Source organism: Cupriavidus sp. 05T313 (genome assembly GCF_056396665.1).
In genome coordinates this window covers 1-44114 of record NZ_JBFTLX010000027.1, presented here as the reverse complement: position 1 = coordinate 44114, position 44114 = coordinate 1, and the positions used below count along the sequence as shown (strand labels likewise).

The window sequence follows — 44114 nt, the reverse complement described above, 5'->3', positions numbered from 1 at the left end:
TTCTGTTCCTGAGTCATGGCGGACTCCTTGTGGATTCCGCCGCACACTGGCACTCTGGGCTACGCCCTTCGCACCGATGTGCGGCGGCATGGATAACCAACCACTGTCAGATTTAGTCTAGGCTATTACAGGTGATGCGCCTGGCAGGCAAAATCGAGGGGCTTCTGAACGAGGTCGAGGCATGACCGACCTCGTATCCTCCAGTCCCGCCTACAGCGGCATCCACGGCGACATCGTCGTCTTGCTCGAGAGCGCCCGTCTCGTCGCCGCGCGCAGTATCAATGCACTGATGACGGCAACCTACTGGGAAATCGGTCGGCGTATCGTCGAGTTCGAGCAAGGCGGGCAAGATCGAGCAGCCTATGGACAAGCTCTGCTCAAGCGGCTGTCTGCCGACTTCTATCCGATTTGGGCGGGGATTTTCCGAGCGTAACTTGGAGCAGATGCGTTCGTTTTACCAAGAGTGGCCCCTTGAGCGGATTTCGCAGACAGCGTCTGCGAAATTGCCCCGCGCTCGAAAGTCGCAGACGCTGTCTGCGATTTCAGTGGGTACCGTGCTTTCGGAGTCACTGCGGTGCAATGCGGTTGACCTGCCTGCCCTTGCCAAAGCCTTTCCCTTGCCTTGGTCGGCCTATGTGCGTCTGTTGTCGGTTAAAAATGAGCAAGCGCGCCATTTCTATGAAACCGAAATCTTGCATGGAGGCTGGTCGGTACGGCAACTTGATCGGCAAATCAGCAGCCAGTTCTACGAACGTACCGCCCTGTCGCGCAACAAGGCTAGCATGCTGGAAAAAGGTGAGCTGGCCGAAGCTGGTGATGCGATCACGCCCGAGGAGGCCATCAAAGACCCATTCGTCCTGGAGTTTCTCGATCTAAAAGACGAATATTCCGAATCCGACCTCGAAGAGGCATTGATCCGACATCTGGCTGACTTCCTGCTTGAACTGGGCGATGACTTTGCCTTCATCGGACGCCAGCGTCGGCTGCGAATTGACGACAGTTGGTTTCACGTCGATCTCCTTTTCTTTCACCGTCAACTCAAGTGCCTATTGGTGATCGACCTCAAGGTAGGCAAGTTCAGCTACGCCGACGCAGGGCAGATGCACCTGTATCTTAATTATGCGCGCGAACACTGGATGAAGCCTGGAGAGAACCCACCGGTGGGATTGATCCTTTGCGCCGAAAAAGGTGCATCAGAGGCCCACTATGCATTGGAAGGTCTGCCCAATAAGGTGCTAGCTGCCGAGTACCAGACTGTGCTGCCCGATGAAAAACTGCTAGCTAAGGAACTAGCCAAAACGCGGCGAGAGCTGGAGTCGCGGCGCACCGGGAAGGATGGGGATACAGAGGGCGCGGAATGAAACGTGGCCGAAAAGTTCGCTATCGCTCTGACGAGCTCGCCGTCATCAAACTTCTGCTCTTTGCCGGCGGCCTAGGACCTGACCTGTCGTCCCGTAAGCGTTAGCATGACTGCCTCCGTTGAATAACGCGGCTGGACGCCGAGCGCCGGCCACGAGGCGCGTCAGGAGACGGGGAAGGGCCAGGCCGAGGCCCTAGAGTCACCAACCGGGATAAACGGTTCATGCGAATTCTGGCGGCAGTAGTGTGCAGAGCGGACAGCGCTGCGCCAATTTCTGGCTAGCTAATCGATGCCACAGCGAAATCTAATTGATAGCCATTGATCCTCACGGAAAATCCTCTGATGCTGGAGCGGGCTAATCATGGGTATTTTAATTTAACATAACCATCAGTCGCCGAAAAATGGACTCGACTGTTTGTAGGGTGCGAAACGTACCCCACGGCTTGGGGAACCGTCCAACCCTCAGTTGTCCGTCGGCGAGCGGGGGGTTGGAACCGGTGCAAAGTCGAAATGCGCGGCGGCATACACGGCATTGCACGCCCATACTTCTTCCCCTTCCTTATAGAAGGTGACCCATTTGCCGTCGCTGCCGCATTGGGCGCCGGGAAAAACCTCCTCATGGCCGTTGGGACCGTCCAGCGGGAAGGGCGCGTGGGGCGTGGCCCAGTAGTGGCCGCTCGGTAAAGCCAAGATCGATTTTCGGGACATTCTCTTCAGCAACGCCATGCGGTGTCACGCAACGCGCGATCCGCCCCGCCGCGGCGAACCGGATTGTGTCAATCCCGCAACGGCGTGGCACCGTCCCGAGACATCCTCGTGTAGCCTCACTGCCAATTACCTCCTGCTATACGGTGCAAGTTCGCCATGGCGCAATACCTCCAAATTGCAATCCGAGCCTTGGGCGTCGGCGCCATCCTTCCATCCGGCGCCTGGGCTAGGTGCGCCCCTCGGCCAGCGGATTACTATGCTATGCCGGCGGCAAAACGCGTTTCGTAATCTGCTGGCCGCGTAAGTGGGTATTCCTGGGAGGCGCCAAGACGCCCCGCTCCCCGAGTGCATATGCCTCATCAGGCATTTATCATTATTTATTTGCAAATGATAAATTATTCAGATAGGATAAATGCTGATAATCGCACCAGGAAGATGCATGTCCGAGCCGTCCGCCGCCTCCGAACGTTACACCTTTCGCCGCCCCGCGTTGGCGGCAAGCTTCTGCGCAGCCTTGGCCGGTGAGGGAATCCAGGATGCCCGCTCGGGCCTGTTCCTCGCGGCGCCGCGTCGGGTAGGGAAATCCACGTTCCTGCGCGAGGACCTTACGCCAGCCGCCGAGCAGCGCGGCTGGATCACCGTGTATGTCGACTTATGGTCGAACAAGGCGCACGACCCGGGCGAGCTGATCGCCGACGCCATCAAGCACAAAATTGCCGATCACGCCGGTGTCGTGGGCAAAGCCGCAAAGGCCGTCGGCCTCACCAAGGTCACCGTCATGGGCACCCTTGGGTTAGACCTCACCGCCACGGGATTGCCTGCGGGCGTCACGCTCACGCAGACCCTTGAGGCGCTGCGCAAGGCCGCCAAGCAACCGGTTCTCTTGATCGTTGATGAAGCGCAGCATGCTCTGACCACGGAGAAGGGCGTGGAGGCAATGTTCGGCCTGAAGGCGGCGCGCGACGCGATGAACGTTTCGGGCAAGGCCCCGGACCTCATGCTGGTCTTCACCGGCTCAAGCCGGGACAAACTCGCGCACCTGGTCATGAATTCACGCATGCCATTCTACGGCTCCCAGGTGACGCCGTTCCCGCTGCTCGATAGAAACTTTACCGACGAATTTACCAAGAGCGTGAACCGGGCGCTCGCCGCAGGCAACCAGTTTGAGCCGGAGGCCGTCTACGAAGCCTTCGTGATGGTCGGGCATCGCCCGGAGTTGCTGCGCCACCTGATTGGCTCGATCGCACTGGCGAACGAATCGCCAAACCTCAGTACCCGGCTCAAGGATGACGCGACGCTCGTCCAGGAGCGCTTGTGGCATGACGTCGAAAACGACTTCACATCATTGTCGCCACTTCAGCAGGCGGTAGTGCGTGTCATGGCTGGCAAGGATGGTCAATTCTCTCCCTTCGGAGAGAGCGCCATTTCCGCGTACAAGGCCCTTGTGCCGGATCATGTGAGCGTCAGCGCTGGGACGGTTCAAAATGCGATTGACGCCCTTCGTGAGCGCGAGATCGTATGGAAAGAGTCGCGAGGGTCGTACGAGATCGAAGATCAAGCGTGGCTGAATTGGCTCCGCGCCAGAGGCCTGACGTCCTGAAGAACGCGGCAATGCGATGCGCCAGGCGAGCGGTCACCGAAACGATGCCATCGAGCCAGGCGTTCAGTTCAGCCAGCGTGAAGCTACGCTGAGCCAGCGTCGCCGGCAGGGGGAACCGGCCGGTGCGGTCCCAATACAGGTCTTGACCTTCGATCCGAACCGGCCAAGCTCAGCGTAATTGAGCACATCCGCTTCAAGTACGCACCATGAAGAACGACGAGCCTACCACAGGTCACGCCAAGATTCGCAACTATGCTCTGCAGAGCATAATTGCGAATCTTGGCCGACCCTCGAGAGCGTCCGATTGATCTGCACCCAGTGTTGGCGAGCGAGACAAGAGCTCGATGTGACTGGGCGCGGGCCTGAGTGATGGCGCCCAAGCGGGTCCGAGTTCGAGGTCGCATAGCAAGCACCCGCGGCGCCACAGGGGGAGCTAAACACCGAGGGGGAGGCCCACGTTGTCACGTAGGTGCGTCAGGAACTGGGCAAGCGCCAGGTCAAGGTGGACGAGTTTTAGCTTTTCGAGGGATCGCGACGTTGTCGCTCACTGCGCGTAGATCGCCTCACTGTTACTGAAGCCCTTGATCTCGATAGGGTTGCCGAATGGATCTAGGAAGAACATGGTCCACTGCTCGCCCGGCTCGCCGGCGAAACGCGCTTGGGGAGGGAGCACAAACGCAGTCCCGGCGTGCGTGAGGCGATCGGCGAGAGCCTGCCAGTCCTGCAAGCCGAGGATGATGCCGAAATGCGGCATCGGGACCAGCTTGTCGCCGACGTGCCCGCTGAGTTCGGTCTTGAAGGGTGTACCCAGATGCAACGAGATCTGGTGCCCGAAGAAGTCGAAGTCGACCCAAGTCTCGGTGCTGCGGCCCTCGCGGCAGCCGAGGACGTCGCCATAGAAGGCGCGCGCCGTCGCGAGGTTGGTGACGTTGAATGCCAGGTGGAAGATGGATTGCATGATTGAAGTATCCAGCGAATAAGTAGAAGGGCGCCTCCCGATAGCGCCATGCCTGTTGCCGATGCACGGGCTAAGCACGGTAGGTATCCCTGCGGCGGATCACCGCCCCGGCACGGGCAGCTGTGCTCTCGCCGCCGCTCCACGCGACGATGCCGTTGACGATCACCGTTTCGATGCCTTTCGCGCGCGCGACTGGCAGCGCGAAAGTCGCCATGTCGGCCACGCCGGCGGCATCGAAGATGGTGATGTCCGCGAAGTTGCCGGGCGACAATATACCTCGCCCCGGTAGCCTGAAGTAGCGGGCCGTCAAGCCCGTCATCTTGTGCACGGCCTGCTCCAGCKGGAAAAGCCCGACGTCCCGGCAGTAGTGCCCCAGCACGCGCGCAAACGTGCCCCAGAGACGCGGATGCGGCGCGGCGTCGTGGGGCAACCCGTCGGAGCCGATCATGGTTTCGGGATAGGCGAGGATGCGCTGCACGTCCTGCTCGTCCATCAGGAAGTAGATCGCGCCTGCCGGCTGCAACGCGTCGACGGYGTCCTCGGGCGAGAGGCCCATCGTTGCCGCAATGACGTCGAGGTCCTGTCCGGCGAACTCGGGATGCGGGACCGAGCGCGTTACGATGACGCGGCTCGACACCGCGAGCCGGTCCTTTCGCAAAATTGTGGAACCAGCGTTGTATGGATAGCAGTCGAGTCCGATCGGCTGACGCTGCGCCGCACTAGCGATGTGCTCCAGCGTGTCGACCGAGCGTCCGTGGTTTTTTGGGCCGATCAGCTTGTGATGCGAGACCACGACTGGCGCGCCGCCCGCCGCGCCGACCTCGAACGCTTCGTCGAGCGCCTCGTGGATCCTATCGCCCTCATCGCGGATATGGCTGGCGTAGACACCGCCGTAGCCGCGCATGACCGCCGCCACGGCGGCCATTTCGCCAGTCGTGGCGGACATCGCGGCAGGATAGGCGGCCCCGGTCGAGAGCCCGATGGCGCCGCTCTCCATGGCGCCGCGCAGCAATGCCTGCATCGCCGCGATTTCCGCGTCCGTCGCCGCCCGGTCCAGCCGGTCCATCACCGCGGCCCGCAGCRTCGTATGGCCGACCAGGCAGGCCGCGTTGACGGCAGCKGGATGCTGCGCCAGCTCGGCGAGATAGTCGCCGAACGCGGGGTAACGAAAGAGGGCCGGGTCGTCGCCGAGCAGGTCAAGCGGCGGCGGAACGGTCTGTCCCGGGGGCGCACGCCAGGGTGCCAGGCTGATCCCGCAATTGCCGGTCACGACCGTGGTAACGCCCTGGCTGAGCTTGGCCGGCATCAGCGGATCGAGCGTCAGATAGCGGTCGTCGTGCGTATGCGAGTCGATGAAGCCGGGGGCGACGATGCGGTCCCGCGCATCGATCACCACCCCCGCGGAGTCGGACGCTAGCGCGCCCAGCGCCGTGATACGCGATCCGTCGACCCCGATGTCGGCGAGCCTGCGCGGTGCGCCGGTGCCGTCGATCACGGTGCCGCCGCGAATCAGTATGTCGAATTGCGCCATGTTCCGTGCGCCTCAGTCGATTGCCGCGCCGGAACTCTTGATCACTGCGGCCCAGACCGGCCGCTCCTTGCGGGCAAGATCGAAGAACGCGCCGCGCGGCCCCGTGGTGACCTCGTACGCCATGTCGGCCAGCCGCGCTTTCATGGCGTCCGAGTTGGCCGCCTTGTTGAAGGCCTTGTTGAGAAAGTCGAGGATCTGCGGGTCGGTCGCGGCGGGCGCGACATAGCCGGTCCATGCCACCGCCTGATACTCCTTCAACCCCGTCTCCGCCATGGTCGGCAGCTTCGGCAGGCGGCTGTCGCGGCGTGCACCGGTGACGGCGAGCGGCACGACGCTGCCGTTCTTCAGATATGGCGAGATCGACGTGATGTTCTCGAAGACCAGATCCACTTCGCCGCGCATCAGCGCCAGATCCGCTTCAGGACCGCCCTTGTATGGAATATGTGTAATGGACACACCCGCCATCGCCTTGAACATCTCGGCGCTCAGATGGCCCGTGGTGCCGTTGCCGCCCGAGCCGACCGAGAGCTTGCCCGGCGCGCTCCTGGCCAGCGTGATCAGTTCGGAGACCGATTTCACGCCGAGGTCCTTGCGCACCGCCAGCACGTTCTGCACGAAACCGGTCAGGGCTACGGGCGCCAGTTGCTTGTCAGCGTCGTAGGGCAGCTTCTTGTACAGGGACTGGTTGATGGCCAATGTGCCGGCGTTCGCGAAGCCGATGGTGTAGCCGTCGGCCGGCGCGTTGATCACAGCCTGCGTGCCGATGATGCCGGACGCGCCCGCGCGGTTGAGGACCACGATCTGCTGCCCGATATCATGGCCGACCGCATCGGCCAGCAAGCGCGAGACGATGTCGGGCGTCGTGCCTGCATTGAACGGGACGATCAGTGTGATGGGGCGCTCGGGATAGGCTGCGAAGGCGTTCGCCGTGAGCAGCATGGCAGCGGCCGTCAGTGACATCCGTCTGAGTAGCCGGTCGAAATGGCGGAGGAGAGACATGGTGGTGTTCCTTTCGTGGTAGGCAAGTTGGCATCAAGGCCGGCTCGCGCCAATGCGCGCAGGGCCGGTGACACGGCTGTCTCAGGTACCGTGCACGGCGGCTGCAGTGGGCTGCAGCATGTTTTGAAGCAAGGGCAGATCGATGTTGCCGCCAGACAGGACGATGACGCCGTCGCGGCCTTCGAGATCGATCACGCCGGCGAGCAAGGCCGCCAGCGCGACGGCTCCGCCGGGCTCGACCAGCAACCGAAGCTCCTCGAGCGCGAAGCGAATGGCGGCGCGGACCTGCGCATCCGTGACTGCCACCGCGCCATCGAGAAAGCGCTTGTTGATCTCGAAGGGCAGTTCGGCTGGCGTGGTGGCCTGCAACGCGTCGCAGAGCGTTGTGGCGCCCGCCGCATTGATTTCCCTGAGGCCGCTGCGCAGTGAGCGCACCGTGTCGTCGAAACCAGCGGGCTCGGCCGCGATCAGCCGCGTGCTTGGATTCAACGCGTCGACAACCAGGCCGCAACCGGCCATCAACCCGCCGCCGCCGCAGGGCGCGGCGAACAGGCCGAGGTTGTCGAGCGCGGCCTCGGGCAGGTCCTGCAACGCCTCGAGGGCCACCGTGCCCTGGGCGGCAAGCACCGCAGGATGGTCGCCCGGCGGAATCAGCGTGCCGCCGGTTTCGCCGAGCAGCCGCATCCCGATCGCCTCGCGGCTCTCGTGGAGGCGGTCGTAGTGAACGACGCGCGCACCCTGGGCCAGCGCGCGCTCGACCTTGTTGCGTGGCGCATCGATCGGCATCACGATGGTCGCCGCCACACCGAGCTGGCGCGCGGCCCAGGCGATCGCCTGTCCGTGATTGCCGGTGGAATAGGCGATCACGCCTTTCGCGCGCTGGCCGCCGCGCAGCGATAGCAGGGCATGGAAGGCGCCGCGTGCCTTGAACGAGCCCGTGACCTGCAGGTTCTCGCCCTTGAGCCAGACCGGCGCGCCGGCAATGGCGTCGAGTGCCGGCGAACGCAGCAACGGAGTGCGAACGACATGGGGCGCGATGTCCAGGGCCGCGAACTTGACGTCGGCGAAATCGGGGACGCGCATGTCACCCAGCATCTCGTGCCGGATCGCGTGCGCGGGTCGTGGTCGTGCCGGATGGATATCCAGGGTTTCGGTTGGCTGCATGGAGAAGGCCCGTGGGTGGTCGGAGAAAGACAGGAAACGGGATCAGCGCGCCGGCCAGGTCGGCGGAGCCACGCTGCCGACCTGGTCAGTGATGCGCGAATACGCCTCGACGCGACGATGCAAACCGAAGTTGAAGACGGTGGACCGGCCCAGTTTGCACAGGTCCAGGTTGCAGTCGGCCACGATGAGCTCGTCGTCCCAACTGGTGGCCTGCGCCATGATTTCGCCTTGGGGATTGACGATGATCGAATGGCCGAACATTTCGTGGCCGTCCTCGGTCCCGGCCTTCGCGACGGCAACCGCGAAACACGCGTTCTGATAGCAGCCCGCCTGAATCGACAGCTGGGAGTGGAACACGCGCAGGTGATGAGCCTCGAAGCCGCGATTCTCCATGTTCATGCTTGGCGTGTTGTAGCCCAGCATGACGAGCTCGACCTGCTGCAGCCCGAGCACGCGCCAGGCCTCTGGCCAGCGGCGGTCGTTGCAGATCATCATGCCCATGTTCACGCCCTCGGCCTCGCCGACCGGCGCCCGGACCACCGGAAAGCCGAGATTGCCGACTTCGAAATAGCGCTTCTCGAGGTGCTGTACCTTGCGCGCCGGCGCGTACTCTGCATGGCCGGGCAGATGGACTTTCCGGTACTTGAGGATCACCTCGCCCGACGGTGCGATGATCACCGAGGTGTTGAACCGGCGCTTGCGCATGACACCGGCTTCATCGGGTTCATAAGCGATCTCGGCGTAGCCCAGGTAAACCGTCAGGCCAAAGCGGCGGATTGCCTCGAACAGCGGCGCCGACTCCGGCGAGGGCAGCGCCGCCTCGAACCAACGGTCGGCCTCGTCGAGGTCCTCGTGGTACCAGCGTGGAAAGAACGTGGTCAGCGCGAGTTCGGGGAACACGACGACCTGTGCGCCGCGCCGATAGGCGCGTTCGAGCAGTTGGACCATCCGCGCGACCGCGATCTCGCGTCCTTCTGACTTCTGGATGGGCCCGAGCTGGGCGGCGGCGACGGTGATGATGCTGGACATGTAGCGGAGCCTCTGGTGCGATGGGGTAGTGTCGAGTATAGGGACGCGATACCGCCCTTGAAATGCCGCGCCCCGCGCGCCGGCGGTGTGTCCATCGGCACCGTCTCGCACGCCCAACGCATTGATTTGAAAAGAAAAAATGCGTTGGGAGCAGCCCCGGTTCGCAGCCGCCTCATAGCCCCTTGTTATGGGGCCTGGGCAATATGTGATGGGGCGCGGTGGTGGTCTGTGGCATGCGCGCCACCGCGCCGCCAACCGCCGCTCAGGCGAACATCGCCGGGCGCTGCGCATCCCCACGCGGTGCGGCGTCCAGCAGGTGCACGAGCGTGGCAAGAAAGCCTTTGGCAAGGGCCGACATCGGGCTCTGCCGCGAATGGATCAGGTAGATCTTGTGACTGAGCGCCGGGCTGATCGGCTTGAGCATGACGTCGTCCGATGCGGATGGCGTGTATCCGAACGACTCCACCAAGGCCACCCCGACACCCTGGCGCACCAGCGCCATGGCTTCGGGTGTCGAGCGAATCTCGATGTCCGGCGTGAGTGGCCCCTGGTCCGACGACAGGAAATGCGAAGAGAGCTGGCCGAAAGGGGTGTCTGCGCCATAGCCGATGAAGGTCTGACCGCGCAAGTCGCCGGTTGTCACAACGTCCAGCGCCGCTAGCGCGTGTCCCCTGGGCAGCGCGCACAGGATCCGCCCCTCGCCGATTTCCCGGGTCCGGAGATTCGCGCCGTCCGGCGGCGCCATCGATGCAATGCAGAGGTCTGCGTGCCCCTGCACCACGAACGGCAGCAAGGCGTCGAACGGCATGGGCCGGTAGTGGACACGGACGGCGGGATGCCGCAGCCGGAAGCGCTGGATGGCGCGCGGCATCAGCCATTCGCTGTAGCTCGGACTAGAGACAATCGACAGCGTGCCTTCCTTCTGTTCGCCCAGGCTGCTGGCCACCGCATTGAACTGGGCGACGCCCTTGAGGATAACCTCGACTTCCTCGAACAGCCGGCGCGCCTCCGGCGTGGGCTGCAGCCGTCCCTTGACCCGTTCGAACAGCAGGAACCGCAGGCGGCTTTCCGCGGTTGCCAGCACCCGGCTGATTGCCGGCTGTGACACGCACAACATGCGCCCGGCCTCGCTCAGCGAGCCGGTGACCATGATCGCGTGGAAGACTTCGATCTGGCGAAGGTTCAGGGGTATGGCGGGAGGCCTGCTAACGGCTGACATACAAGGGGGCGCCAAGGCACAAGCGCGGTAACGGCAAGAGGAGCCCGTGACGACGCAAGAAGCGCGCCATCGGGCGGCGGATCCACGCCGACCGTCGGGCGCGAGCGAGGTGTCAAGCCTGATTCAAGCCTGTGCGTCGGCCGCGAAGGGCCGCAGCGTTGCCATTGCCGCGAGCGCGCCACCCACCATGTCGCGCAGTGTTGGCCACAGCTTCGCGGCCAGGTCTTCACGGTAGCCGAACGGTGCCGCTTCATCCATGTAGATGGCCTGCGCCATTTCGAGTTGCACCGCGTGCACCCCCCGCTGCGGCTGGCCGTAGTGCCGCGTGATATGCCCGCCTCTGAAACGATCGTCGGCGACCCACGAGAAAGGACTGGCCGACGCGGCGGCGATGACGGCCTCGCGCAGCGCCGGCGCGCAACTGGCACCGCTGTTGGTGCCGATGTTCAGATCAGGCAAGCGGCCCGCGAACAGGCGGGGCAGCACGCTGTCGATCGAGTGCGCTTCCCACAACAGCACGTGCCCGTGCACTTGGCGCAGGCGCGCGATCTCGGCGGCCAGCGTGCTGTGATACGGATCCCAGTAATCGCGGATACGGTCCGCGACCTCGGCGGAGAACGGGGCCTCGGAATCGGGATACAGCGGCTCGCCCAGGAATGTGTCGCGTGGGCAAAGCGCCGTGGTGTTCTGGCCCGGATAGAGGCTTTCGCCGTTGGCGGGGCGGTTCACGTCGATCACGTAGCGCGAGTAGTTGGCTGCCACGACGGAGGCGCCCAGCGTTGTCGCGAACGCGTAGAGACGCCCCAGATGCCAGTCGGTATCGGCACGCACGCGCGCCACGTCTTGCATTTGCGCGGCGAACGCGTCGGGCAACAGTTCGCCGCCGTGGGGAATGGAGACTACCAGGGGAATGGTGCCCTGCGTCAGCTTGCAAACGGGGGGATTCATGACTGGACTTCCTTGGATGGCGTGATAACGGGAGCGCGCCTGCGCAACCACACGCGCGCGTCGAGAAGGTGTTTCGGTTGCCGCCCCGCGAACACGTCGATTATCTGTTCGGCGCATTGGAGTGCCGTGGCATGTAGCGCCTCCTCGGTGGAGCCGGCAAGGTGCGGGCTCAGCACGACGTTGTCGAGCCCGGCCAGCGGGGACGCCGCGGAGAGCGGCTCCTGCGCGAAGACGTCCAGTCCGGCGCCGAAGAGCCTGCCTTCCTTTAGCGCCGCGGCCAGCGCGTCTTCGTCGATCAGCCCGCCGCGCGATGTATTGATGACGATGGCGCGCGGCTTCATGTTGCGCAGCGCCTTCGCATCGAGCGTGTGGCGCGTGTCGGCACGCAGCGGACGGTGCAGGGAGACAACGTCGGAGGCCGCCAGCAGTTCGGGCAGCGCCGATACCCGCGTCGCGCCGTGCGCTTCGACCTCGCACGTCGGCGCGCTGGGCGACCACACCAGCACGCGCATGCCGAGCCCCGCGCGCGCCATGTCGCAGACCAGGCGCCCCGTGCGGCCGAAGCCGATCACGCCGAGGGTCTTGCCATGGAGCGAGAGCATCGGTGCCGCGTATCGGTAGCGCCAGTCTGACTGCCGCGTGGCTGCGTCGGCCAGCGGCGCCCGGCGCGCGACCGCGAGCATCAGCATCAGCGTGTGTTCGGCCACGGCGCCGATATTGGCGTCGGGCGTGGACACCACCGGGATGCCCAGCTCATGCGCATGTGCGACCGCGATCTTGTCGGTGCCAGTGCCATGATTGCTGATGACCGCGAGCCGCGGTGCGGCCTCGATCATCGCGGCGGTCAGACCTTCGCGCACGATCACAGCGTCGGCGCCGGCGACTTCACGGATGCGAGCGGCTTCGTCACCGGCTTGGCCCGGGCGCACTTCGAAGCCCGCGGCGCGCAGGCGCTCCGCACCGATCGGGTGGATGGGCTGGGTAATCAGGCAGACTGGCATGGGCGTTTCATGGGAATCAGGCATGGGTTGTGTTTTGAAGTGCGATGCGGGTTGTGCTGCCGGTCGTGCTGCAGGCATCCTAGCCTGCACGCGCTGCTAACGTGCCGGCCAGCAGCCGCGTGGCGACGGCGAAGTCGGCGAGGTCCATCGACTCGTCGGGGTTGTGGCTGCCATGGGCATTGCGCACGAAGATCATCGCAGCGGGTATGCCCTGGGCGGCGAACAGTGCCGCGTCATGTCCGGCGCCGCTGGGCATGGCCTGCGCGCGTACGCCGCCCTGGCTCGCGGAGCAGAGCAGGGCGTGCTGGAGCGACGGATCCATCTGTGCCGCGGCACTGGACGACGCGGCACCGAGATCGACTTGCACGTGGTGCTGCGTGCCAATGCCTGCCGCGGCAGCGTGTACCCGCGCATCCAGCAGGTCGAGCGTGGCGCGGCTGCGGGAACGCATGTCGATACTGAACTCGACCAGGCCGGCGACCTTGCTGAAATCGACCTGATCCGGGTCCGTCATGCAGCGGCCGAACGTCAGCGTGAGTTCATGCCCTTGCGCCTCGAGTGCGATCCAGTCCTGTTGCAGCGCGTCGATCAGCGCCGCGGTCGCGACCACGGCGTCTTGCCGGTGGCTGCGCGGCGTCGCGCCGGAATGCGCATAGGCTCCCTGCACGCGGGCATGCCGGTAGCGCTGGCTGCCGCAGATGCCGGTGACGATGCCGACGACGTCGCCCGCATCCAGCAGCACCCGTCCCTGCTCGATATGGAGTTCGACAAAACAATCGATGCGGTCGGCGCACAGATACGCCAGGCCCGCGCGGACGTCGTCCGGCCGTCCGCCGGCCTCACGCAGATGGTCGGCCAGGCTGCGCCCGGTGTCGGCACGCACGCTGTCAAGCGCCTGCGGCTCCAGTAGTCCGAAGGCGGCCTTGCTGCCGGCATAGGACACCGGAAACCAAGCGCTCTCCTCCGCGCGGATTGCGGCTACGGTGACGTCGCGACGCGGCACAAAGCCCGCCTTGCGCCAGCCAGCCAGCACGGCGAGACCGGCGACGACCCCGGCGGCGCCGTCGAAATTACCACCGCGCGGTACCGAGTCGAGATGCGAACCCGTCATGACCGCTGCAGCACCGCGATCCGTGCCCGGCAATGTCAGATAGAGATTGAGCGCCGCATCGGTCGCCACCTGCAGTTCGAGCGCGCGGGCGGCGTCGGCGACAAGCCGGTGCGCCCGCTGCTCGCCTGCGCCGTAGCTGTCTCGCGTGACGCCGACGCCGTCGAAACTTTGTTCGCGCAAGCGGTCGAACAGCGTGGTGGCGAGGGCGAAATCCGGTTCGGCGATGGTCATAGGATGGTTGCCATCGTGTCTGCCTGCACCTCGGCTTGCGTGGCCGTCTGCCTGGCAAGTGACGGATCCCAGTCACGCCCCGGCATCGCGTCGATGAGCTGGCGCGTGTAGGCATGCTGGGGTGTCTCGAAAATCTGGGCAGGGCTACCCTGTTCGACCACGCTGCCCCGGTGCATGACCAGCACCGCATCGCAAATCTGCGCCGCCACACGCAGATCGTGGGTGATGAAGACCAGCGCGATGCCGAGGCGCTGTTGCACGGCGCGAAGCAGCCGCAGCACCTGCGCCTGCACGGAGACATCGAGCGCAGATACCGATTCGTCGGCCACGATCAGCCGCGGCTCCATCGCCAGCGCCCGCGCGATGCCGATGCGCTGGCGCTGGCCGCCGGAGAACTGGCTCGGATAGCGGTCGAATGCCGAGGTATCGAGCTCGACGAGCTGCAACAGCTCGCGCGCTCTCGCTAGTGCCTGTTCCCGGGACACGCCACACGCGAGCGGGCCATCGCAGAGGATGCGCCCCACCGTATGGCGCGGATTGAGCGAGGCGAACGGGTCCTGGAAGATCATCTGGATATGGCGGCGTAAGGGCCGGAACGCGCGCTCGCTCAACGGGGCGATGTCGCGCCCATCAAAATACATACCACCGCCGTCGGTTCCGGTCAGCTTGAGCAGGCATTTGCCGATCGTCGACTTGCCTGAACCCGACTCGCCGACGATACCCAGCGTCTTGCCGGCGCCGACCGAGAAGCTCACGTCCTTGACGGCTTCGACCACGCGCTTGCGTTTGAACAGCCCGCCCGAACTAACATAGGTCTTGCGCAACGCATCGACGCGCAGCACTGGATATCCGTTCGCTGCGTCAGCCGGGTCATTGTGCTCGCGATCGCCCGGCCGGTGTGACGGCACGCTGGCGATCAGCCGCTGCGTGTAGGGATGGCGGGGCCGGTTCAGCACCTGGTCGGCCGTACCCTCCTCGACCAGCAGGCCCTTCTCCATTACGACGACACGATCCGCGATTTCGGCCACGACGCCAAAATCGTGCGTCACGAACATGACACCCATGCCTTTCTCGCGCTGGATGCGGGCGATCAGCGCGAGGATCTGCGCCTGCGTGGTGACGTCCAGCGCCGTGGTGGGCTCGTCGGCGATCAGCAGCGCCGGCTCCAGCGCCAGCGCCATCGCGATCATCACGCGCTGGCGCTGGCCACCCGAAAGGCTGAACGGCCAGGCATGAAACAACCCTGCTGGATCCGGCAAGCCGACGAAGTCGAGCAGTTCTAGTACACGGGCCTCGCGTGCCGGACCTGGATAGGCCGCATGGACGCGCATGACCTCGGCGATCTGCGCTCCCACCGGCTGCAGCGGGTTGAGCGCCGACAGCGGCTCCTGGAAGATCATCGCCATGTCCTTGCCGCGCATGCCGCGCAGCGCCGCCTCGTCCATGCCGAGCAGATCCTCGCCGTGCAGCAGGATCTGCCCCTGCTGCGGACGCAGATAGGTGGGCAGCAAGCCCATGATGGCGTTGGCACTCATCGATTTCCCCGATCCGGATTCGCCGACGATGCAGAGGATCTCGCCGGCGCGGATGTCGAACGACACATCGCGCACGGCATACTGGCGGTCGCCGCCAGCCGGAAGCGGGATGCTTAATCCGCGGATGGAGAGCAGGGCGGCGCCCTGGCCTGGATTGCCTGTAGCCACGGTATTAAGCTCCCCGCTTGCGCAGTTGAGGGTTGAGGGCGTCGTTGAGCCCCTCGCCGATCAGATTGATGGCCAGCACCGTCAGCATGATGRCAATGCCGGGCCAGAGGCTCATCCACGGCGCTTCGCGGAGCATCGTGCGCGCGGCGCCGATCATGAATCCCCAGCTCATCAGGTTGCGGTCGCCCAGCCCGAGGAAAGACAGCGCCGATTCGGTCAGGATGGCCGTCGCGGTCATCAGCGAGGCCGTCACGATAATCGGCGAGGCGGCATTGGGCAGGATCTGGGTAAAAATGATCCGGGCCGGCTTCTGGCCGATCACGATGGCGGCTTGCACGAACTCCCGCTGCTTGAGCGTCATGAACTCGGATCRCACCAGGCGCGCCACCGGCGGCCACGACACCATGGAGATGGCCCCGACGATCGAGTACAGCGACGGCTTGAAGATCGCCACCAGGACGAGTGCCATGGCCAGCTGTGGAATGGTCTGGAAGAACTCCGTTCCCCGCATCAGGGCGTCGTCCACGCGGCCGCCGTGGTAGCCCGCCAGGGCACCCACCACGATGCCGATCAGGACCGCCACAAGCGTAGAGATCACGCCGATCATCAGCGACACCCGCGCGCCGTAGGCGAGGCCCGCCGCGATGTCGCGGCCCAACATATCGGTGCCCAGCGGATACGCGGTGTCGGCGAACGGGCCGAGCAGCGGCTCCGCCACCATCATCCATGGGGGATCTTGATAGAGCGCCGGGGCAAGGATGCCCGTCAGGATCACCACCAGCAGCAGCGCGAGGCCGACGGCCGCGCCGCGGTTGGCGACGAATCGATTCAGGAAAGACATGTGAGGCTCCTCAGGCTTGCTGGATGCGTGGATCGATCAGCCGGTAGGCGAGATCGGTGAGCAGGTTGAAGACCACCACCATCGTCGATGTCACCAGGAACACACCGAGCAGCAATTGATAGTCGCGCTGGAGCAGCGCATCGAACATCAGCCGTCCGATGCCGGGCCATCCGAATACGGTTTCGGTAAGCACCGCGCCGCCGGCCATCTGCCCCAGCTGGATCCCCGCGAAAGTCACCACCGGCAGCAAGGCATTGCGCAGCGCGTGATGGCGGATGGTCCCGCCCACTGAAACCCCCTTGGCGCGCGCCGTCTTGATGAAATCCATGCCCAGCACTTCGAGCATGGAAGCGCGCGTCAGCCGCGCGTAGACCGCCATGAAGAAGCAGCCGAGCGACGCGGTAGGCAGCACCAGGTGATGCGCAACGTCGCGCACGCGCGCCCAGCCGGTCAACGCGCCGCCGACCGTCTCCATGCCGTAGGGCGGCAGCCAGCCGAGGTGCAGGGAAAAGAAGAGAATGGCCAGCAGCGCCAGCCAGAACTGCGGCGTGGCATAGATCAGCAACGAACCCGTCATCAGCACGCTGTCGAGCCATGGATGTGTGCCCTGATAGCGGCTGCGCGAGGCCACCACGCCGAACAACACGCCGAACACAAGCGCGAAGGCGAACGCGCACGACATCAGCAGCAGCGTGGCGGGCAGGCGGTCGAGGATGATATCGAGCACCGGCAAGCGTTCACGGTACGAGTAGCCCAGGTCGAGGTGCGCCACGCCGTTCAGGTAGCTCGCCAGTTGCACATAGACGGGCTTGTCGAGGCCGAACTCTTGCCGTAGCTGCGCCACGTAGGTGGGGTCCGAGGCCCCCGATTCGCCCGCCAGCACGGCGGCCGGATCGCCGGGCGCCAGGCGGATCAACAGGAAGTTGACGACGACGACGCCCAGCACGACCAGGGCTGCCTTGCCGAGCCGCGCGAACACTGACAGTGCCTTATCCACGGAATATATTCCAAGAAAGTTGACGAGGAGGAGCGATGCGCCGTGCCACTTGCCCGGCGCACCGCCGCGCACGGGTGCTTACTTGTCGATGTAGGCATCGGCGAATGTGTCGTTAAGACCGATCGCCGTCTGGATCAGGTTGTGCACCTTCGCGTTGTAGAGCGTCGGAATCTCCATCTCGAACAGGTACCCGTTCGCCACCTCTTCCACGAGTGTCTTCTGGATGCTGGAGTACAGCTTCTGGCGATCGTCGTTAGAGGTCGCGGCGGCTGCCTTGTCCCACATCGCGTCAACCGCGTCGTTCCGGTATCCCTGGTTGTTGACGAATGCAGAGCCCTTGACCATGTTGCGGGCCAGGTAAAGACGCGAGACGCCCAGTGCCGGATCGCCATATTGCGACGTGAAGCTGAAGGTGAGGTCGAAATCGAAATCCGAGACGCGCTTGGCCCACGTGCCCGCATCCGCCGACTCTATCTCGACCTTGAAGCCGAGCTGTTCGAGGCTCTGGCGCGTGTACTCGCCGAGCCGGTCCCAGGTCGCGCCGTAGGGATACGACAGGATCTTGATCGGCGTCTTCGCGGGGTCGACACCCGACTCCTTGATCAGCGCGCGTGCTTTCTTCAGTTCGAAGTTGTAGGCCGGCACGTTGGCATCGTAGAAGGGCGTGGTGGAAGAAATCGGACCTGTGGCAACCTTGCCGAGACCGAGGAAGATGCTGTTCACGACGAACTTGCGGTTGATGGCCTCCATCACGGCCTGGCGCACCTTGACGTTGTCGAAAGGCGGCTTGCGCTGGTTCATCTGGATATAGGCCAGCTTGGAGAACATCTCCCAGCCCTTCGTCGTGTATTGCACGCCCGGCAGCGCCTTGAGACGTTTCACCTCCACGTTGTCCACGTCACCTGCACTCACCACCTGAACGTCGCCGCGCTCGAAAGCAACCGCGCGCGAGGCTGCATCGGGAATCACGTTGAAGACGATCTCGTCCAGATAAGGCTTGCCGGCTTGCCAGTAATCGGGGTTGCGCGTGAGGATGATGTACGCGCCTTTCTTCCACTCCTTGAACTTGAACGGGCCGGTCCCGATTGGCGTCTGGTTGGCCGGGTTCTTGGCGTAGTCGGTGCCGTCATAGATGTGCTTGGGCACGATCGGCATGTTGTCGCTGACGAAGGCTTTCAGAAACGGAGCAAATGGCGCCTTCAGCGTGATCTGCACCTTGTTTGGGCCAAGCGCCTTCACGGTGTCCACGAACTGCTCGATAATGACCCGCGCGCGCGGGTGCACCGTGCGCAGGAACTTGTCGACCGAGAACACAACGTCGTCTGCCGAGAACGGCTTGCCATCGTGCCACTTGACGTTCGGCTGCAACTCGAACGTGTAGACCTTACCGTCGGGCGAGATGGTCCAGGACCTGGCCAGGCCCGGCTTCGGCTTCATGTCCGGCGTCCACGTCAGCAGGCTTTCATAGATCTTGCCCGCCACGTATTGGGTGGGCGTTTGCTGATTGAGGCCGAGCATGAGCGTGGGTGGCTCGGGCTGCGCGATCGCGCGCAACGTGCCGCCGCGCGTCTGCGCATGCGCGCCGGTGCCAGCGAGCGTGCCGAGTGCCAGCGCAACGGCGCACGCCGCGAGGTTGAGCATGCGCTTGGGGCGCGGAGTCAGCTTGGAAGACATGAGGATCACCTCGGTGTGGGGAGGGTCGGTCGGGATGGGGCGCGCCGCGTGAGCGTTTCGTGCATCGGTGGCGGAATACGTCAGACGGGCCGCACGCCGATGCCATCGGCATCGAGCGCGGCGCGGATACGCGCCGCGAATACCGCTGCGCCGTGCTGGTCGCCATGGATGCAGAGCGTGTCGGCCGTGATGGGAACGGTCTTGCCTGCGAGCGAGATCACGCTGCCATCGGTCACCATGCGCTTGACCTGCGCGATCGATTCCGCCACGTCTTCGATCATCGCGTGCGGCTCGGAGCGCGGGGTCAGCGTGCCGTCGTCCTGGTAGCTGCGGTCCGCATAGACCTCGAAGGCCGCGCGCAGGCCCATCGCGCGGGCGGCGCTCGCCATGTTGGCGTTGGCGACGTAGACCATCAGCTTGGGATCGATGTCGTGCACGGCCTGCGCTACCGCCTTGGCAAGCGCCGGGTCGCGCGCGGTCATGTTGTAGAGCGCGCCGTGTGTCTTCACGTGGTGCAGGGGGACCCCCACCGCGCGGGTGACGCCCAGCATGGCTCCCACCTGATACACAATGAGGGCATAGACCTCGTCTGGCGTCATGGCCATGGCGCGGCGGCCGAAGCCTTGCAAATCGGGGAGTCCCGGATGCGCACCAACCGCCACGCCGGCGGCCGCGGCCGCACGGACCGTCTCGAGCATCGTGTCCGGATCCCCGGCATGGAATCCGCAGGCAATGTTGGCGGAGGTGACATGCTGCAGGATCGCGCGGTCGTTGCCCATGACCCAGGGCCCGAAGCTCTCGCCCATATCGCAGTTGATATCGATGAACGGCATGATGAATTCCTTTTGCGTTATGGGATGGGGAGGCCCAGCGCCTTTGCGGCCAGCACCTTGACGCGGGCAAAGCGATCTTCGACTTCCAGGCAGAGTGCCTCTGCCTCGGCTTGGGTGATGGCCTGGAAGCGCAGCGCATCGCCTGGCAGGGCCTGCGCCAGCGAGGGCAGGTCGGCACTGGCGACATAGGCCAGCTTCGGATACCCGCCGGCGCTCTGGCGGTCGGCCATCAGCACAATAGGACTACCGCCCGGTGGCACTTGGACGGTGCCGAAGGTCACGACTTCGGAGATCATTTCCAGTGGCTGCGCCAATCTCAACTCCGGACCTTCCAGCCGGTAGCCCATGCGGTCGGATTGGGCTGAAACCCGGAAACACGCGGATTCGAAGTCGTGCCGCGCCTGGCTGGTGAAGGACTGCCACTGCGGGCCAGGCACGAAGCGCAGCCCCTGCGTGGCCGATGACAGTGGTGCGGTGTCCGGCGCCGCCGCGGCGACGAAGGGCATGCCGCTCTGGATCATCATGCGCTCAAGTTCCAGGACTTCTCCTCTTGGCGAYGCCACCGGCACCCGGTCGCCGCGGCGCAACGCGCGGCCTTCGAAGCCGCCGAAGCTGCCGCGCACGTAGGTGCTGCGGCTGCCCAGCACGAGCGGGGCATCGAATCCACCCCGCACCGCGAGGTAGGCGCGAGCACCGGACCTGCGCTCTCCGAATTCCAGGCGTACGCCGTGGCGCAACATGACGGCACAGTGCATGGGGATCTGGGCGCCGCCCGCGGTGACCCGCATATCCGCGCCGCTCAGGGCGATCAAGGTGTTGCGGGAGAAGCTGACGCAGGGTCCCTTCAGCGTGCATTCGAGGGGAGCGGCCTCTTCGCCATTGCCTACCAGGGCATTGGCGACGCGGTGCGCCCACTCGTCCATCGGCCCATTGACCGGTACGCCATAGCGCTGGTAGCCGTTGCGCCCCGTGTCCTGGAGGAGGGAAAACACCCCGGGCTTTTCAACCAGCATATGGTTCATTGGTGCGGCTCCAGCAGCGCTTCGAACTCGCGCGGCGTGACCGGCATGAATTGCATGCGGTCGCCGATCTGCAGGCGCGTCGGCGGGCTCTTGCGGATGTCGAACAAGGTCCAGGGCGTGCGGCCAATCAGGTTCCACCCGCCGGGGGATTCAGTCGGGTAGATGGACGAGATCCCGTTGGCGATCGCCACGGCCCCGGCCGGCACACGGGTGCGCGGCACTGCGCGCCGTGGCACCTGCAGCCTGGGATCCAGCGGACCGGCGAATGGGGTGCCCGGCGCGAAGAAGAACGTGTAGAGGACGAGCGGCACGGCGGTATGCAGGCGGATGACCTCGCCGGTGGAGATACCGCATTGGTGCGCGACGTCTTCCAGGTCGGGGCCGTACTCGCCGCCATAGCACACCGGAATTTCCACCAGGCGTGCGGTGCCCGCGATCCTGGGCACGCCTTGTGACAGGAGATGGTCTATGGTCGCGCTCAGGGACTGCGAGGCGGAGCCCTCGCAGCGTGGCAACTGGGCGGGCAGGTAGTGGACGGCCACCGTGGTGAACGCCGGCACGACGTCGACGACGCCGGGCAGGACGCGGCTGGACAGCCATGCCGTCACCGCGTGCACCGTCTGGCTGACTTCGGCATCGGCCCGGTTGCCCAGGCGGATCAACAGGCAGCGGTCGCCGGCGGGCTCGATGTGCCATCCGTCGCGCAGGTGCTGGTGCGCAGGCGCGGGCTCCGCCGCGCTCCCGGATTGCGCCGGTGCATCCATGTCCGCCGCTTTCATGGCCTGGACAGCCTGCAGCAGGCCCGGACGATCTGCTCGCATGCCATGCGCAGCCGGTCATCGGAAACCGCATACGCAAACCGCAGGTACGGCGCCAGGCCGAATGCCGTGCCAGGCACGACCGCGACGCCCGCTTCCTCCAGCAGGTAGCGCGCCAGGTCCAGGTCGCTTTCGATGATGTCGCCGCTCGGTGTGCGCATGCCAAGCGTGCCGCTGCAATCCGCATAGAGGTAGAAGGCCGCGGGTGGCGTGCGCATGGTCAACAGCGGTGCCGCCCCCGCGAGCAGATCGACGGCAAGGTCCCGGCGCCAGCGCAGGCGCGCCATCCAGTCCTCCAGGAAATCCTGCGGCCCGTCGAGCGCGGCGATGGCGGCGGCCTGGCTAACCGAGCTGGGGTTGCTAGTGCTTTGGGATTGCAACATCTCCAGCGCTTTGACCAGCCACCGCGGGCCGCCGGCATAGCCCAGCCGCCACCCCGTCATGGCGTAAGCCTTGGAGACGCCATTGACGGTGAGCGTGCGCGCCTTCATGTCCGGTGCCGCCTGCGCAAAGGAGCAGAACTCGCCTTCGAACACGATCTTTTCATAGATGTCGTCGGACATCACCAGCACGCGGGGATGTGCGCGCAGCACGTCCGCCAGCCCACGCAGTTCGTCGGCGGCGTAGAGCGATCCGGAAGGATTGCAGGGCGAGTTCAGCATCAGCCAGCGTGTCCTGGGCGTGATGGCGGCGGCGAGTGCGTCCGGCGTGAGCTTRAAGCCATCTTCGGCCGCCGGCGTCACCACCACCGGCGTACCTCCGGCAATGCGCACCATCTCGGAATAGGACACCCAGTAGGGCGCCACGACGATGGCCTCGTCCCCGTCATTGACGGTTGCCAGCAGGGCATTGAAGAGAATCTGCTTTGCGCCCGTCGCGGCAATGACCTCGCTCTCGTTGTAGTGCAGGGCATTGTCACGCACGAACTTGCGCACTATCGCGGCCCTGAGTTGGGGCGTGCCTGCCACGTTTGTGTAGCGCGTATGCCCGTCCATGATGCCGGCAACGGCAGCCTGCCGGATGTGCGCGGGCGTATCGAAGTCGAGTTCCCCCTCGGCCAGGCTGATGACTGCGCGGCCTTGCGCCACCATGAGGCGGGCGGCTTCGGCAACAGCCCCCGTGGCCGACGGCCGCGCGGCGCTCAGGCGGGACGCCAAGCGGGTATCTAAGCTAAGAACAGACATGGCTTGCGCTGCTTTCCTATACGCGCCCATGGGGATCGATCGATCGCACATGGCATTGCGTTGGTGGTTGATATGAGGCTTGTGTGCCATTGGTATGCCAATGGAGTGCAAGCAATACACGTGCCAAACGGATTGCTACGCTTGCACGGCCTGTGATGGTGTCCTGGTCAGTACACGTCCGGCGCGATCGTCCCGCACGTCTCCTTTTGCGAAAGCCAGCCGTCCGTTGACCCAGACGCTCTCGATACCTGCCGATAGCGTGGCCGGCTTGGCGAAGGTCGCGCGATCCCCGACCGTGTCCGGGTCGAACAGCACAAGATCGGCCGCCTGGCCAACGGCGATATGGCCGCGGTCGGCGATGCCGAGCTCGCCGGCGGTCAGGCCGCTCATCTTGTGGATTGCCGTGACCAGCGGGAAAAGCCGCTCCTCGCGCGAGTAGTGGCCCAGCACTCGGGGAAATGTTCCCCACAGGCGCGGGTGGGGATGCTCGTCGTGCGGCATGCCGTCCGAGCCGATCATGGCTTTGGGGAAGGCAAGAATGCGGCGCACGTCGCCCTCGTCCATCATGAAGTAGACGGCGCCGGCGGGTGCCAGGCGCGCGGCGGCTTGTTCATCGCCGCAGCCCATCTCGCGCGCGATATCGGCGAGCAGCCTGCCGGCATGTTCCGGATGTGGCGTGGACCAGCTGACCATCACGGCGGCGGCGCGCGCCACGAACTCCGGCCGCAGTACCGTGGAAGACGCGTTGTAGGGGTAGCAATCAAGCGATACCGGCTGCGTTTGCATCGCGGCTGCGATGTGCTTCAGCGTCTCGGCGGAGCGCCCGTGATTGGCGATGCCCGCCAGCTTGTGGTGCGAGATCAGAACGCGTACGCCAAGCCGCCTGCCTATCTCGAAGGTTTCATCCAGCGCATCGATGATCTTCTCGGCTTCGTTGCGCATATGGGTGGCATAGAGCGCGCCATGGGCCCGCAGGGGCTCGCCTACCGCGACGATTTCGTCGGTGGTGRCAAGCCGCGCGGGCGGATAGAAGGTGCCGGTGGACATGCCCCAGGCACCTGCCTCGAGCGCGTCTGCCAGCAGGCGCTGCATGGCATCGCATTCGGCCGGGGTGGCCGGGCGTTCCAGGTTGTCCATGACGCTGGCCCGCAGCGTCAGGTGGCCCACAAGGCAGACAGCGTTGACCGCGGTCCCGTTCGCGTCCAAGGCGTGGAGGTAATCGCGGAAGGCAGGAAAACGTAGCCATTCCGGCGTGGCGATCAGGTCCAGCGGAGGCGATATGGCGGTGCCCGGCCGCGCAGGCGCCAGGCTGAGTCCACAGTTGCCGGTGACGACGGTTGTCACGCCCTGGGACAGCTTCGCCGTCATCGCGCCCGGCATCAGCAAGGCGCGGTCGTCGTGCGTATGGACGTCGATGAAGCCAGGCGCGGCAACCCGGCCACGGCCATCGATGCGTTCCACCGCGCTGGCGTGGGCAAGCTCACCAACGGCCGCGATCTTCCCGTCCTTCACGCCCACGTCGCCAACGAAGGCGGGTCTGCCGCTGCCGTCCACGATCGATGCGCCGGTGATACAGAAGTCGAAAGTCATGCTGTTTCCCTGTCTCCCCTGGCGTCAGTGACCAGCCTGGCCGGCGTTCGCCAAACTGGCTTCCAGGCGGCCGATCAGCCGCTCCAGCTCCGCAAGGTCGGTTGCGTCCAGCACCGGTCCGGGCTTGCGCACCGCGGCACTGGCGATCGCACCGCGCCGGCGCAGGGTTTCCTTGCGCAGTGCCAGGCCGATGCCGTACTGGAACTCATGGCGCAGCAGTGGCAGGTACAGATCGAACAGGTCTTCGGCTTCACCGGCCTTACCCTGGGCGAAAAGGTCGCAGACCTGGACCAGCATCTCGGGGTAGGCGAAGCCGGTCATCGCGCCATCCGCGCCCCGCAGCATCTCCTGCGGCAGGAACAGGCCGCCATTGCCGGCCAGGATGCTGATGCGACGCAGGCCTTCCGCCTCGCTTTGGGCACGAATCTGCGAGAGCTTGCGCAGGCCGGGTAGCTCCTCGTGCTTGAACATCACCACCTGCGGGAATTCCCGCACCATCCGCAGGACGACGTCGACCGAGGTGTAGACGCCGGTGGCCTGGGGGAAGTCCTGCAGGCAGATCGGCACATCCGGTCCAAGCAGGCGCGCAATGGCGGCGTAGTAGCCATAAACCTGGTCGTCGGTCCTGAGGTTTGCCGCTGGCGCCAGCATGACCCCGGCCGCGCCGAGCGCCATCGAGGTCCTCGCCAGGCGCTCCACATGCTGATTCGACGCGTGGCTCACCCCGACAACCACCGGCACCCGGCCATCGACCCGCTCGAGGATGCGGCGCACGAAAATCATGGACTCCTCCTCCGACAGCTTGGGCGCTTCGCCCATCATGCCGAGGATGGTCATGCCCGCGACCTTCTTGCCGAGGTAGAAATCGACCAGGCGGTCGGTGCTCTCCAGGTCGAGCGCCCCCTGTTCCGTGAAGGGGGTCGCGGAGATGATGAAGACGCCCCTTGCGCTTTCGTCAATGCGCGATGTACTTGTCATGGATGAATCTGCTGGTTGATGGAGCGTTGATGGACGCATGGTTGGCAACACACGAAGTCACAGGTTTGTATGGCGCGCTACCAGGCCGGCGCGTGCGTTGGCAAGGTGCAGGCTCATGGCGGCGCGCGCCGCATCGGCGTTGCGCTCGGCGATGGCCTGCAGGATGGCGATATGCTCGCGTGCGCAGGGCTCGAAACGCTCGGGTGCGCCGTTCTGGTCGAAGCATCTTGCCTTGATGCGCAGGTCATGGATCGTCTGCGCCAGCATCTGGTTGCCGCTGGCCGTGGCGACGGTGTCGTGCAGCAGGTTATCGATCCTGTGGTTCTCGTCCTTGGTGGTATTGCGCGCCAGCAGATGCGCCTCCACCTGGGCGATGACGTATTGCGCATGCTTGGGGTCCATCCGGGTCGCGGCCTGGGCGGCGGCTTCGCTTTCCAGCAGGCCCCGCATTTGGAGAATCTCCAGATACTGGCGCAGCGTGGGCTCCTTGATCATGAGCTGCCCGCGCGGCGTGCGCACGGCAAAGCCGCCGCCGATGAGCCGGCTCATGGCTTCGCGCAGCGGCGTGCGCGAGATGCCCAGCGTTGCCGCCAGCGCCCGTTCCTGCAGTGGCGTCTCGGTGCGCAAGCGGCCCAGCTGGATCATGTCAAGCAGCGTGTTGTAGGCATCGCCCGCCAGGTCGGGGATGTCCCCGGCGGGCGTGGTCGAGGTCAGCGCGATGTCGTCCAGCTCGCTTGCGGCAGCGCCGTGGTCAGTCTCGATTTTTGTCAGTGTTTTCATGTTGGTGCGGTAGTGAATATGCTGTCGCGCTACTGGTGCTCACCGACCCTCATTGGGTGGCGAACACCATGGCGTCGCTGGGGCTGAACCCCCAGGCTACGAGCCGCCCGGGCTCGTGATCGGTACCAGCCATGCCGGCAGCCGCATAGGCAACGATGGTCCTGTCCCGCCAGGCGATGAATACCTTCCAGTGCAGGCCGCAGAAGGTCGACGCGACCACGCGGCCCTCGTGCCGTACGTCCGACGCGCCAAGCTGCGCGCCAACGCGCACGTTCTCCGGCCTGATCCCGAGCACGCGGGCGGGTTCTCCGAGGAAGTTGCATTCGCCGAGGAAGCCCGCGACGAACGGCGTATCGGGCGAGCGGTACAGTGCGGCGGGCGCGCCCGCTTGCACGATGCGGCCCTGGTCCATGATGACGATGCGGTCCGACAGGTTCATGGCTTCCTCCTGGTCGTGGGTGACGAAGACCACCGTCAGGCCGAGGTCGTGGTGCAGCTTCTTGAGCTGCAGCTGGATCGCCTGCCGCAAGTTCTTGTCGAGCGCGCCAAGCGGTTCGTCCATCAGCAGCACGTCCGGCATGAAGACCAGCGCGCGGGCCAGCGCGACGCGCTGCTGTTGCCCGCCTGAGAGCTCGCGTGGCAGGCGCGCTGCCAGGGCCTGCAGGCTCACCAGCTCGAGCGCTTCGCCGACGCGCCGCTTGATGTCCTCATGGTTGAGGCGCCGCATGCGCAGCGCAAAGGCTACGTTCTCGAACACCGACATATGGGGGAACAGCGCGTAGTTCTGGAACACCATGCCGATATTGCGTTCGGCGATCGGCGTGTGGGTGACGTCGCGGCCGGCGATGTGCACGCTGCCGGTGTCGGGCATTTCGAAGCCGGCGATGATCTTCAGCAGCGTGGTCTTGCCCGAGCCCGAGGCGCCAAGCAGGGTACAGAATTCGCCGCGTGCCACCGATAGCGAGACTTCCGGCAGCGCGACCGTGCTGCCGTAGGACTTGCGCACGGCGCGCACCGAGATGTCCTTGCCCTGGGCCTCGGGGCGCTCGGAGAGCTGCAGCGCAGGCGCCGCAGCATAGGGCGGGGACGCGGTTGGCGAGAGGGTGGCTTGCATCGTCATGCTCCTTTCTTCTTTCCCAGCAACTGGTTGGCCATCAGGATGAGCGCAGTAGCGGCGATCAGCACGCAGGACGCGGAGATCACCGTTGGATCGAAATCGTGCGCCAGGCCCTCGTACATCAGCTTGGGCAGGGTGCGGTTACGGATGGTGGTGAGGAACAGCGCCATCACGACATCGTCGAACGAGGTCACGAAGGCGAACACCGCGCCGCCGACGAGACTGGGCAGTAGCGCCGGCAGCATCACCAGCCGGAACATAGTCGGCCACGGGGCGCCCAGGCTCAGCGCCGCCAGTTCCAGGCTGGGATCGAAACCGCGCAGCGCGGCGCGCACCGTGATGTAGACGTAGGGCGTGGCGAGCACGGTGTGGCCGATGACGATGGCCAGCGAGTTGGCCACCCAGCCCAGCGGCGCCAGCAGGTAGTAGAGGGACACAGCGGTGATGATCGCCGGCACCGACATCGGCACGACGAACAGGGCATCGAGCCAGCCCTTGCGCGCCGACGCCATCTTGTGCACGCCCAGCGCCGCGGCGGTGCCAAGCAGGGTAGCCAGCACCGTCACGATCGCGCCAACGCGCAGGCTCGACCAGAGAGCATCGAGCCATTTGGCGTCGTCGAAGAAGCTGGCGTACCAGCGCAGCCCATACTGCGGCGGCGGGAACACCGGGAAATCGGTGGTGCCGAAGCTCATCGGGATTACGATGACGATCGGCAACACCAGGAACACGGCGCAGGCAATGCCGGCGGCCACGGCGAGCCGCCCGCCCGGGGTGCGCGCCGTGCCAGGCGTGCTGCTGCCCTTGCCGGTCGAACCGGCGATCAGCTTGTCCAGGCCGAACAGGCGATTGAAGAGCCACAGCGATGCCAGCACCGTGAGCAGCAGCACGGCGGCTAACGCCGCGGCCAGGCCCCAGTTCAGTTCCTCGGTGATGTTGTAGGAAATCAGCTCGGCCACCATGCGCTGGGCCGGGCCACCCATCAGCGAGGGCGTGATGTAGTAGCCCACCGCATTCATGAAGACGATGATGCCGCCCGCCACCACCCCGGGGCTGGTTAGCGGCAGCACCACGCGGCTGAAGATGCTCACCGAACCCGCTCCGAGACTCTGCGCGGCCTGCACCAGGGTGTGGTCCAGCGAGCGGAACGAGGCATAGAGCGGCAGCACCACAAAGGGCATCAGCACATGGGTCATGCCGATCATCACGCCGGTGAAGTTGTAGAGGAAGGCCATCGGCTGGTCCAGAATGCCGCTGCCGGTCAGGAGGGCATTGAGCGGCCCGTTCTTGCCCAGCAGCGCGATCCAGGCAGAGGTGCGCACCAGCGCGCTCGACCAGAACGGCAGCAGCACCGCGAAGAACAGCAGCTTGGCTACATTGGGCCGCACGCTGGCCATCAGGTAGGCAAGCGGGTAGCTCATCAGCACGCAGGACAGCGTCACCGCCGCGGCGATGGTGAAGGTGTTGCCCAGCACGATCCGGTAGATTGGCGTGTCGATCAGGTGGCGGTAGTTGGCCAGCGTCGCCACGCCGTCCTGATAGAAGCCTTCCTTGAGCAGGCCCGCGATGGGCCCGACAAAAAAGCACAGCAGGAAGAGCAGCAACGGCAAGCTGGCGAGCACCGCCGCGCGGCTCGGACGGCGGCGCGCCTGCCTCACGGCGGGTGCGGTCGAGGCGGGGGGAAGGGGCAGGGCGGTGCCTGTCATGATGCAGTTACCTCGCGGTGGTACGAATCAACGTGCGCGGATCTGGTTGTAGCGCTCGACGATGGCCGGCCCCTGCTTTTCCCAGAATTCGGAGTCGAGGAACAAGGCGCTTTTCAGCCGTTCGGGCGTGGAAGGCAGGCGCTGCTTGCGGGCCTCGTCGATCAGAGGAAAGGCGGCTTCGGCGGTGGGACCGTAGGCGATGTGCTTGCTGAATTCGGCCTGGTTCTTCGGCTGGATGATGTAGTTCAGCAGCTTCAGGGCTTCGTCGCGATGCGGCGCACCCTTGACCAGGGCGAAGTAGCCAACCTGCGCCACGGCGTTGCCCCAACCCATCTGGATCGGCAGCCCGGAATCGATGCCGGCCTGGAAGCGACCGTTCCAGCCCAGCGCCATGACGACCTCGCCGCTGCCTAGCGCGTTGACCGGCTCGGCGCCGTTCTTCCACCACATGGCGACGCTTGGCTTGATCTTCTCGATCTGCTTCATGGCGCGGTCCACGCCAGCAGGCGTGGCGAGCACCTTGTAGACGTCGGCGGGCGCAACACCGTCGGCGATCAGCGCGGCCTCGATGACGGTGGCCGGATCGTCCTGCAGCGTGCGCTTGCCCGGGAACTTGGCCACGTCCCAGAAATCCGCGAAGGTGGATGGCTGGAGCTTGCCGGCCGGAAATGTCTTGGACGAAAAACCCACCACGGTCGAGAAGATCTCGGACGGCACACCATAGTCGTTGCGCGCGCCGCGGATCACGTGCTTCTGATCCACCATCTCGGGCGTGATCTTTTCGAATACGCCCAGCTTGATGCCGCGCGTCAGCCGCGCGCTGTTCTCCGTCACCACATCCCAGTTCACGGTCTTGGTGTCGATCATGGCGCGGATCTTTGCGACTTGCGGATCGGTGTCTTCCGTCAGCTTGACGCCAGTGTCCTTGGCGAACGGCTTCAACCACGCCTCGCGGATCGCGCCCTGGTAGGCGCCACCCCAACTCGCGAAGTTCAGTTCCGCCGCGTGGGCTGCACCTGCCAGCAAGGCCGCGGCAGCTGCCGCGGTACTAACCATTTTCTGCAACTTGCTTGTCATGCTTTCTCCAGTTGAAACGCCCGATTTTGGGGATGCGGCCATCAGGATTCTGCTGCCCGGCAAATGGCATGCATTTTGCGTGCCAGTGGTATACCAAGCGGCGCCGGGTGGCGTTTCGGAGAATGAAAGTGCGGGAAGTCGATCTGAATTCAGACCTGGGCGAGAGCTTCGGCCCTTATGAAATAGGGGACGACAGCGCCATGCTGGCGATCGTCACGTCGGCCAACGTGGCCTGCGGCTTTCACGGTGGCGATCCCGTCGTCATGCACCAGACCGCGGCCCAGGCACTGTCGCGAGGCGTCGATGTTGGTGCGCACCCTGGCTTTAACGATCTGTACGGTTTTGGCCGGCGCAAGATCGTCGGGGACAGTCCCGGTGACATCGAGAAGATGCTGATCTACCAGATTGCCGCGCTGCAGGGGATGGCGCAGGCCGTGGGCCATCGCGTGACGCACGTCAAGCTCCATGGCGCCCTGGCCACGATGGCCTTCGAAAGCCCCGAGCTATCCGACGCACTCATCGGCGCCATGCGCGCCCTTGACCGGGATCTYGTGCTGGTCTGCACGCTGCACAATGAAACCGAGCGCGCGGCCCGCCGGGGCGGCGTGCGCATGGCCTGCGAGGTCTTTGCGGATCGTCTCTATGGCGACAACGGCTTAACGCTGCCGCGCAACCAGCCGGGCGCCGTCATCCACGACCCGGGCGTTGCGGCGGCGCGTGCCTTGCAGATGGTTCGGGAGCAGGCGATTCATACCGTTGGCGGCCGCAAGGTCGACATGCGGGTCCACACGATCTGCGTGCATGGCGACAACCCGCAGGGAGTTGCCATTGCCAGGGCGGTGCGCGCGGCGCTGGAAGGCGATGGCGTACGCATTCGTCCGCTCAGCCAGCTCGATTTCTAATCCCGATCCTGTTCGCATTCCAGCCGATTCCTAGGTCGGCCACCTATTTTTTTCCACAGCTAACGTCTCAACATTGACCCGAGGCACTATGAAATCTCAAGATGAATCTCTGGCGCGCGCCCGCGGCCTGTTCAATATCGCAGTCACGCCCTTCGCGGCGGATGGCAGCCTGGATCTCCCCGCGCTGACGGAGAACGTCGAGCGCATGCTGGGCCTGGGCTACGACGGGCTTCTGATTGGCGGCACCTACGGCGAATTCCCGGCCATGAATACCGCCGAGCGCGCAGCGCTCTTCCGCCACGCCATGGACGTCGTAGGCGATTGCGTGCCTGTATTGCTATGCACCGCACATGCCGATGTGCGCGTGGTGAAGGAACTGACCTCGTTGGCTGGCGAACTGGGCGGATTGCCCATGTTGATGCCGCCGTTCGTGTCCGAAGTCACCGATGGCCAGATCGTGCGCTTCTTTGAGGAAGTGGCGCCGCTCTCCAGAACCGGCGTGATGATCTATAACGCGCCGGGCGTCGGTATTACGCTATCGGTGCCGCTGATCGAGCGCCTGTGCGATGTGCCCCAAGTGGTCGCACTCAAGCAGGGCGATCTCAATCCGACCACGGTCGATCAACTCGTCGGGCGCGTCAGCGGCCGCATTCGCGTACTGGCCGCATCCGATCTCGTGATGCTTGGGCCGCTGGTACTAGGGTTCGACGGTGTCAGCTCGACCAACAGTTGCGCGCTGCCTGAGTTGGTCAAGGCTACATACGATGCGGTGCGCATTGGCAACGCGACGGACGCCGGCGGCCTGCATCGTCGCTGGTACCCCATGCGGGCGGTCGCCCGCAAACTGGGCCAGCCCCAGTCCACCAAGGCTGCCATGAATCTGCGCGGCTGGCGCGGCGGTCATGTGCGGCAGCCGCTGCAGGACCTCGATGCAGCCGGGATCGAAGCCGTGAGCGAAGCTTTGCATGCCAGTGGCATGGTCACCATCTGACGACGACAGTGGCGCAGCTAGTGTATTTGGAGGTACAAAGAGATCGTTTTGCACCGCAAGCAGCTGGGCGCTTCAGTCTCGGCCATTGCGTTTGCGCACGAATGGCAAGCCGATTATCCTGGGGCCGTAATTCGAGGCTGGCGCAGAACGGTTAAGGTTGTCTAACTGAACAAATCGTGCCACGACGATTGGGGGGAGTTGCTATCATGCCGCGCATCGCGCGCGGGTGTAGCTCAACGGTAGAGCAGAAGCCTTCCAAGCTCGTGACGAGGGTTCGATTCCCTTCACCCGCTCCATCGGGCCTCTAGCTCATGCCTGGTTAGCGCAGCGGACTCATAATCCGTTGGTGCCGAGTTCGACTCACGGGAGGCCCACCAATAAGTTCAAGGGGTTACGGTATTTGCCGTAACCCCTTTTTTTTGTGTCTGGGGACTTCCTGGGGACTCTTTTTTTCGGGTCCGGCTTATGGCCGCGGCCCCTTCCACTCGCGCGCCGGCACCGGTGCAATGGCCACGCGCGTCCACTGCCGCGTATCCGCATCATCAAGCGCCAGTTCGGCCACATGAAGGTGCGCTACCGTGGCTTGATGAAGAACACGCAGCAACTGCAGACGCTGTTTGCCTTGAGCAATCTGTGGATGATGCGCCATCGACTGCAGCCGGGCGCCAAAGGATGAGTGCGCCTTCGACGATGCGAAACACGGGCAACAACGCCGGTAATGATGCCGAAGCCGGTGCCGTATTCTGGCCGAAGCACTCATCAAATTCATCTTGTCACGCTCACACTGTCAGCACGAACCTGCTGACGTCGTTTTGAACACGGAGGCCTGAGTTAGGGCCAGCGAGGAGCCAGTCGGCTCGGCTGCTAAAGGCGAGAAGCCGACACTCAACCGACCGCGCGCGATGGCAGTACCGCACCGGCACCTTGCAGTTCAGGACGCACTGAAAGCATGGCGCGCCGTGAGCTATTGTGCAGTCCCTATGAAAGGGGGGTACGACGCCGGCTGCCGATGTGCGATCCTCTTCCGGTTTCAATAATGGGCGGCGATGCCTTATCGGACGGGATCGACGCGTCGCTTACAAAAAATGGACGGAGTCAAACAGGGTCAAGGGTTCCTGCGCTGCACTCACACAGGCGCGATGGTTTCCCATGTCATTCATTGCGGTTTGAATARCACGATGACGCTTGCAATGGAGGGCCATTGGTCCGCCGCCAAGGCGGAAATCATCGCGGAGTTCCAGGCCGCGTATCCCGATCCGTTGCCCGACCGAAGTGCGCTCAGAAATGCACTTGGTGAGTTCGGCCTCGCCGACTATCACTGGAGCTGGATAGCCAAGGCCAACCTCACGGCGTCGGATGAGTATCAGTGGTTCTACCTGTGCGCCGAGGAGAAGGTGCAAGGTGTCTGCATCATCTATCACCCTAAGCCTATTGATCCTTGTATAAATGACGACATCACCACAACTCGGCCTGCTTCCAGCACGCGGCAATGATGTTGGCGCATTGTTGTGCGCTGCGCAGCCGATTGCGGGCGGTCGTTTTGAGTTCGGTGAGCGAGTGTGGGCAGAAGTTGGCCAGGGCATGGCGCTTGAGCCAGGCCCAGAGATACTCCACTGGATTCAGGTCCGGGCTGTAGGGCGGGACCGTATCCTTGAGTTGCGGCAGACCCAGGCCGTGATCGAGGACACCGCTACGCGCCGGCGCTGGGCCTTGCCCTATGCCGCGGTCATCGCCGACGCCAACGCTGCGGCCCAATCCCCGCCACACGACCCGCCGCCACCGCCCCGTGCACAGCGTGCTGACTTCATGGTTGGTGACACGGTGGCCTTTACCGACCAGCACCTGCACGAGCGCATCGGCACCGTCGTGCGTGTCAACCAGAAGACCGCGTCCGTACAGTGCAATCTCGACGAAGGCCACTGGCGGGTCTCCTTCGCGCTCCTGCGTAAAGTGGTCGATCTGTAGCCATCATCCACGAGCAGAGGAAGGCGTCAAGTCCATTATGGATGGGTTCCGCTGACGCTTACCGTAGTCGCGAGCGTCGTGTCATCGAAGCCTCCGCAGAAGCGTCGACCATTACGGCACAAGATTAGTTGAATTCGCCCATTGCGTTACAACTTTAGTTGACGCCCCGGCCGCGATAGACACAATTTTGGCTAAAATGAATGTCGGCTTCCAGGGCTTGCGCGACAAGGGTTCGCAGGGAATCTCGCCACGCACGACGGTAGTTACAACTTTACTTGTGCAGGCGTTGAGGGTGGGCTGAAAGGCAAGCGCCTGGGCGACGCCGGCCGGTCCGAAGCATGGCAAAGACAGCGCCGGAGAGGCGCGCGGGCCAAGGAGGGACTGCTATGGACAGCGGAATGGTCAAATCGGCAAATCGGGTGTTCGATCTGCTGGAATTGTTCGAGCGGGTGCGCCGGCCCCTGCGCGTCGGCGAGATCGCCGAGCGCCTCGGCATCCCGCAGTCCAGTGTCTCAATGCTGCTCCGGACCATGGTGGCGCGCGGCTACATGGAGTTCGACGCCCAGCTTAGAACCTATTGCCCGTCGGTCCGGGTCGCGTTCCTGTGCGGATGGACCACAAGAAAACAAGGCACCGGCGCCTCGGTCCACGACGCCCTGCGCCGGCTTTCGAGCGAGACCGGCGAGACGGTGATGCTGGGCCGCCAGAGCGGCAACATGCTGCAATACCTGTCCGTCATCGAATCCAGTCATGCTTTGCGCCTTTCGGTATCGTCGGGCACCATCCGGCCGATGCATCGCACCGCGATCGGCATTATGCTGATGAGCCGGATGGAAGACGAACAGATCGGGCGGCTGCTGCGGCGCTACAACGCCGAGGTGGCCCCGGGCGAGCCGCCGGTGCGCACTGACGAGATCATGCGCGCGGTGGAGCAGGCGCGCCGCCAGGGCTACTACGAGTCGGCCAGCCTGGCATCGCCGGGGGCCGGTGTGATCGCCACGCTGGTGGCAACGCCGATACGCGGCCAGTGGCTCGGCATCGGCACCGGCGGCCCGGTTGCGCGTTTACACGCACGCCGCAAGAAGTTGCTGGCCGCCGTGCTGGCGGTAGCGCAGGACTGCTGAGCGCCGCAGCAGCGGCGCGAAATCAGCGGCCGGGTCGTTCCCTGCGCGCCCGGATGGCATCACGCCGCGCTAGCAGGCGCGTGGCCTGCGCTAGGTGCAGGCGCTCGACCATTCGCCCATCCAGGTTGATCACACCCGCCGCGGCATGCTCGGGTCGCGCGAAGGCCGCGATGATCGCCTGCGCCTCAGCGGTGGCGGCATCCGATGGCGTGAACGCCGCGTTGGCTGGATCCACCTGCGACGGGTGGATCAGCGTCTTGCCGTCAAAGCCCATCCTGCACGACTGCAGCACTTCGTTGTCGAAACCGGCGCGGTCGCCGAAGTCATTCCACACACCGTCGAGCACGTCCGTGCCATAGCGCTTTGACGCCAGCACTACCGACATCAGCCAGGGAAGCAGATACGCACGGTTGTCGCCCGGATATACGCCGGTTTCCTTGGCGAGATCGTTGGTGCCCACGACCAGGCACTCGAGCTGTACCTGCCGGCGCTGGCCGGCTTGCAGGATGCCGTCGAGGCGATGGATCGCGGAAGCCGTTTCGATCATGGCCCACAGCTTGGGGGCAGGGCCATTGGCAATGGCGCCAATCGCCTCGGCAAAGCGCTCCAGGTCTGCACCGGTGTCGACTTTCGGCAGCAGGATCGCATCCGCCCCGCAGGCGGCGGCAGCGCGCAGGTCGGCATCGAATTCGGCGGTTCCCAGGGCATTGACCCGGATCACAGTCTCATGCGTCGCAAACGGCTGCGCGGCAAAGGCGCTGGCCAGGTTGTCCCTGGCCTGGCCTTTCATGGCCGGCGCCACGGCGTCCTCCAGGTCGAACACGATGACGTCGCAGGGCAGGTTGCGGGCCTTCTCGATGGCGCGGGTATTGGTCGCGGGCACATACAGCACGGAGCGGCGGGGCGCGGTCTTGTTCATGGTCATGAGATGTAGCGTCGCCGGTGGCGACGTGGACGTGAAGCGTTGAGGGGCAGTGCGGCCATGGCGCGGCACCGTGCGCCGCGAATGGCCGTGGATGAGAGTTTCGATCCCTCACGCATCGGCTTCYATCACATATGTGATCGATGCACTGGGTCGGAATCCATCACATATGTGATGCCGGGCCCGTCGGCGTTCGCCAATACTCGGTCCAATCGACAACAACATGGCGCCGGCAACGCGGCGATGCTTCCGAGTGGAACCTGACCATACCATCGACAAGACAGCGGCCAGCGCCGGCTTCACGCGGGCGCTGGCCGGCTGGATCAGCACGGTCGACGATGCCGAGCTCGGCGCGCCGGCTTTCGCCTGGGCACGGCACGTCATGCTCGACTGGATCGCCGTTACCCTCGCCGCCGCCCCTGAGCCGCTGGTCGAAATGCTCGTGGCCGAATATGCCGGCTCGCGGGATCTGCCGTGCGCGCTGGTGGGCAGCCCGTTGCGCGCCGATCCGGCGCAGGCCGCGCTGATCAATGGCGCTGCCGGCCACGCTCTCGACTTTGACGACGTCGCCTCGGCGATGCACGGCCATCCGACCGTGCCCGTGGCACCGGCGGCACTGGCGGTGGCCCAGGCCGCCGGCGCCAGCGGCAAGGCCCTGCTGCGCGCGCTGATATTGGGGCACGAAGTCGAAACCCGGGTCGGCGAAGTGGTTGGCGCCGAGCAGTATCGCCTCGGGCTGCACCCGACCGGCACCACCGGCACGCTGGGCGCCGCCGCTGCCTGTGCGCGGCTGGGTGGACTCGACCCGGCCGGCACGGCCCACGCACTCGGGCTCGCCGCGACGCAGGCAGCCGGGCTCAAATGCATGTTCGGCACCATGGCCAAGCCGCTGCACGCAGGCAAGGCCGCCATGAATGGCGTGATGGCGGCCCGCCTGGCGGCGCGCGGGTTCACTGCCAATGCCAGCGGCATCGAGTGCGAGCAGGGCTTTGGCCGCACCCAGGCGCCCGCTGCGCCGGCGTTCCCGGCCACCTTCGAGCGCCGCGCAGGCATGGCGATCGAACGCACCCTGTTCAAGTTCCATGCGTCCTGCTACCTCACGCACTCCACCATTGAAGCCGTGCGCCAGGCTTGCCGTGAGCACCGTATCGACCTCGATGCGCTCGAGTCGATGACCATCTTCGTGTCGGGTCCGCATCGCGGCGTGTGCGATATCGCCAACCCGCAGACCGGCCTGGAGATCAAGTTCGCGATCCAGCATCTTGCGGCGCTGGCGATGGACGGCGCGCCAACTGCGTCGCTCGCCCTGTATTCGCCCGAGACCGCGCTCGCGCCGCGCTATGTCAGGGCGCGGCAGCGGATCGCCCTGCAGGTGGTGTCCGGCCCGGACCGCAACGCCGCCACGGTCGAGATCCTGACGCGCGACGGCCGCACGCTGCGCGCACAGGCCAATGTCGCGGTGCCGGCCGCGGACCTTGCCATGCAGTGGCGGCGCCTGGTCGACAAGGCGCAGGCCATCGTCGTGCCGCGCATCGGYGCGGCCAAGTTCGCGAAGCTCGTGTCGGTGGTCGACACGCTGGACCAGCTTCCTTCCGTCGAACCTTTGTTTGAGGCAATGCAATGACATCCACCCATCCCGCCATCGAGCGCGTTCCCGAGATCCCCGCCGATCCTGTCGTCGCCCGCCTGAAATCAGAAGCCTGGCTGCGCGCCCGCGGCAACCGCTACGAGGATTTCGAGCCGGGCCGGCGCTTCGACCATCACTGGGGCCGTACCGTCACCGCGTCGGACAACACCATGTTCTCGGTGCTGACGCTGCACTACAACCCGCAATACACCAACGAGGCGGTGGCACAGGCCAATGGCCATGCGGGCGTGCCGGTCAATCCGCTGCTGGTGTTCAACACCGTGTTCGGCCTGTCAGTGGAAGACCTGTCCGAGGGCGGCGGCCCCTTTCTCGGGGTCGACGAGCTGGCCTATCTGCGGCCGGTCTACCCCGGCGAGACGCTCTATGCCAGCTCCGTCGTGGTGTCGCGCAGGCCGGCCAGCAACCGCCCCGGCTACGGCATCGTCACGTGGCACACGCATGGCACCAATCAGCAGGGCGATGTAGTAATCGAGTTCAAGCGTACCAATCTGGTCAGGATGAGGGGATAAGCATGTCAGGAGACGGTCTGGGGTACATGACGGAAGCACGTTGCATGATCCGCGATGCGGCGCGCGAATTCACGATGAAAGAGGTGCTGCCGGTTGCCAACGCGCTGGACGGCCCGGATGCGGAGATCCCGATGTCGCTGCGCGACAAGATGGCCGAGATGGGCTACTTCGGCATCACGATCCCGGAGGAGTACGGCGGCCTGGGCCTTGGCATCTTCGAGTATTGCCTGATCTGCGAGCAGCTGTCGCGCGGCTGGATGTCGGTGGCGTCGATCGTGGCCCRTGCGCAGGGCGGATGGATCATGAAATCGATGCCCGAGGACATGCGGCGCGAATACCTGCCGCGCGTGGTGCGTGGCGACTTCCTCAATGCCAGCGCGCTGTCCGAGCCGGATACCGGTTCCGACCTGGCGTCGATTTCGTGCCGCGCCGTGCTGGATGGCGATGAATGGGTGCTGACCGGCAACAAGTACTGGTGCACCTTTGCCGACGGCGCCGACTACCTGATCCTGTTCGCGCGCACCTCGGCGCCACCCTCGCCCGACAAGCGTTGGGAAGGCATTTCGTGCTTCATGATCGAGAAGCAGCGGGGCGGCTTCCCCGCTGGCATGACCGGCTCGCCGATCCCCAAGATCGGGTATTTCGGCTGGAAGACCTTCGAGCTGGCGCTCGACGGCGTGCGCGTGCCGAAGCGCAACCTGATGGGTCCCGAGGGCAAGGCCTTCCTGCTGATGGCCAAGGGCCTGGAGGGCGCCCGCGCGCATACCGCCGCCCGGGCGATCGGCCTGGCGCAGGGCGCGCTGGAAGACGCGATCGGCTATTCGCTGGAGCGGCGCCAGTTCGGCATGCCGATCGCCGAATACCAGGCGATCCGCTTCAAGATCGCGACGATGGCCACCGAGATCGAGGCTGCGCGTCAACTGCTCTACTTCGTCTGCAACGAGATCGACAGCGGGCGCCGCTGCGACAAGGAGGCGTCGATGGTGAAGTACTTCGCCTCGGAGATGGCCGAGCGCGTGACCTCGTCGGCGCTGCAGATCTTCGGCGGCGCGGGCTATACCACGCTGTTCCCGGTGGAGCGCTACTGGCGCGACGCGCGCCTCACCAAGATTTTCGAAGGCACTTCCGAGATCCAGCAACGCATCATCGCCAACAGTCTGCTTGGCAAGTCCGAGGTCGAGGGCATGATCGCCAGCCGCGCGTTCGGCGGGCAGGTCCGACAGTCGAAGGAGGCGGCATGAAACTTTGCGCACTCACCAGCCCCGACGGGTACTTCGAGCACTTCGAACCGGGCATGCTGATCCGCCATGCGCGCGGCAAGACCGTGACCGAGATGGACAACGTCATGCTGACCAACATGGTCATGAATACGGCCGAAGGGCACTTCAACGAAGACGCCATGCGGCGTGCCGCCGGCGGCATCTTCGCGCAGCGCGTGGTCTTTGGCGGGATCAACCTGTCGATGGTGCTCGGGCTTGCGGCGCAGGACACTGCCGAGCATTGCCTGCGCGAACTGACGCTGAACAAGATCCGCCTGTCGCATCCGGTCTTCCACGGCGATACGCTCTACGCCTTCACCGAGGTGCTGGGCAAGGAGGACGGCGACCGCGAGGATGCCGGCGTCGTTCGCTTCCGCCACTACGGCGTGAACCAGGACGACAAGCTGTGCGTGCAGGCGGAGCGCACCGCGCTGATCAAGCGCGAGAGCCACTGGGGCGGGCGATGAGCTCAGAGGGGCGCATGGATGGCCATGCAGATGGCCGCCCCAAGGGCGCGCTCGACGGCATGGTGGTACTCGACCTGACCCAGATGCTGGCCGGCCCTTATTGCTCGATGATGCTCGCCGACCAGGGCGCGCGTGTGATCAAGATCGAGCCGCCCGGGGGCGACCAGACCCGACGCAACGGCCCGCATCTCGAGGGCGCGTTGCGGATGGAGTCCGGCGGTTTTGGCGGCTACTTCGGCTCGATCAACCGCAACAAGGAATCGCTGGTGCTGGACCTGAAGCAGTCCGCCGGGCGCGAGACCCTGCTGCGGCTCGTGCGCAGCGCCGACGTGCTGGTCGAGAACTACCGCGCCAGCGTAATGGAGCGCTTCGGGCTGGGCTATGAACGGCTCGCCGAGGAGAACCCCAGGCTGGTATATGCGGCGCTGCGCGGCTTCGGCGACCCGCGCAGCGGCGAGAGCGCCTACGCGGGCTGGCCCGCCTACGATCCCGTCGCGCAGGCAATGGGCGGCATCATGGGGATAACCGGCCCGCAGCGCGGCGGCGCGCCGACCAAGATTGGCCCGGGCGTTGGTGACATCGTGCCGGCCATGTTCCTGGCCTACGGCATCGCGGCGGCGTGCTGGCACGCCCAGCGCACCGGCCGCGGCCAGTTCGTGGATGTGGCCATGGTCGATGCCGTGCTCGCCGTATGCGAGCGCATGGTGTTCCAGTACAGCGCCTCGGCGCAGGCGCCGGGACCCGAGGGCAACGGCCATCCGCTGCTCTGCCCGTTCGGGCTCTTTCCGGCCAGTGACGGCTTTATCAGCCTTGGGGTGCCAAACGACCGCTTCTGGCGGCTGCTGGTGAAGCGGATGGGCAATCCGCCATGGGCCGGCGATGCGCGCTTTGCCACCAACGAATTGCGCGTGCGGCACCGGGCCGAGGTGGAGCAGGCGGTCGCCGCCTGGACGGTGCGCCATACCAAGCGCGCGCTTGCCGAGATGCTGGGCGGTGAGGTGCCGTTCGGCCCGGTGTTCGATGCCGCAGACATCTTCGACGATCCGCATTTCCGCATCCGCGGGATGCTGGTCGAAGCCGAGCAGCCCGGCGCGGCGCGCGGGCTGACCATCGCCGGCAGTCCGGTGCGCATGAGCGCCACGCCCGGAGGCGTACGGCATCGGGCCCCCATGACCGGCGAGCACACCGACCGCACCCTGGCCGACCTCGGCTTCGATGCCGGCGAGATCGCCGCGCTGCGCGCGGACGGCGTGGTGCAGTAGGCGCGGTGGGGCCACGCCGGGACGACCACAGACAACACTAGTACAACAAGTAGGAGACAACATCATGCAGGAAAAAACCAAGCGGCTGCGCCGCTGCCAGCTGTCCGTGCCGGGCTCGAGCGAGAAGATGATGGCCAAGGCCGCGGGTATGGGCGTGGACTTCGTCTTCCTTGACCTGGAAGACGCGGTGGCACCCAGCGAAAAGCGCCCGGCACGGCGCAAGATCGTCGACGCCCTCAATGGGCTGGACTGGGGACGCACCACGCGCTGCGTGCGCATCAACGACCTGACCACCGAGTATGCCTACGAGGACATCATCGAAGTGGTGGAGGGTGTAGGCCGCAATCTCGATGTCATCATGCTGCCGAAGGCCATGTCGGCGGCGGATGTGCAATTTGTCGACAAGCTGTTGTCGATGATGGAGAAGAAGCTTGGCCTGCGCCACCGCATCGGCATCGACGTGCTGATCGAAGAGGTGGAGGCAATGATGAACGTCGAGGCCATTGCCGCGTCGACGCCGCGGCTGGAATGCCTGATCTTCGGCATGGGCGACTACTCGGCCAGCCAGGGCGTGTCCATGCGCGACATTGGCGGCAGCGGCGGCTATCCGGGCGACATCTGGCACTACCAGCGCCAGCGGCTGACGATTGCCGCGCGCGCGCACCGGCTCGACGCCGTCGATGGCCCGTTTGCGGATTTCCGCAGCCCCGACGCATTCCGCGAGGAAGCGCGCCGCGCCATGATCCTCGGCATGGTGGGCAAGTGGGCCATCCATCCGTCGCAAGTCGAACTCGCCCAGGACGTCTTCTCGCCGGCCGCCGCCGACGTGGCGCGCGCCCGCGACATGATCCGCGCCTATGACGAAGCCCTGTCGCAAGGACTGGGCGCAGTCCAGTACGGGGGCAAGATGATCGACGTCGCTTCGGTCCGCATCGTCAGGAACCTGGTGCAGCGGGCCGACCTGATCGGCATGTAGCGGCATGCCATTCCTGCCGGCCGTGCGTCATCGCCACGGCTAACCCGTGCGCCCGTGAGCCGTCGTGGGCGCAGGCTTGATGTATTCGGGAGTAGACCCATGCGTTCCATTGTTCGTCCGGGCAACGACTTGCCCGCCGATACCGTAGACTTTCGCCGGCGCACGCTGCTGGGCGCAGCGGCCGGAGCGGCCGCGTTGCCCTGGCTGCTGCCTCGCTCCGCGCTGGCCGCCGACTGGCCCTCGCGCCCCATCCGGATCATCGCCGCGCAAGCGCCGGGCTCATCCAACGACAGCTCCGCGCGCGCGTTCGCCGAGTTCTTTTCCAACAAGCTGAAGGTGCCGGTGGTGGTGGAAAACAAGCCGGGCGGCATCGGCATGATCGCCGCGGAAGCCGTGGCGCGCTCCAAGCCCGACGGCTACACGCTGCTTTGCACCTTGCACAGCCAGCTCGCCCAGGCGCCGGTGTTGCTGAAGAAGCCGCCGATTGATCCCTCACGCGACCTCACGCCGGTGGCGTCCATCAGTACCGGCGTTGGCGTGATGGTGGCGACCAAGGGGCTGCAGGCCAACACGTTCAAGGAGTTGATCGCGCTGGCGCACAAGCGGCCCATCAGCGTGGGCAACTACGGCATCGGCTCGGGCTGGCAGTTGATGGTGGCGCAGCTGAGAAAGCTGACCGGGGCCCAGTTCGATGTCATCAACTACAAGGGCACCGGCGCCATGGTCGGCGACCTGATGGCCGGCCATATCGATATCGGCGCGGGGTCGCTGCTGGGGATGTCGGGCGGGCTGTCTACCGGCGCGTTCAAGCCGCTGCTGGTGATCTCAGGGCCGCGCTCCCCGAAGCTGCCCGGCGTGCCGACCTGGCTGGACGAAGGCATATCCGATCCGATCTTCAGCAACCTGGCCGAATGCAATATGCTGCTGGGCCCCGCCGGGTTGTCTGCCGAGATCGTCAACAGCCTGGCGACGCTGGTGCGGCAGTCGGTCACCGAGTCGGAAGCCGTCAGGAACGTGCGGGAGCAGCTTGGCAGCCAGGACACGCCCTTGACCGGCGAGGCCCTGCAGCAGTTCATCGCACGTACCTGGCCGACCTACCAGGCCATGACCAGGACGGTAGGGCTCAAAATGGAATGATGGCCGCGCTGGAACCGGGCGCGCTCATGGCGCGTACCGGTCCTTCGTTTGTTCAGCTGCAGTGCGTCCTTGCCTTCCTTGGCCGCCCAAGGCTCCAGCGCCTTGCTGTTGCCGGAAGCCGTCAAGAATCCCGGGACGGTCTCTGCCAGGGCCAAGACACGAGAGCGCGCCAAAGCGGGGGCTGAGATCAGTCTTCACGCTAGAGCATAATGAGCCACCTACAATGTGTGCATGTCCTTCGATCCTCAACCGGCGATCTCCGTCCTCCAGTTGCGAATCAGCGTGCGAGGCTTGAGCCCGCCGGCTTGGCGGCGCGTCCTCGTTCCCGAGCACTTGATGCTCGCGCAATTGCACAAGGTCATCCAGGTAGTCATGGGGTGGACGGACGAACACCTGCACCAGTTCACCATTCGTGGCAGGCGTTACGGCGAAGCCCACGACGGCGTCCTGCAATTCTCCACGGTGGCAAACGAGCTAACGCTGGCCGCGTTTAGTCTGCGCGAACACGAAGGCTTCATCTACGTGTACGACTTCAACGCATGGTGGCGCCACGATGTACGGGTGGAGCGGCGCATGCTGCGGCCGCGTCCTTGCCGGCTGCCACGTTGCGTGGCCGGTTGCGGGCCTTGCCCGCCAGAGGACATTGGCGGGATCGACCAGTATCTGGAGAGCAGGGGCGAACGGAGTGAGTATGAGTTCCTCGATTGGCTCGAGTCGCTGCGCGAGGTCGAGTCGCTGCGCGAGGAGCCAATCGTGTTGGAAGACTTACGCGT

Annotated in this window: 38 protein-coding genes, 2 tRNA genes and 3 pseudogenes; 17 read left to right on the top strand and 26 right to left on the bottom strand. The window is 65.1% G+C overall.

The features are described from left to right. Positions 1-181: 181 nt before the first annotated feature. A pseudogene (locus AC1DKD_RS09235) lies at positions 182-1361 on the top strand (PDDEXK nuclease domain-containing protein). 461 nt (positions 1362-1822) lie between these two features. Here AC1DKD_RS09235 and AC1DKD_RS09230 read toward each other — a convergent pair. After that, on the bottom strand, positions 1823-2086 hold the full coding sequence (locus AC1DKD_RS09230; protein WP_441632917.1) for a hypothetical protein: 264 nt from the start codon (positions 2084-2086) through the stop codon (positions 1823-1825). A gap of 421 nt (positions 2087-2507) precedes the next feature. Here AC1DKD_RS09230 and AC1DKD_RS09225 point away from each other — a divergent pair, with 421 nt between their 5' ends. After that, positions 2508-3668, top strand: coding sequence for a hypothetical protein (locus tag AC1DKD_RS09225; protein WP_441632915.1), 1161 nt, complete (start codon positions 2508-2510; stop codon positions 3666-3668). A 544-nt stretch (positions 3669-4212) separates the two neighbouring features. Here AC1DKD_RS09225 and AC1DKD_RS09220 read toward each other — a convergent pair. The 23 genes from AC1DKD_RS09220 to AC1DKD_RS09110 all read right to left on the bottom strand — a co-directional run bounded on the left by AC1DKD_RS09220 (position 4213) and on the right by AC1DKD_RS09110 (position 30179). Next, a complete protein-coding gene (locus tag AC1DKD_RS09220) occupies positions 4213-4626 on the bottom strand; it encodes a VOC family protein (RefSeq protein ID WP_441632913.1) in 414 nt (137 codons plus the stop codon). A 70-nt stretch (positions 4627-4696) separates the two neighbouring features. Continuing rightward, a complete protein-coding gene (locus tag AC1DKD_RS09215; protein ID WP_477143201.1) occupies positions 4697-6157 on the bottom strand; it encodes an N-acyl-D-amino-acid deacylase family protein in 1461 nt (486 codons plus the stop codon). A 12-nt stretch (positions 6158-6169) separates the two neighbouring features. Then, a complete protein-coding gene (locus AC1DKD_RS09210; protein ID WP_441632909.1) occupies positions 6170-7156 on the bottom strand; it encodes a Bug family tripartite tricarboxylate transporter substrate binding protein in 987 nt (328 codons plus the stop codon). Positions 7157-7237: 81 nt separating this feature from the next. Then, positions 7238-8320: a threonine ammonia-lyase gene (locus AC1DKD_RS09205; protein WP_477111819.1), complete on the bottom strand. Its 1083-nt coding sequence runs from the start codon at positions 8318-8320 to the stop codon at positions 7238-7240. A 42-nt stretch (positions 8321-8362) separates the two neighbouring features. Then, entirely contained in the window at positions 8363-9349 is a 987-nt protein-coding gene (locus AC1DKD_RS09200) for an N-carbamoyl-D-amino-acid hydrolase (RefSeq protein WP_477111820.1), read from the bottom strand. Between the two features lie 262 nt (positions 9350-9611). Continuing rightward, positions 9612-10568, bottom strand: coding sequence for a LysR substrate-binding domain-containing protein (locus AC1DKD_RS09195; protein ID WP_441632903.1), 957 nt, complete (start codon positions 10566-10568; stop codon positions 9612-9614). A gap of 123 nt (positions 10569-10691) precedes the next feature. Next, complete coding sequence (gene hutG, locus AC1DKD_RS09190; RefSeq protein ID WP_441632901.1) at positions 10692-11516, bottom strand: N-formylglutamate deformylase; 825 nt, start codon at positions 11514-11516, stop codon at positions 10692-10694. Next, the gene (locus AC1DKD_RS09185) at positions 11513-12517 is read right to left on the bottom strand and encodes a hydroxyacid dehydrogenase (protein ID WP_441632899.1); all 1005 of its coding nucleotides are present in this window, start codon (positions 12515-12517) and stop codon (positions 11513-11515) included. Before AC1DKD_RS09185 ends, hutG begins: the two co-directional genes overlap by 4 nt. Positions 12518-12596: 79 nt before the next feature. Then, positions 12597-13859 carry a Zn-dependent hydrolase gene (locus tag AC1DKD_RS09180; protein WP_477143200.1) on the bottom strand — a complete coding sequence of 421 codons (1263 nt, stop codon included), beginning with the start codon at positions 13857-13859 and terminating at the stop codon, positions 12597-12599. After that, positions 13856-15562 carry an ABC transporter ATP-binding protein gene (locus AC1DKD_RS09175; protein WP_441632895.1) on the bottom strand — a complete coding sequence of 569 codons (1707 nt, stop codon included), beginning with the start codon at positions 15560-15562 and terminating at the stop codon, positions 13856-13858. Before AC1DKD_RS09175 ends, AC1DKD_RS09180 begins: the two co-directional genes overlap by 4 nt. 4 nt (positions 15563-15566) lie before the next feature. Next, the gene (locus AC1DKD_RS09170; protein ID WP_477143199.1) at positions 15567-16403 is read right to left on the bottom strand and encodes an ABC transporter permease; all 837 of its coding nucleotides are present in this window, start codon (positions 16401-16403) and stop codon (positions 15567-15569) included. 10 nt (positions 16404-16413) lie between these two features. Next, a complete protein-coding gene (locus AC1DKD_RS09165) occupies positions 16414-17400 on the bottom strand; it encodes an ABC transporter permease (protein ID WP_045242101.1) in 987 nt (328 codons plus the stop codon). A gap of 78 nt (positions 17401-17478) precedes the next feature. Further along, positions 17479-19074 (bottom strand): ABC transporter substrate-binding protein, encoded by a 1596-nt coding sequence (locus AC1DKD_RS09160; RefSeq protein ID WP_441632891.1) that lies wholly within the window; start codon positions 19072-19074, stop codon positions 17479-17481. Between the two features lie 80 nt (positions 19075-19154). Next, a complete protein-coding gene (locus tag AC1DKD_RS09155) occupies positions 19155-19907 on the bottom strand; it encodes a LamB/YcsF family protein (RefSeq protein ID WP_441632889.1) in 753 nt (250 codons plus the stop codon). Positions 19908-19924: 17 nt separating this feature from the next. Then, positions 19925-20929, bottom strand: a complete 1005-nt coding sequence (locus tag AC1DKD_RS09150) for a 5-oxoprolinase subunit C family protein (RefSeq protein WP_441632887.1) — start codon at positions 20927-20929, stop codon at positions 19925-19927. After that, on the bottom strand, positions 20926-21750 hold the full coding sequence (gene pxpB, locus AC1DKD_RS09145; protein ID WP_441632885.1) for a 5-oxoprolinase subunit PxpB: 825 nt from the start codon (positions 21748-21750) through the stop codon (positions 20926-20928). Before pxpB ends, AC1DKD_RS09150 begins: the two co-directional genes overlap by 4 nt. Then, positions 21705-22931, bottom strand: a complete 1227-nt coding sequence (locus tag AC1DKD_RS09140; RefSeq protein WP_441632883.1) for a pyridoxal phosphate-dependent aminotransferase — start codon at positions 22929-22931, stop codon at positions 21705-21707. Before AC1DKD_RS09140 ends, pxpB begins: the two co-directional genes overlap by 46 nt. A 135-nt stretch (positions 22932-23066) precedes the next feature. Further along, entirely contained in the window at positions 23067-24521 is a 1455-nt protein-coding gene (locus AC1DKD_RS09135) for an N-acyl-D-amino-acid deacylase family protein (RefSeq protein WP_477143198.1), read from the bottom strand. A 24-nt stretch (positions 24522-24545) separates the two neighbouring features. After that, complete coding sequence (locus AC1DKD_RS09130; RefSeq protein ID WP_441632879.1) at positions 24546-25499, bottom strand: dihydrodipicolinate synthase family protein; 954 nt, start codon at positions 25497-25499, stop codon at positions 24546-24548. 57 nt (positions 25500-25556) lie between these two features. Then, on the bottom strand, positions 25557-26279 hold the full coding sequence (locus tag AC1DKD_RS09125) for a GntR family transcriptional regulator (RefSeq protein ID WP_441632877.1): 723 nt from the start codon (positions 26277-26279) through the stop codon (positions 25557-25559). 49 nt (positions 26280-26328) lie between these two features. Next, positions 26329-27393: an ABC transporter ATP-binding protein gene (locus AC1DKD_RS09120; RefSeq protein WP_477111821.1), complete on the bottom strand. Its 1065-nt coding sequence runs from the start codon at positions 27391-27393 to the stop codon at positions 26329-26331. Positions 27394-27395: 2 nt separating this feature from the next. After that, complete coding sequence (locus tag AC1DKD_RS09115; protein ID WP_441632873.1) at positions 27396-29102, bottom strand: ABC transporter permease subunit; 1707 nt, start codon at positions 29100-29102, stop codon at positions 27396-27398. A 27-nt stretch (positions 29103-29129) separates the two neighbouring features. Beyond that, positions 29130-30179 carry an ABC transporter substrate-binding protein gene (locus AC1DKD_RS09110; protein ID WP_441632871.1) on the bottom strand — a complete coding sequence of 350 codons (1050 nt, stop codon included), beginning with the start codon at positions 30177-30179 and terminating at the stop codon, positions 29130-29132. A 122-nt stretch (positions 30180-30301) separates the two neighbouring features. On the opposite strand from AC1DKD_RS09110, the gene AC1DKD_RS09105 reads away from it, so the two are divergent. The 6 genes and pseudogenes from AC1DKD_RS09105 (at position 30302) to AC1DKD_RS09080 (ending at position 33565) form a co-directional block, all read left to right on the top strand. Further along, a complete protein-coding gene (locus AC1DKD_RS09105) occupies positions 30302-31081 on the top strand; it encodes a LamB/YcsF family protein (protein WP_477143197.1) in 780 nt (259 codons plus the stop codon). 88 nt (positions 31082-31169) lie between these two features. Continuing rightward, the gene (locus AC1DKD_RS09100; protein WP_441632867.1) at positions 31170-32072 is read left to right on the top strand and encodes a dihydrodipicolinate synthase family protein; all 903 of its coding nucleotides are present in this window, start codon (positions 31170-31172) and stop codon (positions 32070-32072) included. 222 nt (positions 32073-32294) lie between these two features. Beyond that, positions 32295-32368: transfer RNA gene (locus AC1DKD_RS09095), tRNA-Gly, on the top strand. 2 nt (positions 32369-32370) lie between these two features. Then, positions 32371-32449 (top strand) — tRNA-Ile (locus AC1DKD_RS09090). Positions 32450-32607: 158 nt separating this feature from the next. Then, a pseudogene (locus tag AC1DKD_RS09085) lies at positions 32608-32748 on the top strand (IS5/IS1182 family transposase); the annotation flags it as partial. 502 nt (positions 32749-33250) lie between these two features. After that, positions 33251-33565, top strand: coding sequence for a hypothetical protein (locus tag AC1DKD_RS09080; RefSeq protein ID WP_477111823.1), 315 nt, complete (start codon positions 33251-33253; stop codon positions 33563-33565). Here the strand turns inward: AC1DKD_RS09080 and AC1DKD_RS09075 are convergent. Beyond that, positions 33528-33716 (bottom strand): annotated as a pseudogene (locus tag AC1DKD_RS09075) (transposase); the annotation flags it as partial. The gene AC1DKD_RS09080 and the pseudogene AC1DKD_RS09075 overlap by 38 nt on opposite strands. A gap of 719 nt (positions 33717-34435) precedes the next feature. On the opposite strand from AC1DKD_RS09075, the gene AC1DKD_RS09070 reads away from it, so the two are divergent. After that, positions 34436-35161 (top strand): IclR family transcriptional regulator, encoded by a 726-nt coding sequence (locus AC1DKD_RS09070; protein ID WP_441632863.1) that lies wholly within the window; start codon positions 34436-34438, stop codon positions 35159-35161. A 22-nt stretch (positions 35162-35183) separates the two neighbouring features. Here the strand turns inward: AC1DKD_RS09070 and AC1DKD_RS09065 are convergent, their stop codons facing one another. Continuing rightward, a complete protein-coding gene (locus AC1DKD_RS09065; protein ID WP_441632862.1) occupies positions 35184-36086 on the bottom strand; it encodes an HpcH/HpaI aldolase/citrate lyase family protein in 903 nt (300 codons plus the stop codon). A 250-nt stretch (positions 36087-36336) separates the two neighbouring features. On the opposite strand from AC1DKD_RS09065, the gene AC1DKD_RS09060 reads away from it, so the two are divergent. The 8 genes from AC1DKD_RS09060 to AC1DKD_RS09025 form a co-directional block, all read left to right on the top strand. Further along, the gene (locus AC1DKD_RS09060; RefSeq protein WP_441632860.1) at positions 36337-37707 is read left to right on the top strand and encodes an MmgE/PrpD family protein; all 1371 of its coding nucleotides are present in this window, start codon (positions 36337-36339) and stop codon (positions 37705-37707) included. Continuing rightward, positions 37704-38240, top strand: a complete 537-nt coding sequence (locus AC1DKD_RS09055; protein WP_441632858.1) for a MaoC family dehydratase — start codon at positions 37704-37706, stop codon at positions 38238-38240. The genes AC1DKD_RS09060 and AC1DKD_RS09055 overlap by 4 nt, the downstream gene beginning before the upstream one ends. A gap of 26 nt (positions 38241-38266) precedes the next feature. Continuing rightward, positions 38267-39481, top strand: coding sequence for an acyl-CoA dehydrogenase family protein (locus AC1DKD_RS09050; RefSeq protein WP_477143196.1), 1215 nt, complete (start codon positions 38267-38269; stop codon positions 39479-39481). Next, on the top strand, positions 39478-39966 hold the full coding sequence (locus tag AC1DKD_RS09045) for a MaoC family dehydratase (protein WP_441632854.1): 489 nt from the start codon (positions 39478-39480) through the stop codon (positions 39964-39966). The genes AC1DKD_RS09050 and AC1DKD_RS09045 overlap by 4 nt, the downstream gene beginning before the upstream one ends. A 14-nt stretch (positions 39967-39980) precedes the next feature. Further along, complete coding sequence (locus AC1DKD_RS09040; protein ID WP_441632852.1) at positions 39981-41228, top strand: CaiB/BaiF CoA transferase family protein; 1248 nt, start codon at positions 39981-39983, stop codon at positions 41226-41228. A 64-nt stretch (positions 41229-41292) separates the two neighbouring features. After that, positions 41293-42204, top strand: a complete 912-nt coding sequence (locus tag AC1DKD_RS09035) for an HpcH/HpaI aldolase/citrate lyase family protein (protein WP_441632850.1) — start codon at positions 41293-41295, stop codon at positions 42202-42204. Positions 42205-42303: 99 nt separating this feature from the next. Then, positions 42304-43341: a Bug family tripartite tricarboxylate transporter substrate binding protein gene (locus AC1DKD_RS09030; protein ID WP_441632848.1), complete on the top strand. Its 1038-nt coding sequence runs from the start codon at positions 42304-42306 to the stop codon at positions 43339-43341. Positions 43342-43572: 231 nt separating this feature from the next. Then, the coding region (locus tag AC1DKD_RS09025) for a plasmid pRiA4b ORF-3 family protein (RefSeq protein WP_477143195.1) at positions 43573-44114 on the top strand (542 nt) is incomplete at its 3' end.

Excerpts from the sequence above, each read along its gene's own strand:
- pxpB (WP_441632885.1), bottom strand. The coding sequence starts at position 21,750 with ATGCGAGCAGATCGTCCGGGCCTGCTGCAGGCTGTCCAGGCCATGAAA.
- AC1DKD_RS09080 (WP_477111823.1), top strand. The coding sequence starts at position 33,251 with ATGACGCTTGCAATGGAGGGCCATTGGTCCGCCGCCAAGGCGGAAATC.
- AC1DKD_RS09155 (WP_441632889.1), bottom strand. The coding sequence starts at position 19,907 with ATGCCGTTCATCGATATCAACTGCGATATGGGCGAGAGCTTCGGGCCC.
- AC1DKD_RS09220 (WP_441632913.1), bottom strand. The coding sequence starts at position 4,626 with ATGCAATCCATCTTCCACCTGGCATTCAACGTCACCAACCTCGCGACG.
- AC1DKD_RS09185 (WP_441632899.1), bottom strand. The coding sequence starts at position 12,517 with ATGCCAGTCTGCCTGATTACCCAGCCCATCCACCCGATCGGTGCGGAG.
- AC1DKD_RS09115 (WP_441632873.1), bottom strand. The coding sequence starts at position 29,102 with ATGACAGGCACCGCCCTGCCCCTTCCCCCCGCCTCGACCGCACCCGCC.
- AC1DKD_RS09110 (WP_441632871.1), bottom strand. The coding sequence starts at position 30,179 with ATGACAAGCAAGTTGCAGAAAATGGTTAGTACCGCGGCAGCTGCCGCG.
- AC1DKD_RS09065 (WP_441632862.1), bottom strand. The coding sequence starts at position 36,086 with ATGACCATGAACAAGACCGCGCCCCGCCGCTCCGTGCTGTATGTGCCC.
- AC1DKD_RS09055 (WP_441632858.1), top strand. The coding sequence starts at position 37,704 with ATGACATCCACCCATCCCGCCATCGAGCGCGTTCCCGAGATCCCCGCC.
- AC1DKD_RS09125 (WP_441632877.1), bottom strand. The coding sequence starts at position 26,279 with ATGAAAACACTGACAAAAATCGAGACTGACCACGGCGCTGCCGCAAGC.
- AC1DKD_RS09120 (WP_477111821.1), bottom strand. The coding sequence starts at position 27,393 with ATGCAAGCCACCCTCTCGCCAACCGCGTCCCCGCCCTATGCTGCGGCG.
- AC1DKD_RS09030 (WP_441632848.1), top strand. The coding sequence starts at position 42,304 with ATGCGTTCCATTGTTCGTCCGGGCAACGACTTGCCCGCCGATACCGTA.
- AC1DKD_RS09210 (WP_441632909.1), bottom strand. The coding sequence starts at position 7,156 with ATGTCTCTCCTCCGCCATTTCGACCGGCTACTCAGACGGATGTCACTG.
- AC1DKD_RS09180 (WP_477143200.1), bottom strand. The coding sequence starts at position 13,859 with ATGACCATCGCCGAACCGGATTTCGCCCTCGCCACCACGCTGTTCGAC.
- AC1DKD_RS09195 (WP_441632903.1), bottom strand. The coding sequence starts at position 10,568 with ATGTCAGCCGTTAGCAGGCCTCCCGCCATACCCCTGAACCTTCGCCAG.
- AC1DKD_RS09225 (WP_441632915.1), top strand. The coding sequence starts at position 2,508 with ATGTCCGAGCCGTCCGCCGCCTCCGAACGTTACACCTTTCGCCGCCCC.
- hutG (WP_441632901.1), bottom strand. The coding sequence starts at position 11,516 with ATGAATCCCCCCGTTTGCAAGCTGACGCAGGGCACCATTCCCCTGGTA.
- AC1DKD_RS09070 (WP_441632863.1), top strand. The coding sequence starts at position 34,436 with ATGGTCAAATCGGCAAATCGGGTGTTCGATCTGCTGGAATTGTTCGAG.
- AC1DKD_RS09230 (WP_441632917.1), bottom strand. The coding sequence starts at position 2,086 with ATGGCGTTGCTGAAGAGAATGTCCCGAAAATCGATCTTGGCTTTACCG.
- AC1DKD_RS09205 (WP_477111819.1), bottom strand. The coding sequence starts at position 8,320 with ATGCAGCCAACCGAAACCCTGGATATCCATCCGGCACGACCACGACCC.
- AC1DKD_RS09040 (WP_441632852.1), top strand. The coding sequence starts at position 39,981 with ATGGATGGCCATGCAGATGGCCGCCCCAAGGGCGCGCTCGACGGCATG.
- AC1DKD_RS09200 (WP_477111820.1), bottom strand. The coding sequence starts at position 9,349 with ATGTCCAGCATCATCACCGTCGCCGCCGCCCAGCTCGGGCCCATCCAG.
- AC1DKD_RS09130 (WP_441632879.1), bottom strand. The coding sequence starts at position 25,499 with ATGACAAGTACATCGCGCATTGACGAAAGCGCAAGGGGCGTCTTCATC.
- AC1DKD_RS09045 (WP_441632854.1), top strand. The coding sequence starts at position 39,478 with ATGAAACTTTGCGCACTCACCAGCCCCGACGGGTACTTCGAGCACTTC.
- AC1DKD_RS09035 (WP_441632850.1), top strand. The coding sequence starts at position 41,293 with ATGCAGGAAAAAACCAAGCGGCTGCGCCGCTGCCAGCTGTCCGTGCCG.
- AC1DKD_RS09100 (WP_441632867.1), top strand. The coding sequence starts at position 31,170 with ATGAAATCTCAAGATGAATCTCTGGCGCGCGCCCGCGGCCTGTTCAAT.
- AC1DKD_RS09160 (WP_441632891.1), bottom strand. The coding sequence starts at position 19,074 with ATGTCTTCCAAGCTGACTCCGCGCCCCAAGCGCATGCTCAACCTCGCG.